This is a genomic window from Opitutaceae bacterium, from assembly GCA_015075305.1.
In the GTDB taxonomy this organism is placed as follows: Bacteria; Verrucomicrobiota; Verrucomicrobiia; order Opitutales; family Opitutaceae; genus UBA6669.
The window spans coordinates 288,358-346,028 of sequence record JABTUS010000007.1 but is presented as its reverse complement, the minus strand read 5'-3'; the positions used below and the strand labels follow the sequence as shown (position 1 = coordinate 346,028).

Genomic DNA, 57,671 nt, shown 5'->3' with positions numbered 1-57,671 from the left:
TGAGCCGCCGATGATCACGCCGACGATCGATGCAATCTGCACGTAAAGGATCGCGCTGACACCCGCCTTGCCCTGACCGAGATTGAATTTTTCGCGCAGGATCTCGGGCATCCAGTCGCGCACCACCCAGCCGGCGATCGCCGGCAGCGTGAAGTACAGCACCAACAGGAGAAAATTCCTGTCTCCCAGCAACCCGCGCAGCACGCCGCTCCGGGCGACCTTTGCCTCCGCGGCCTGCTCAACCGATCGCACCGGATCCCGGAGTGCAGCAAGCAGCGGAAGCGCATAGATGACGCCCAGCATGCCGCAGGTGGTGAACGCCCATCGCCAGCCATGGTCGGGGGAAGCGGCGATGTAACCCGCGAAGCCGCCGAGAATCTGACCGATGTAAATGCCTGCCTGGTGGCAACCCACCGCCCGCGATTTCGTGCTGCCGGCGTGATACTCCGAGATCAAAGCCAGCGCCGCGGGAATGTAGAAAGCCTCGCTGACGCCCATCAATGAGCGCACAAGCACGAGTTCGTGAAAGGAAGTCACGTGACCCGTCCACCAGGTGACAGCCGACCACATGAACAGGCTGCCGCAGATCACCCAGCGCTTGCTGAAACGGTCCGCCACGTAGCCTCCAAACGGACTCAGCACCGCGTAGGTCCACTTGAAGCATCCCAGCACCAGCCCCCAGTCCGCCTTGTTTGCGATGCTTGGGATGTCGTCGACCATCGAGCCCTTCATCGTCGCCAGCATCTGGCGATCCAGGTAGTTGAGCAGCGCCACCGGAAACAGCAGTGCCACCACCATCCATGCATAGCGGGCAATCGGGGAGCCGGAAGAGGAAGTCATCGGAGTGATCGGGGCCTCAAGGCTCCGCAAACCCACGGGCGCGTCGATTCAAATAAGCAGAGCAGTCCCGCAGATCACTAAGCCCTCCTTCAGCCTCATTGACCCTGCTTCAGCAATTTCACGGGGTCTCAGTTACACCTCATTGCTAAGCTCAACGAGCGAAGCATGGCGGAGAGAGGGGGATTCGAACCCCCGGTACGCTGTTACACGTACAACGCTTTAGCAAAGCGCCGCTATCGACCACTCAGCCATCTCTCCAGTCCAAGCCCCAGAAGCAAAGGGGCTGAACGCAAAGTGCAAGGGCATTTCTTGCCGGCAGGAAAATCCGCGGAGGCCCTTCGCAGTCAAATCGCCTTTATGTCCTGGTGCCAACCGAATGAAACGTGGCATCCTTCGGAAGGATCACCCGCTCACACCAGTCGCCAAACCGTTCCCTCTCATTCCGCTCCAATGCGAAGCGCTTGATGATGGGTGTCAGTTGAGCCAGTGCGTCATCGATGGTCAGGCTGGCGGCAAAGAGGCGGTTCAGCCGGGTTCCCTCGTAGTTGGCTCCCAGATAGATCGCGTACTTTCCAGGTGCCTTGCCCACAAAACCGATTTCCGCGAGGTACGGACGCGCACACCCGTTCGGGCATCCGGTGATCCGCAGACTGATGGCGTCATCCCGCAAACCCGCCTCCTCGAGGATCGTTTCAAAGCGCGCCAGCAAATCGGGCAGCGCACGCTCGCTTTCAGCGAGCGCGAGACCGCAGCTGGGAAGCGCCACGCAGGACAGCGCGTTCAGACGCATGCCGGATCGCGCATTCTCCGCCGTGAGATTGTAGCGGCCCAGAACCTCATCGATACGAGCCTTGGCTTCGGTCGAGACGCCGGAAATTGTGAGGTTCTGCGATGCTGTAAGCCTGAAATCGCCCGTGTGAAACGCGGCAATCTCGCGGAGGGCCTTCTTCATCTCCCACCCGGGGGCGTCCTTGATGCGGCCACTGAGGATGTGCAGGCCGTAGAACCAGGTTCCATCGGCACATGCATGCCAGCCAAGTGGATCCTGGATCGTGGTGAATTGATACGGGCGCGCCGGACTAAGCGTCACTCCCGACCGCCTTTCCACCTCCGCCTTGAACCAGTCCAGTCCGCGATCGTCGATCGTGTACTTCAAGCGCGCATGCTTGCGGTTGGTCCGGTCGCCGTGATCCCGCTGGGTCGTCAGCACGGCCGTGCCAACCGGAATGACCTGTTCAGGCGTCAGGAAACCCACGACATCGGCGAGGCGGGAATATGTCTCGACATTGCCATGACTCATGCCCTGCCCACCGCCGATCGCAAGATTGTAGCCCACGAGGCGATCGTTCTCAACGATCGCAATGAAACCAAGGTCCTGGGAAAAGAGGTCCACGTCATTTGACGGCGGCAGCGCAAACCCCGTCTTGAACTTGCGCGGAAGATAGGTCGCACCATAGATCGGTTCGATCTCGGGTTCACCACCGGCGACACGCACATCGTCGAGCCAGATCTCGTGATAGGCGCGTGTCTTCGGCAGCACGTATTCGCTCCACGCCTTCGCCTGTTCGTACACCTGCTGGAGCACCGGGCTGCGCTCCGGATTCGGCGGAGCCATGACGTTTCGATTCACATCGCCGCAGGCGGCAATCGAATCCAGCAGCACGGAATTCAAGCCCTTGATCAAGGGCTTCAGATTCCCCTTGAGCACGCCGTGAAACTGAAAGGTCTGACGGGTTGTCAGCCGGAGGGACTGGATGCCGAACTGATCGGCCAGCGAATCAAGAACCAGCCACTGCTGCGGTGTGCACCGCCCTCCAGGCAAGCGGACCCGCAGCATGAATGAAAACGCCTTTTCCTTTCCCGCCCTCTTCAAGGCGATGCGCTGATCGCGATCATCCTGAAGGTAGAGTCCGTGAAACTTCGTCAGTAGACTGCTATTGTCCGAAATCGCGCCGGTCGAAGCGTCCCTCAGGTCCTCCGCAATCGTTCCCCGGAGAAAATTTGAGGCGAGTTTGATTCCCTCATTGGCAACAAACGGCTTCGCGGGCGCCGCGGCGGGTGATGGCACTTCAGGAGGTGCGACAGTGGTGGACACGCAAGGATCTTCGCGCTTGTTCCAGATCAGTGCAAGATTAATTATAGTATGTTAGGTTATAAACTAAACTATTCGATTTTGCCCAGTCGGGGACAAGACAGGTAATCGGGCCGGATAGCCTGTCCCTTTCTGAGACCCCCATTTTGTAGCCCGTCCGTCATGAATGATGGCTGACTGTGACCGGCGTTGTTTTATCGTGCGTCCCCTGGGCATGACGAAGCATGCCCCTCCAAGACGGGGTTCACCCAAGGGGCATGACGAACACACTCCGCCCCCGCCACCAAAGTCCCATTTAGGCGCTCAACCCACTTTCAGGCCCAGCTGTTCGGGCGTGCAGCGACCGGTGTGGATGCGCCATAAATCGATTGCGAGCCGTCGCGCGACTGCGACCACGGCTCGTTTGCGTGCACGGGCGCCGAGCGCCTGGCGCAGTTTTTTCAGCGGAGGGTAGTCGGGCTGCCAGCGCAGCAGACGCCAGGCGGCCTCGACGAGCAGGTGACGCATTCGAGGGTTTCCGTGCTTGGAGATGCTGCCCTGACGGCGACGTGTCCCCGTCGAGTACTCACTCGGGCACAATCCGCTGTACCCTCCCACCTTTCGACGACCGCCAAAGCGGGCCCAATCGCACACCTCCATTCCCAGGAGTGTGTTCGTGAGCAGACCCAGTCCTTTCACCAGAATCTGTTTCTCGCCCATACTCTCAACCCGCTTGGTCCACGCTTCTATCTCGGATTCAAAATGCAGCGCTTGACGCTGCCAGGTCTCTATCCGTGCGCGCAGCTCCGGCGGCAATGTCTTCGCCAGCTCACTCCAGGCCTTGGGATGCCACCAGTCTGGATCCGCCTGCACACCGGCGGTCAGCATCAAGCCGTGACCCCGCACCACACAGCGCTGGCGCTCCTTCACCAGCATTCCCCGTTGCCGACCCAACGCTCGAGTCTCTTCCTGTTCCTCCGTCGGAACGTACACCACCGAAAAGGCAGTGGTGCTGCCTCGCAGGTATCGGTCCAGCGCATCACAGATCTCCCGGGCATCCCTGCGATCAGTCTTCACACGCCTGCCTTCCGCGTCCCATTTCCGAGGCACGATCACCCGATTGCGCGCTCCCATCTGGATCAACTTGCGATGCAACCCGTATCCGCACGGTCCGGCCTCGTAGCAACTCTCCACACGGTGTCCTGCGGCGATCAGCCCCGCAACCAGATCCAGCAACTCTTTGTGCGTCATTCTGCACACTGGCTTCGGCTGCTGCCCGTCATTCTGACGGCAGACCACCACATCCCTGGCGTGCAGATCCAGCCCCAACTTAACCGTCATCGCCATCTCGACAGCGACACGCTCACCATCTATTTTATGTATGTTATTATTCATAACGCCGACAGGTTGGCTGCTTTTCAGCCGCCTGTCGGCTACATGTCATCTCCAACTGAGGGGGATGCGCGCCCCTCCAACGGAGGAGGTTAGCCGAGGGACTGCGACAGGCGCGCGTACCTTGGGGAAATCTGCAATCGCTGGATCGTTCGCGCCACTTCCGTCGATGAGCGGTCAGTTCCGGACTTTCAAGAGAAACAAAAACCGCATCGTTTGGTGATGCGGTTTTGCGGTTTGGTCAGTACCGGTAGTGCTCTGGCTTGTAGGGCCCCTGCACTGGCACGCCCAGATAGGCTGCCTGCTCCTTTGTAAGAACAGTCAGCTTCGCCCCGATCTTTTCCAGATGCAGCCGCGCAACCTCTTCATCGAGGTGCTTCGGCAGGCGATAGACCCCGACCTTGTAGGAATCGCGTTTTTCCCAGAGGTCGAGCTGCGCCAGTGTTTGGTTCGTGAAGGAATTCGACATCACAAACGACGGATGGCCCGTCGCACAGCCCAGGTTCACGAGGCGGCCCTCCGCGAGAAGGTAGATGCTGCGGCCGTTCGCGAGAACGAACTGGTCATACTGCGGCTTGATGGTGATGCGCCGCGTTCCCGCGGACTTGTAGAGGCGGTCGACCTGGATCTCATTGTCGAAATGCCCGATGTTGCAGATGATCGCCTGATCCTTCATCCGCTGGATGTGCTCGAGTGTGATGACGTCGCGGTTGCCCGTCGTCGTCACATAGATGTCGGCGGTGCCCAGCGTGCTTTCAACGGTATTGACCTCGAAGCCTTCCATCGCGGCCTGCAATGCGTTGATCGGATCGACCTCCGTCACGATGACCCGCGCGCCGAAACCGCGGAGTGAATGCGCCGAGCCCTTGCCGACGTCGCCGTAGCCGCAAACGCACGCGACCTTGCCCGCGATCATGACGTCGGTCGCGCGTTTCAGTCCATCCGCGAGCGATTCCCGGCAACCGTAGAGATTGTCGAATTTCGACTTCGTGACCGAATCGTTCACATTGATCGCGGGCACCAGCAGCGCGCCCTTTTCGTGCAACTGGTAGAGCCGGTGCACGCCCGTCGTGGTTTCCTCAGAGACACCGCGCCAGTCCTTCACCATGCGCGAGAAGACCAGCGGATCCTCCGCGTGTATCCGCTTCAGGAGATTCTTGATGACCTGCTCCTCGTGCGAACCGGACGCGGAGTCGACCCAGTCCGATCCATTCTCAAGTTCGTAGCCCTTGTGCAGCAGAAGCGTGACATCGCCCCCGTCATCGACGACGAGCTGCGGTCCCTTGCCACCGGGATGACTGAGCGCTTTCCAGGTGAGGTCCCAGTACTCCTCGAGCGTCTCTCCCTTCCAGGCGAACACCGGAACCCCGGCCTTTGCAATGGCGGCGGCGGCATGATCCTGCGTGGAGAAAATGTTGCACGAAGCCCATCGGACGGAGGCGCCGAGTTCGACAAGCGTCTCAATGAGAACCGCCGTCTGAATCGTCATGTGCAGTGACCCGGTGATGCGCACGCCCTTGAGCGGTTTTGCCGCACCGTGCTTCTTGCGCAGTGAAACCAGTCCCGGCATTTCGTGCTCGGCAACGTTGATTTCCTTTCGACCCCAATCGGCCAGAGAAATGTCCTTTACGTTGAAATCGTGAGCGGTGGAAGGTTTGGCGAGTGCTGAACCCATGACAAAAAATAATGGTTTGAGTTTGATGTCCGCTTACGCGCGGCGCTTGACGGCTGCGGTCAATGCGCCGGCCCTGCTGGGAACCTCCCACGGCAGGCCCTTCTTGCCAAAATGACCGTAGTTCGTCGTCTGCCGGTAAATCGGCCTCAGCAAATTGAGCTGCTTCACAATGTCCGCAGGTTTGAAGCTGAAAACATCCTGGACGGCCTCCGCGATCTTCTCGTCCGCCACCGTTCCCGTTCCAAACGTGTCCACAAAAACGCTGACCGGTTTCGGATAACCGATCGCGTAGGCAAGCTGGAGCTCGGCGATTTCGGAGAGACCTGAAGCCACGATCGTCTTTGCCACCCAGCGCGCCATGTACGCAGCCGAGCGGTCGACCTTGGACGGATCCTTCCCGGAAAACGCCCCCCCGCCATGGCGTCCCCAGCCACCGTATGTATCCACAATAATCTTACGCCCGGTGAGCCCCGTGTCCCCTTGGGGGCCCCCGACAACAAAGCGTCCTGTCGGATTGATCAGGTACTCCGTTCTCGAATTCAGCAGCCTCGCAGGAATGACCTTGCGGATGACGTTCTTGATCAGAAACGATTCAATCTCGGCGTGATCAACGTCCTCGGTGTGCTGCGTCGAGATGACGACGTTCACGACCTCCACCGGCTTTCCATCGCGATAGCGAATCGACACCTGCGACTTAGCATCCGGGCGAAGCCAGCGGGCCTTTCCCGACTTGCGAATGGCGGTGAGCTCGCGCCCCAGTCTGTGGGCAAACATCACCGGGGTCGGCATCAGCTCCGGCGTTTCATTGCAGGCATAACCGAACATCAGTCCCTGATCCCCGGCGCCTTGCTCGGCAGTCTGTTTTCCTTTCGCCCTTCGGGCATCCACACCCTGCGCGATGTCAGGTGACTGGGTGGTCAGCAGGTTGTGAATGAAAACCTTGTCGGCATGGAAAACATCGTCGGCGTTCACATAGCCGATTTCGCGAATCGCTTCCCGGACAATGCGGTCGACATTGATGGCGGCATCAATCGGCCGGGCACCCAGCTTGGGAATGGTGATCTCCCCGGCGACCACCACCGCATTCGATTTCACCAGCGTCTCGCAGGCGACGCGGCTTGTCCGGTCGACCGAAAGGCATGCGTCGAGAACACTGTCGGAGATGAGATCGGCGACCTTGTCGGGATGACCCTCACCAACTGATTCGGAGGAAAAAACAAAGGAATTGGCCATGGAAATGATCCCGATTTTTATCGCTTCCCGCCAAGCCTCCTCAAGCTTAATATCAACATATCCGTATATTTTGATATGTTACGAAGAATCAGAGAATCCTGTTGCAGACCTCTTCGTGTTCCAGCCAATTGAACAACTTTCGACTCCACCAGTGATCCTTCTGCAGATTCACTCATGGTTCCCGCTTCAACCTGCACACCTGATCTTCACGGACGAAAGATTCTCGTCGTTGACGACGACCGCCTGAACATCCGCATCCTGAGCGGCATTCTCCATGGCGAGGGTTATGAACTGGCTGAAGCACACTCCGGCGATCAGGCACTGGAAGTCTATCCGCAGTTTCAGCCGGATCTCCTCCTGATGGACGTCGAAATGAAGGGTACCAATGGGTTCGACACCTGCCGCAGGATACGGGCGATATACGGCGATACTGCGGCACCTGTCATCTTCATTACAGCAAGATCCGAATCGGACGACGTGGTGGAAGGCTTCCGTGCCGGTGGAGTCGACTACCTTCCCAAGCCGTTTCGGGCAAATGAAGCCATTGCGCGAATCCGGATGCATCTGACCAACCGCATCCTGAGCGAGCAGCAAAGGAGTCTCGTCAATCAACTGACCCGGGCAAATGCCGCAAAGAACCGCTTTCTGGGAATGGCTGCGCATGACCTGCGCAATCCGCTGGCATCGATCCGCGGGCTGGCCGAGTTCCTGCAGGATCCGATGCTGGGCACGCTGAACGCGGAGCAACTCGACCTGGCGAAAACCATCCAGACCACCAGCCACCAACTGCTCGACATGGTCAACGAGCTGCTCGATATCGCCACGATAGAATCGGGAGAGCTGAAGATCCACCGCGAGCCCACGGCCCTTGGCGAACTCGTTCAGAGATCCGTGCACCTGATGAGCATGGAGGCAGGCAGAAAAAAGACAGTGCTCTCCCTTCTGCCGATTCCCAGTCTCCAGCCGCTTTCACTAGATCCTGCCAAAATCAGGCAGGTCATCGACAACCTGCTGAGCAATGCCGTGAAGTACTCCCCACCGGGATCCACCATCAGCATTGAACTGAGCTTGAACGAAAACGGAGTCCGGCTTGCCGTTCGCGATCAGGGCCCCGGCATTCCCGAGGGTGAACGCGGCAGACTGTTTAAGGATTTCGGTAAACTTTCCGTCAGGCCAACCGGTGGAGAAAAAAGCACCGGGCTTGGCCTTGCCATCTGCAGAAACATCGTCGATGCACACAGGGGCACCATCACAGCTGACAACATGCCTGGGGGCGGCTGTGAGTTCAGCATCTCCTTTCCACTCGATACATGACGTTTGACGGCAAGATACTCCTCGTGGACGACGAGGCCCATGTCAGAAAATTCGTGGGCTTGATCGCGCGCACCCTGGGAAACCCCACCTTGATCGAGGCATCGAACGGCTCAGAGGCGCTGGAGATCTACCAGCGTGAGCGTCCGGACCTGGTCCTGCTCGATGTAAACATGCCCATACTCGACGGCATCGGCACCCTGCGGGAGCTCAAGAAAATCGATCCCGATGCAGTCGTGATCATGCTGACCTCACTTGCCAATCGCCAGACCGTCGAGGAATCGCTCGAACTGGGCGCCTCCAACTACCTCCGCAAGGACACGCCCAAGGATGAAATCGTGACACGCCTCCGCGACACCCTTGAAGCCATTTTTGGCCATGAGGGTGAAGGTGGACCATCAAACTGATGGACACGGCTCCAAACACGAACCGGACAGGCGGAATTTCACGATGAAGACCACTCCTCCATCCCCCGATCACGGACCGGCCGAAGACCCGCCCGACATCATGGGGCTCGCCGAGGTGCGTTATTCGCTTCCAGAAATGCTCGCGGAGTTGCGCCTCGAGAGGACCACCGGCTCGTTCGCCATGGAACGGCTGAATCAGTTCGAGATCGGGAAGCTTTTCCAAAACAAACAAAAGCGCCGTGCTAAACCCAAGCGTTAGCCATTTTGCCGACCAGGTTCGAGCACTGCCCCACTTCGACGGCACCAGTGAGCTCGACGCGCTCCTGAAACACCACGGCGGCAGCGTCAATCTCCTTCAGGCCCTGATCGACACCAAGATTGTTTCCAAGGACGACGGCTGCCGCCTCTGGGCGGATTCCCTCGGCGTCGCCTACGTCGACCCCTTCGCCTCGGTCATCACCGAGGAGGCGGTTCAAAAGCTGCCGGTCGAGATCGCGAGGAAAGCCAGGGCCATGGGCCTGTATGTGATCAACGGCGTGCTGACGGCCGCCATGGCGCACCCCAATGACGCCGATACCGTCAAGCGCCTGGGCCAGATTGCGCAGACTCCCGTGTCACCTGTGTTTGCGCTGCCCCGCGACATCGAGGACTCGGTGCTCATCCAGTACTCGAGTGAGAAAAACCTGGAGGAGAGCCTGAACGAACTCGAACGATCGTCCATCTTCGACCAGCCCGACCTCGCCGCCGACAAACTCGCGGCCCTCGCGGATTCCGAATCACTGGTCCGCATTCTCGACGAGGTCATCTACTACGCGCTGCGGGAGCGGGCAACCGACATCCACATCGAGCCGCAGGAAACACAGTCGCGCATCCGCTTCCGCATCGACGGCAATCTTCGCGAGGCCCTGACGTATTCGCGCAAGCTCCATCGCGCGATCATCTCGCGACTCAAGATCCTCGCGCAGTTGAACATCGCGGAATCACGCTTTCCCCAGGACGGTCGCTTTTCACTGCCCATCGGAAGCGCCACGGCGAACTTCCGCCTCTCGTCCATCCCCACCCAGTACGGCGAAAAAATCGTGCTCCGCATTCTCGCGATGAGCGGGAAGAAGACGATGCTGACGCTGGAGAAGATGATGATCTCGCAGACCATCCTGCGCCCGTTCAAGCGGCTGATCCAGAATCCCAACGGCATCATCTTCGTGACGGGCCCCACCGGCTCGGGGAAAACCACGACGCTCTACGCCGCGCTGCACGAGATCAACAAGCCGGACCTCAACATCTCGACCATCGAGGACCCCGTCGAAATCCAGCTCGGCGGCGTGACCCAGTCCCAGGTCAACAACCACATCGACCTCAAGTTTTCGACGATCCTGCGCTCGCTGCTGCGGCAGGATCCGGATGTCATCCTCATCGGGGAGATCCGCGATCTCGAGACCGCCAAGATCGCCACCGAGGCGGCGCTCACGGGGCACCTCGTTTTCGCCACGCTGCACACAAACTCCGCGGCGCAGGCCATCATCCGCCTGCTCGAAATCGGTGTTGAGCCCTACATGGTGGCTCCATCCGTCATCGGCGTGCTGGCGCAGCGCCTCGCCGCGCGAATCTGCGACAACTGCAAGGAACCGTATCAGCCTTCACGCGATGTGGTGAAAAAGTACTTCAAGGACGAAGGACTGACAGACGTGCAGTTCTACCGCGGCCGGGGCTGCTCCGTGTGTCGGGGAACCGGATACAAGGGCCGCATCGCGTTTCACGAAATGGTGCTGGTCACGGAGGAGATGCGCACGCTCATCTCGGAGGGCCGGAGCGTGCAGGAGATTCAGAAGGCGGCCACGAAAGTCGGATTCAAGCCCCTGCGTTACGACGGGCTCAAGAAGGTGCTGCTGGGTCTCACGACCATTGACGAAATTGAAGCCAACACCTCTTTCGAGTGGGCTTCGTGATCCGCCCGTCCTACAACCCTTTTCATGTTCTCCAATCCCAGCTCCAGAGAGCCGATCATAGATGCCGAGGCGATCGAGAACCTGCGTGCAATCAATCCCGATGACGATTCCTTCCTTAAGGAGATCATCGGCATATTCCTCGAGGACACGCCCGCACGCATCGCGGAACTCCGCCACGCCCATGCGGCGGGCGATGTCGCGGCTTTCTCCCGCGCGGCCCACAGCATCAAGGGCAGCTCCAGCAATCTCGGAGCCGCACAGCTGCGCACCGTTGCCGAAGGTCTCGAGCATGCGTCGAAAAGCCAGCCGCTCGCCAGCCTCGCAGCAGGCATCCCGGAACTCGAAGCCGCCTTCGCCGCCGCCAGATCAGAACTCGAACGCCTCACGTAGGCGACAGGCGGTTGCGGTCGCGCTTCGAGGATCAGATTGAAGGGCGTCTCCGTTGCGCGCCGGAAGCGGGTGAAACCGCCCTGCTTCACGACGTCGCGCAGCTTTGCCTCACCGGCCTGTGCTCCCAATGCAAGCCCAACCTCCTGCGAACGGGAAACCGGCGTGCAGATCATGGTGGACGCCGCGTAAAACACGCGGCCCACGGGATTGAGATTCTGCTCAATCCGATCTCCAGCGAACGGCTCGACGATCAGCCAGGTGCCATCCGGTTTCAACGATCCAAGCACGTGCCGGGCGACGCCGACGGGATCGCCCATGTCATGCAGGCAGTCAAAGAAAGCCACAAGATCGTAGGCCTTGCCGGGAAAGTCCTTGGCTCCCGCAACGGCAAAGCGCACATGATCACCCACGCCGGCGGCATCCGCGGCTTCGCGCGCACGCTTGATGGACGGCTCGTGATAGTCGAAGCCGGTGAAGTGGGATTTTGGATACGCCTGGGCCATCAGGATGGTGGAAGCGCCGTGGCCGCAGCCGACGTCCGCCACCTGCGCGCCGGCCTTCAGCCTGGCCTCGACGCCGTCGAGCGCCGGGATCCAGGAAGTGACGAGATTCGCCGCATAGCTGGGTCTGAAGAAACGTTCGGTGCCTTCGAAGAGCCCGCGGTCGTGCTGGTGCCAGGCAAAGCCGAAACCAGTCCGGAAGGTTTCGCGGAGCTGCGGCTCGTCCACCACGGTCGAAGCAATGACCTGGTAGGCGGCGGGCAGGTAGGCCGGACCGTTGTCTACGGCGAGCAGCAGCGCCTGTTCGTCGGGCAGCGTGAAACGGCCCGTGGCCGGATCGTAGGTCACGTAGTGGCCGGCCGCCTGCGCGCAAAGCCACTCCTTGACGTAGCGTTCCTCGGTCTGGGTCCTGGCGGCGAGTTGAGCCGGAGTCAGCGGCCCGGCGCCGGCCATCGCCTTGTACAGGCCCAGACGTTCTCCCAGGATGATCAAGGCGATTTGAAAGGCCGCGCCCATGTCATTCAGGGCCTGGCCAAGAAATGCGTTCAGCTTTTCCGGATTTGGGGACAATTGAGGAGCTTTCATCGTTGAAGGTGTGGAAAGCGTCACTCTAACGCATCCGCCTTCAGCCGGCTATGCCTCGTAGGGAGGGATTACGCCGGGAGAGACTCGATTGCTTGACGCACCGAGCATGCTCCTTTCGGAGCAACCTGAATGCCCGGCAGGGTTTGCAGTCGACCGCGGGCCGGGCTTCTCACAATGTGGAATCGCTGTGGATACGGTAGTTTCCCGAGCCATGCGACGGAGGCCCGCTTCGGCGAAAGAACGCTGTTTCCCTCTGCTGTGCCCCAGCGGGGACGAACTCGACCAAGCCGTGCTTCGGTTGCATGCCGCGCAGGAAATGCAGGAGTTCTGGACGGCTGCCTGCGCAGTGCTGCATGCCGCCCTACCGGTTCATTTCATCTGCATGTGTCTCCGGCCTTTTGCGCTCATGCCGTCGACAATTTTCCGGGAGCGCGCGCCTTTCGCGTCCGAGGAGGAGTTCCAGCGGTTTCAGGAGGTGAGTCCGATCGCCGCCTATCTTTCGGCGCGGCCGGGAACCCAGGTCGTGCGGCTGAGCGACATCATTGCCGATGCGGAGTTGCAGCAGTCGGAATTCTACCGCCGTTTCATGCTGCCGTGCGGCGACCTGTGAGCGACTGAGCGAACATCATGGATTTCTGGCGGATAAGAAGTCGATAGAGGAGGGAAAGGACGCCGATGGCGGGAAGCGCCATCGGCGGCGTGGATGGATCAGGAGGGGGATTCTTCTGGGCGGCGGTCCTTCATGCGGTAGGATTTTCCTTCGATGACAACGGTGTGAGCGTGGTGGAGGAGGCGATCGAGGATGGCGGAGGTGATGCCGGCGTCGTTGTTGAAGATCGTGGGCCAGCTCTTGTAGGCCTTGTTGGTGGTGACGATGATCGAGCCTCGCTCGTAGCGCTGGCTGATGATTTGGAAGAGGAGGTCGGCGCCAGCCTTGTCGAGGGGAAGATAGCCGACCTCGTCGAGAACGAGCAGTTTTGGTGCGACGTACTTCTTGAGTTCAAGGGCAAGCCTGTGCGCCGCCTGGGCTGCGAGCAGCGAGTTGATGGCGTCGACGGCCGTGGTGAAGAGCACGGCATGTCCTGCCTGGCAGGCTGCGTAACCGAGTGCGGAAGCCAGGTGTGTCTTTCCCAGGCCGACGCCGCCGCAGAAGACCGCGTTGGTGTGTTCCTCGATGAAGCGCAGTTCGAAAAGATGGCGCACCTGCGCCTCGTTGATCTGCCGGGGCCAGTCCCACTGGAACTGATCGAGGGTTTTCTTCACGGGGAAACGAGCTGCCTTGATCCGGCGAAGGAGTGCGTGCTGCTGGCGATCGTGCGCCTCGGCCTCGACGATTCTGCGCAGGAACTGGGCATGGGACCAGCGCTGCTTTGCGGCGTCGGCGGTCAGCTCCTCGTGATGACGGCTCAGGTGGGAGAGCTTCAGATACTGAAGCTGGGATTCAAAGGTCATGGCGTTGCTCATGGGTGTAGGGGGTCAGATCGGGTGCGGGCAGTTCCAGTTCGAGCGCTCCGGGAGCGCGGGTCAGATGCAAGGGGCCGGGCTCGGGCAGTCGCCGTGCGCGCTGTTCGAGGAGATTCACGATGTAGTCGCTGGAGTAGGCTCCGAGTTGGTGGGCGCTCTCGATGGCGTGCGCGAGGGCTTCGGCGCCGTAGGCGGGGATCAGTTCGACGATGCGATGAAGGTGATGGCCGGCATTCATGCGCCGCTCCACAAGCGCACGATGATACGGTCCGGCTGCGGGAGTCAGTTCGAGGAATCGAATCAGCAGCCGCTGCCGGGCGCCGGATTTCCTCTGTGCCTCCAGTTCGCGCACATGATCGGGGTTCTCCATGTCCAGCCTCCGGCCGAAACGGCGGACATGCTCCGCGACCAGGCTCGTGCCGGCGTACAGCCGCACCAGTTCGCTGGAAAGCTGCGCGGTCAGCAGCGCTCCCGCATGTCTTGGAGGAACCGAGTAGCGGTTGGTGTCGATCGTGACGCGGAAGCGCCGGGAGGCGCGCACGGTGCGTGTCTGGACCGCGGCGTAGGGCTGGGGGCTGAGCGCAAGCAGGTGCACGCGCTCCTCCGCCAGCCGGTCGAGCGGGCGGACCTTCGTTTCACCGTGCTCGCGCACGTTGGCCACCGTGTCGAGCCACAGCTTCACGGCCGGATTGAGTTCGGCAAACCGTGTGATCGCGCGGCCCGAAAGGAAACTCTTCTTCACATACGCGACGGCGCTCTCGACGATGCCCTTGGACTGCGGATGACCCGGCCCGCAGGCCTTGATCCGAAAGCCGTGGTGCCGGGCAAAATCGAGGTACTGCGGGTTGTACACCGGCTCGGTCCCGGGCGCGTGCGAAAGAACGGCCGTCTTGCAGTTGTCGACCATCACCTCCTGCGGCACGCCACCGAGCAGTTCGAACGCGCGCTGGTGGGCGCCGAGGAACCACTCCTGACCTTGACCCAGTGTAAACTCGACGTGCAGCCACCGGCTGTAACCGAGCACCAGCACAAAGAAACTCAATGCGCGCCTGGTGCCGTCCACCTCGACCGCGCCGAAGCTGCCCCAGTCGACCTGGGCGCACTGGCCGGGCGCAAACTTCAGCGTCAGGAACGCCTCCGTGCGGGGTGGACGTATCCGGCGAATGTACTCCTTCACGATCGAGTAGCTGCCCTCGTAGCCCTGCTCCTTGAGCCTGCACCAAACCTGCATCGCGCTCAGCGGATGCGCCTCGATCAGCCGTGCGATCGCCGCGCGGTACGGATCGAGCTTGGAGCGGCGGGGTCTTTGCGCGCCGCGACTGCGCTCGTACTTTCCGCGCTTGAGCCATGTCCTGACAGTCTGCCAATGCAGCCCGAGTGCGGCCGCAATCTGCGTCATGTTCATTCCGGACGCCGCCGCGGCCTTGATCTGGCAGTAGTGTTCGTAGCCGATCACGACGCCACCTCCAATCCGAGCACCTGATACAACGGTGCCTCGTAGGCGATCACACCTGCATCGATGAGCTGGCGGCGCGCTTCACCGATCGACTCCTCACCCAGGGAAAGCAGGCGCGCGAGTGTGCGGTCGGCGTAGTAGCTCAGCCCGTGTTCGTCACCGACGGTGACGAGCACAAGGTACAGCGCCCACGCTGGTGCCGTTGCCTTCATCAGGTAGTTTCCGCGGACCAGTCGATGGTCCACCCAGCTAAACTGGTGAGGCACGCGCCGCACCCGGTTGATTGCAATCAAGTGTTTTTCCATAGGCGGGCCGCGGGATGTCCTTGCCCAATACGGCCCGGCCCCGGGAGTGCAGCCGGCGCGTCATTTGTGCGATGTCGTCTTGTAAGACACTTCCGGTGAGATGCGCGATAAGCCCCACCATCACAGGGGTTTGCCTCGCCATGATGTCTTGTAAGACAAGTTCCTCGTCTTGTGGCGCAATACGCTTGTTCGCAGCAGGTTGTGAATCCAGGCGGTCTTGCAAGACAACTTTCCGCCTGCGCCGCCGCTTCCAATACCCCGGATGCGCCGCCTGCCACGCCCGCGCTCGCGCCGCATTCTCCGGTCCGCAAAAGTAGTCCGCGTTCTGCCGACGACTCAGCCATCGACGCTGACTGTCGGCCTTGCGCGCCCTGCGACACGGCACCTTGCAGCAGTACCGCTGGCGCGCGCGATTGCGCACATCCGGAACGAAGAACTCCCCGCAATGGCGGCACTTGCACGATCCCTTCGCATGCATCGCCGACCAGTTTCACCACCTTCACCCCGCTCGACGATCCCACCCTCACTCACTATCCACCACCCATCCAGCAGGAAGAAAAACCACCCATTCGAAGAACCTCCACCTGCCTCCACCAAGCAAGAAAATCGCCCCAAGAAGACGTGGATTCCTACCCGCCACAAAACCATGACTTCTCTCTCGCCGCTGACAGCGACCGGCACTTTGCGTGCATGAACTTCTGGCACTCTGGGCATTTCCAAGGGCTCATCGGCCTGCACCGCACGGCGGCGCAGCGGGATTTCACCCATGCCGACATGGTCTTGGTTGCGCAGTTGCATCCCCATTTCGACACCGTCCTCCATCGCATCCTGAACCTCAATCGCGAGCGGGCTGTGCGGCTTTCCCTGGAAAAGCTGCTGGTCGACCTGCCGATGCCCACTGTGCTGCTGGATTGGGATCTGCGGGTGGCCTGGCACAACCGTTCCGCCATCGATGCCTGCGCCGCATGGAATCTCGGACCGGAACGCGCGGCGAAGGAGAAGCGGCCCGGCGCGATTCACATTCCCGCGCCCCTGACGGCATATTGCGCAAATTTCAAGGTCACGTGGAATCCCTGCTGCCATCGTCTGTGTTCATTGACATCGCCGCCGGGCGTCTATTTCTCCCTCGAAGCGCAGCCCGCGCTGCGTGCATTGATCAATTTGCTTCAGCTTGATGCCGCGCCGCTGAGCATGCCGATGTTTCTGATCCGCTTCGAGGACAATCGACCGGTGTTCTGCAGTCGCAATGGTGAGAATGCACGCACGGCCGGTCTGCTGGCCAGATTGAGCCCGCGCGAGCGGGACGTGGCATGGCTTGTCGGGCAGGGGCTCAGCAACGACGAGGTGGCGCTGCATCTGAGCAAGAGCATTCTGACCGTGAAGCGCCAGCTTCGATCGATCTATCAAAAACTCAACGTCGCCGGCCGTGGACGCCTGACCGCGATGCTGCGCTAAGTCTGAGAAGCACGAAAGCCGCACACCCTTTCGTCCTTCGATTCTTCAATCGGACGGCATATCCTCAAGGGCTGCGGCGATGTTTCGATGGGCTTCAATGATTCGGGCGACTTCAATGCCTGTGCCGGTGCAGCGGTAGAAAATCAAATAGCGGCTGCGCCATCGAGGCCGGCCGATCACAAAGCAAAGCATGCCCTGCCACAAGTCCGGGCGAACACGCCCGATCAGCGGCCTTGTCGCCAGCAGGTTCAATTGCTCCTCAATGTAGTCCAGCACCCTCCCAGCGGCCTCGACACTGTCGTGGGCTATGTAAGAGCCGATGACTTCAAGATCCTGAATAGCACGGTTGGATAGGACAAACCGGCTCATGCAAGCAGGTCACCGTGCTTGGGGAGTGTTTTTCTTGTGCCCATTCAGTCGCGCCTTCAGTCCCTTAAACAACAGGTGGAGATCCGCCTTTGTCTCAAAGGCTTGGGAGCGGCCAGCCGCCAGGTCGTCAAGACCCTTTCGGACCTCTGCCTTCAAAAAATCATGCACCAAGTCCCTCAGATCGCGGTAATCTTCGGCGGATGTCACGATCACAGCAGGTTTCCCATGTTTTGTAATGGTCACGGGTTTCCGCCGGGCCGCATCAATGACCGCACCCAGATTCTGCTTCGCCCCGTTGGCTGAAATAGTCTGCATTGCCCGGCAGTATTCGTCCGTTTTGGATGCATTTCAAGAATTTGCGGCGTCCCCGCCGTGCCGCATCGTAGTCTATCTGTCCGGAGAATCCCGAACTGCCTGCGTCGCTGCACGTACTCACGCAGCGCTTCCCCGACGGTCGCCCGTTTGGATCGAAGCCTGCCGAGCTTTTGGGCTCCAATAATCAATTCCTTGTCCAGGTGGAGATTTGCCGCCATGTGGGCACGATCGCGCAATGGCCTGTACAATGCAGCGCTGATCTTGGGAAACACGAAGACAGTTGCTGGTACCCTCCCCTCGCAGCGCTACCGATACAGCGCGGTGATCGGCGCCGCCGTCAGGACATTGTACTGGCGGATGGCGAGCCTCCACCAGTCCGCGAGGGAGGCGCTCGGGCGACGCCACAGCTCCTCGTGCAGCCAGATCATCGACTCCGCGTCGAGCAGCAGCGACATCTTCTCCTTTGCGCTCAGCTTGACGGGGCCCTCCCCCAGCAGCCTCTGTCGAAGCTGGAAAAAATAATCGCGCGACTCCTCGCTGGGCCTCCGCTGGCGCAGCAGTGACACATGGACCGCGTTCACGTACGGATCCACGACAGCCTGCATCAATCCATAGTCCGCCCTCAGCCTCTCCAGCGGCTGGAGCTGCTGGTAGCATTCGGCAAGATTGCGGCGCAGCCGCTGGAGCAGGCCCGGCTCAGCCACCTCCTCGGGAGTCAGGAAGATCCCCAGTCGTTTTGCCGCATCGCCGTAGTCCGTCTTGCTGAGTGCAATCGACAGCGGGATCGCAAGCACCAGGCCGGCCAGGACCGGACTCAGCCACCAGAAAAAGGTCGGCAGAAGAATGTAAGCCGACACGCCCCAGATGACGCCGAACAAAGTCTGCTCGCCATGCGTCAGAATGGCCTCGCGCCAGTCGGTTCCATCATCCGCACCACGCTTCTGCGTCACCCACGACACTCCCTGGCCAAGCAGTGTGAAGACCACGAACTTGGTGTTGAAGAGCATGGCGATCGGCGCCAGCAATGCGGAAATGGCGGTCTCGCACAGTGCGCTCACCGCCATCCGTCCGACGCCGCCAAACCGGCTCGTTTCCGAAGGGTTCTGCGCTGCGGCGAGCAGCCCGAGGATCTTCGGCAGAAACAGCAGCAGCATCGTGAAGGCGAAGAGCGTGAGCGCTTCGGGAATCGCCAGAGGATATCCCGGCAGGATCGATCGCCCCACCTGTTCGGACGCCGCGCCAGGGTCACGAAGCAGGTTGAATACGTGGATCGTCGACAGCACGAGGAGCAGCAGCCACAGAGGCGACGAAACATAACCCATCACACCCATGAACAAGTGGAAGCGGTTTGCCGGGCGAAACCCGCGCGCCGTCAGCAGCCAGGTATGCTGCAGATTTCCCTGGCACCAGCGTCGATCGCGCTTGGCCGAATCGATCAGGGTCGGCGGCCCCTCCTCAAAGCTCCCCTCAATGTCATGCGCCAGCCACACCTGCCAGCCCGCCTTTCGCATCAATGCGGCCTCGACAAAGTCATGGGAGAGAATGCGCCCGCCAAAGGGTTCGCTTCCTGGAAGCTCGGGCAGCGCGCAATGATCGATGAACGGCTGCACACGGATGATCGCGTTGTGCCCCCAGTAATTTCCGTCCGGCCCCTGCCAGTAGTTGAGTCCCGCAAGGAAAACCGGGCTGTAGAGCCTGTTCGCGAATGACATCATGCGCGCATAAAGCGTCTCGCCGTTTACGATTCGTGGTGCGGTCTGGATGATGCCCGTGCGGGTGTTGCGCTCCATCATCCGCACCAGCCTGACCAGCGCTTCACCCGTCATGAGTGAATCCGCGTCGAGCACGACCATGTAGCGATACTTCCTGCCCCACCGGCGCAGGAAATCCGCCACATTGCCGGCCTTCTTGTTGATCTGCTGCCGGCGCTTCCGATAAAAGATGCGCCCAAACCCCCTGACCTGCCTGCACAGCTCCACCCAGGCCACCTCCTCCTGGATCCATTGGTTCGGCTGGTTGGAATCCGAGAGGACAAAAAAATCGAAGTGAGACAAGCGCCCCGTTTCCTCCACCGAGCGGTAGATCACACGCAGGCCTTCAAACACGCGCGACACATCCTCGTTGAATACCGGCATGATCACCGCGGTGGTTCCCAGCTCCACACTCTCCCGCTCCCAGTCGATCGTGTTCGTGATCCTGCGGGCGTCGCCACCGCGGGTGATCACGTAATAGCCCAGCACCGCCGTGACGAATCCGATGGCAACCTGTGAAAACAGCACGGCGAACAGAACGAGTATCAGCCACTCCATTCCGGAAATGCCATTATGCCGCCACAGCAGGTCCGCCATGAACCAGGTCGCCAGAGCCGTCAGCGCGAACGCGGACGAGAAGAAGGTCGCCCGCCGCCGTCCGACACGTCCAAGGTCCGGATTGTCTGCAATGAAGCGAGCCATCTTGTTTTCCACGGCCGGTCAGCGCGTGGCGTAGAATATCCCGACGAGCGTCGCCACAAAGACGCTCCATAACAGAAGGGTCCGAACCAGCGGCCACTTCTCGATCCGCTCCAGGGTCTCCCCGGCAGCCTCGCTGATGGGACCCAGGTCAATCTCCCGCGGGACCATGCTCGAAACAGCAAGATCGGGCCCGGCCCGGATGGAGCTCTCACGCATCGTCCGCGCAAAATCCTCCGGAACGTTCTTCGAGTCGAGAAAGGCATAGGGCCATTTCTGCGGGCCGTCCGCAAGCAGCAGGGCGACCCTCCCAGCCACGGCAAGGCGTTCGTGAGGGAGCCCTTTCTCTCCCAGCAATTCGGAAAACCACTCATCCATCGCCGCCTCCACCTCCTCGGCTGCCAGCGTGGTTGGCTCAACTGCCGGCGTCGCCTCATGCCTGCGCGCCGCGCGCTCAAGTATCGCGAGGATGAGGCGGCTCTGGTGCAGGCGATTGTGGATGCGGTGCGCCCGCAGGTAGTCCTCCACGCGAACATAGGCCGCGTTCCACCCTTCCATCGTGCCCGTTCGCGGGCGGAAGGACGCTAGTGCCGCGGCGGTCGCCGCATCCGTATCGGTAGGCATGGTTGGGAGATTCCGGGCACCTCAGTCGCAGGCCGGTGTCCAGGCAACGAAAAGTAGCCGCCCGCCAGTCGACTGCAACCTCAAGGCTGCCAAAGGTAGGTCCATGTCTCGCTCAGCACACCGGACCCCTTCCTAAGGAAGCATCGGAGCTCCACCGGTTTGCCCGATCCGTCCGGTCGAAGAGCAAAGGCGACCCGCCAGGTGTCGTTGAAGGGGTTTTTCTGCACAGCCTCGTGAGCCAGCGTCGCGCCTGCCCCGACACTCACCACGCACCCGACCCCGGACTCCGCGGCGAGCGAGCGCAACTGCCGGCTGTCGAAGTCGACAACAAAGCGCTGCAAATCCGGCTCGTGCGTCCTGCTCCGTCCGAGGCGCGTCGCCACGGCCTGTCCCGTCGGTGAACCCGGACTGCCCTCCCTGCCTTCGGTGAACCAGAGGAGGCGGTAGCTGTATTCAATTGTTTGATACGGCTTCACGGGATGCTCGGGAACCCAGAAAGCCACGATGTTGTCGTTCGTTTCATCCGGAGTCGGTATCTCAACGAGGCGCACCTGCCCCCTGCCCCACGAGCCGCGCGGCTCCACCCAGGCGCTGGGACGCAGGTGATAGCAGGCCTCGAGATCCTCGTAACTTGAGAATGCGCGGTCGCGCTGCACCAGACCAAACCCCTTCGGATTCTCATCCGAAAACGAAGTCGTGCGGACTTCACGGGGATTCACCAGCGGCCGCCAGAGCCGCTCTCCGTTTCCGCGCTCCATGAGCAGGCCGTCGGAATCGTGCACTTCGGGACGATAGTCGTCATTGCTGGTCGTCGATGATTCTCCATGCCAGAACATGCTCGTAAGCGGGGCAAGGCCCCAGGTCCTGATCGATTCTCCCACCCGCGGAAACAGCGCGACGTCGATGTCCATGGCGGTCGTCGTTCCCGGATCGATGACAAACCGGAACGCACCCGCGGCAGACGGGCTGTCGAGCAAGGCATGGACCACAATGGTGCGCGCATCCGGAGATGGACGCTCGACCCAGAACCGCTCAAACACGGGAAACTCCTCCCCCGCCGGATCTGCCGTGTTCAATGCGAGGCCGCGGGCGGAGAGCCCGTAGCGCTGGCCGCTGGCGAGCGCGCGAAAATAGCTCGCGCCCTGATACACCGCCAGTTCGTCCCAGGCATCCCTCCTGTTGAGCTGATACAACACGCGGAATCCGGCGAATCCCAGGTCCGGTGGCACCGGCCCGCTCTCGATGCCATCGCCAAACTCGAACATCGATGGATCATAGGCGATCGGAGTGGCCCGTCCATGATCGACCTGCGACACCTCGATCGTTCGGTTGTTGATGAATCCGGGATGGAAGAACTCGAGGCGAAACGGCAGTCGCTCGCGTCGCCAAACCGCGCGTTCACCGTCAAACCGTATCCGCCGATGCTGGTCGTAGGTCAGCGACTGAAGCCACTTTGGCACGTGGGACGCCCGGGCCACATAGGGTGAAGCCGCCAGCGATTTCGCCTGAAGCTTCAGGACTTCAAAATTGAAGGGCCGCTCCTGAGCCCGTGCGGCGCCCGCAACTCCGGCCAGCAGGAGAATTGCGCACCCATGCAATCCGGTGCTGAGTTTCATTTGTTCAGAAAAAAGCCACGCTGCTTGTCGGAGATCGGCAGACCGATCCGTTCCATGACCTGGAGCAGATCCTCCCAGACCGCACGCTTCACCCGATTGGACTCATTGCGAAGAACGTAGCTGGGATGATAGGTCACCATGACCGGCTTTTCTGAAAAGAGTTTCCATCGCCCGCGAATTTCCCGGAGGGTCTTGAAGCTGCCCATTCCCAGAAGCCCCTGCCCGGCGGTGGCCCCCAGCGCGACAATCACATCCGGGTTCACGATCTGCAACTGGGCCTTCAGGTAGGGCAGGCAGTACGCCATTTCCTCGGCGGTCGGCGGCCGGTTTCCAGACTGCTCCATCCCGGCATGCGTCGGCACGTCCGGCCGCCAGTTCATGATGTTGCCGATGTACACCTCCTCGCGCTTCAACCCCATTCCGTGAATCATTCTGTTCAGCAACTGGCCTGCCGGTCCCACAAACGGTTCACCCTGGATTTCCTCGTCCGCTCCGGGAGCCTCTCCGCAAAAGAAGATCTTCGCGTCCAGATTGCCGACCCCAACAACCAGCCGTTTGCCCGGACGCACATGGCTGAGGCAAACCGGGTCATTGAGCACGCGATCGCGCAGCCAGTCCATTTGCGCATGCTTGTCGCCCGAGGGAAGTGTCACCACGGGTGGAGGAGGAAACCCGCTGTCCGCTCTCGACGGGCTCTCGTGCACTGCGTCCGGCTTCGGCACAGGCTTAGAATACGACGCTGTCGCATCAACGGCGGCCACACCGGACGCCCGCGCCCTGACGACGGACTTGAACGCTGAAATGGTGTCGGCTGAAACAGGAACTGTTTTCACTCCGGCCGCCTTCAAACGCCGAAGCTCGGAAGTCAGTGCGAGGAGGATCTTGCGCATGGCGGCACTAGCACCGGGGTTTCGCCTGGAGCTGCGGCTGCAGCAGTTTCTCCACGTATTTCCCCAGCAGATCGAATTCGAGATTCACGGCATCCCCCGGCCTGCGGAAATTGAGATTCGTAACCTCCAGCGTGTGCGGAATGATCCAGACGGAAAAGACGTCGCCATCAACTTCCGCAACCGTCAGCGAGATTCCGTCAATTGCAATGCTGCCCTTGGAAATGAGATGGCGCCCGCAGCCTGAAGCCGCCGCGACCTTGAGAAAATGATCCGCTCCGCGGCGCTCAATCACCTCCACTCTTCCCGTGCCATCGATGTGCCCGGTCACAAAATGACCGCCCATCTTTCCCCCAAAGGAAAGGCTGCGCTCAAGATTGACGGCGCCACCCGTCGCAAGCGACCCAAGATTTGTCAGGTGCCTCGTTTCCTCCAGCACGTCGAACTCAAGGGTGCCTGCGGACGCATCACTCGCCACTGCGGTCAGGCAGCACCCATTGACGGCAATGCTGTCGCCCAACGCCAATCCCTCCAGCACCAGCCGTGCGTGGATCCTCAACCGCCAGCCGATGCTGCTGGCGGAAAAGCCGAGTATCCGACCCGTTTCCTCAACAATCCCTGTGAACATAAGAGCCGGGCAGCGCGGACCCTGCGTTTGCCCGGCCCTACCAAACGCCAAATTGGCCGGAAGGCTATTTCAATTTTATGCGCAGGACCTGAGTGTCGCCGCCCCTCCGAATCAAGAGAACCGCCTCGGTGCGCGAGCTGTCGGCCTGGATGGCGCCCAGCTGATCGATAGCCTCCTTGTACGACGTGATGGGCGTGCCATCGATTTCCTTGATCCAGTCATCGGTGACCAGCCCCGCCGTCGCCGCCGGTGAATTTGCCTTCACAAAATGCGCGATCACACCCTGATGCTCGGCAACGGGCGCGCGCCGCATGATGCCGTCGGCGTAGACGAATTCACGCGCGGTGAAGCCCAGCTTGTCGAAATACTTGCGGTCCGCCTCGCGGAAGAGCTTGGGCTCCTCGACCAGCTTGGCTGCGACATCAACGCGCTCGCCATTCCGCAGGACCGTCACCTTCACCACGTCACCGACCGCACGACGGGCAATCTCGCGCGCGAGATAGTTCACCATCACGCGATCAGGCTTGAGGCGCGGAAGGGGCTTGCCGTCCATGGCGACCACGACATCGCGCGGCTGCAGCCCGCTCTGCTCCGCCGGGCTTCCGGCCAGCACCTCGCTGACAACCACGCCTATGTCGATCTTGAGGTGCGCCGCCACTTCCGGGTCCGTCGGCTGCAGCCCGTACCAGCCAAACCACGGCACCGATCGACCGTAAACATTCAACGGCCTGCGGTTCAGAAAGGGCAGGATCTCGTCGGCGAGCTGGAAGGCACCCGTTTCACCAATGTTGACCAGAGCCACCTGCTCGCCGCCCGGTGAGCGCTTCGAGAACTCGAGATAACTCTGGGCAAACCCCGGCATGCCAAAACCCAGAAACACGCCCTTCGCATCAAACACGGGAAGGCCCGGTCCGGCAACGTCATCCATGCACACGGCAGTGCGCTGCGGGAGGGTCTGCAGCAGGCCCACCTGCGCGGAGAGGATATAGGGGGCGAAGTCCTCGTCCTTTGCCCGTAGGGCGATCCCCCAGACCTGCTGCGCCAGCTGCACATCCGTCGATGCCGTCGCAGGACCGGCAAATGCCGTGATGGGCACCAGCGACGGCCAGAGGGATTCGGCCACCTTCACATACTGCCAGGTCGTGAAAACATCCTGACCGATGTAGGTGGCGCTGGCATACGTCCTCACATTTTCGCCGGGAAGGTACACCCGGAAATCCTTCAATTCCGAAGGGGTCGACCGCACGTTCACGGCGCCGCCAGAAAAAACAACCGTGCCCTCCTTGTCGATGACCGTGCCGAAAATCACGGTTGGCCGGCGATCCAGCTCAGTCTCGGTGAAAAACTCAATCGCAACAACCGACTTGAGGCGCTCCTTCCATAGATCGCGAATTTCGGCTGCGCGGGACGACAGGGCTGCGCACGCAAAGGCGCACGCGAGGAGGATGCGCCTCGTTGTGAGACCAGGCGCGGGTCTGGAGTGTGCTGGAGACAGGTTCGGAAGCGAACCCAGCGGGGGTATGGCTGTCATTGAGGAGGATTTCATGGCTTGAGGATATAAAGGGAAACCTGGAAATAACGCTGCGCCTCGACCAACGTTGGTTCAGGCTTTGCTTCGTAGGCGGAATAGATCTTCCGGGCAACATCGACCGAAGTAATCCTCTGCTGGTTGATGCTCGTGATGATGGCCCCGCGGCTCAAACCCGCGACTGCGGCTGGGAACCCGGGCTGAACTCCCAGCACGATCAGTCCGGTGGAGTCGGGAAGCTGATGGTTGCGCGCATAGGTTTTGGAAACCTTTCTCACCGTTATTCCCCACTTCTCGAATGCCAGCTCCTCTCCGACCTGGCTCTCCAGCTTCTCCGTCACTACAGAATAGTCCCGCGTTTCCGTTCCCCGCTTGATCGTCAGCAGGACCGCGCTGCCAACGGGCCGGCTGGCGATTGAATTCTGGATGGGCGGAAGCTGTTCAGGGAAGCGCCCATCGACAGGCTTGCCATCGATCGCCAGCAGGATGTCGCCAGCACGCAGTCCGGCGCCCGCGGCCGGCGAGCCGGGATCAACCGAGTTGATCAGCATTCCCTCATTCAGCGAGAGTGCGTAGAATCCCTCGAGATCCCGAAGCTCGCGCGGCACGATTCCAATGTAACTTCTCGTGATGGAGCCATCATGGGCCAGTCCGTCAGCCACTCGTCTCGCAATGTTTCCAGGAATCGCGAAGCCAAGATTGTTGGCCCCGAGATAGCCGCGCGAGGTGATGCCGATGACGGCCCCCTTCTCCGTGACCAGCGGCCCCCCGGAGTTGCCCGGGTTAATCGCGGCATCCGTCTGGAGCCAGGTGTTGAACTCTCCCGTTTCATAGCCGCGCACACCAGTGTTGTCCTGAAAGTAGCGCCGGTTGTTTGAAATGATGCCACGCGTCACCGTGCGCGTCAGCCCGTGCGGCGTCCCCACGGCGTAAACGACCTCTCCCGGATAGAGTTTGTCGGAATCGCCGAAAAGCGCGTGCGTGAATTTCAATTTCCTCCGGGCGACATCGTCCACATCGAGTTGCAGCAGCGCCAGGTCCGTCCAGTGATCCCAGCCCACGAGTTTCGCCCCCACGCGCTCAAGGCTGGAAAGCGTGACCAGCAACTCAATGGACTTTGGACTGGCAACATGCGCATTGGTCAGGATCAGCCCGGTCTTGGAAACGATCACACCTGATCCAACGCCCGCCGAAAACCGCTTCACCCCGCTGTCGTATGAGACCTCGCGCACATCAATGCGCACCACCGCGTTCAGCATGTCATTGAAGCCCTTGGACATCCCAGCGGCCCGTGCGCCTGGCACCACATGGACCAGACACACTGCCAGGAGCAGCAGTCGCAGCGTCGTTGACGCAATCCTCGAAAGATTTACGCTGGCCCGTTCATTCAAATGGCTACGCATTGCAAAGAGTACGACTTTCTCCAAATCGAGCCGCATTGGCAATCATTCTGGGATCAAACCCGAGCCTTTCGCTCAGAGCCAGACGCTTCGAAGCAGAAGTATTACGTACTCGACATGTTTCCCTACCCCTCGGGAGCCGGGCTGCACATCGGACATCCCGAAGGCTACACAGCCACCGACATCATCGCGCGCTACAAGCGTGCAAAGGGTTTCTCGGTGCTGCATCCGATCGGCTGGGATGCCTTTGGGCTTCCCGCCGAACAGCACGCGGTCAAGACCGGCACGCACCCCGCCAGCAATACGCAGAACAACATCGCCAACTTTCGGCGTCAGATCAAGGCGCTGGGCTTCAGTTACGACTGGGATCGCGAGATCGACACGACCGATCCGCGCTATGTGCAGTGGACGCAGTGGATTTTCCTACAGCTCTTCAAACGCGGCCTCGCCTACGTCGACGAGCGCCCTGTCTGGTGGTGCCCGGAATTGCGCACGGTCCTCGCCAATGAGGAAATCGTCGACGGCCGCTCCGAGGTGGGCAACTTCCCCGTCGAGCGCCGCAACCTGCGTCAATGGGTCCTGCGCATCACCGCCTACGCCGAGCGCCTTCTGAACGACCTCAAGGATCTCGACTGGCCCGATTCCACCAAGCGCATGCAGGAGGCCTGGATCGGCCGCAGCGAGGGTGCCGAACTTCTTTTCGAGCTGGAACCCGCCTCGCTGGGCGACCTCAAGGTTTTCACCACCCGGCCGGACACGCTCCATGGCGCAACCTACATGGTGGTCGCCCCGGAGCACCCGCTGGTCGAAAGCCTCACCACGCCGGAGCAGCGCGCCGCGGTGGAGGCCTACCGCAGGAAGGCCGCCTCGAAGAGCGACTTGGAACGCACCGATCTGGCCAAGGAAAAATCCGGCGTCTTCACCGGCTCCCACGCCATCAACCCGGCCAACGGCCAGCGCATTCCCATCTGGATAGCCGACTACGTCCTGATGGGCTACGGCACCGGAGCCATCATGGCGGTTCCCGCACACGACGAACGCGACTACGATTTCGCCATCCAGTACAAGCTGCCCATCGTGCGCGTGATCGAGCCCTCCGACGCTTCGCTCTCCCCGGAAGCCCGAGAAACGCTCCCGTTCGTGGGCGACGGGAAACTGGTCAATTCCGGTCCGTACAACGGCCTCGACTGGAGCGAGGCCAAGAGGCGCATCACCGTCGATCTGTTGAATCGCGGTCGCGGCCGGGCAACCGTCAACTACAAGCTGCGCGACTGGCTGTTCTCTCGCCAGCGCTACTGGGGGGAGCCGTTTCCCATTCTCTGGGTCAATGAAGCCGATTACCATCGCGCCGCGGCCGCCGGCCTGAGCGGTCTGCCGCCCGAACCTGTCACCTATCGGGACACCGCAACAGGCACGTCCTGGTACGCGCTTCCGCTTCCGGAAAGGATCCTGCCGCTGACCCTGCCCGACGTGCAATCCTATCTTCCGAGCGGCACGGGCGAAAGCCCGCTGGCAAATGTTCCGGACTGGCTGGAGTTGTGGTACGATGTCACCACTGGGCGCCATGTTCCTGCAAGTGGACCGCGTCCCGAGGGAACATCGTGGATCCGCGCTCGTCGGGAGACCAACACCATGCCGCAGTGGGCCGGCTCCTGCTGGTATTACCTGCGCTTTGTCGACCCCAGGAACACCGAGGCCTTTGCCGCGAAGGAAGCACTGCGTTACTGGGGCGTGCCGGATCTCTATGTCGGCGGGGCTGAACATGCGGTGCTGCACCTGCTCTACGCCCGTTTCTGGCACAAGGTCCTGTTCGACATCGGGGCTGTTCCGCAGAACGAGCCCTTCAGGAAACTCTTTCACCAGGGAATCATCCTGGGAGAAGACGGTGAGAAGATGTCCAAGAGCCGGGGCAACGTGGTGAACCCCGATACCATCATTGCAAGTCACGGCACCGACAGTCTGCGCCTTTACCTCATGTTCCTCGGCCCGCTTGAAGCGATGAAACCGTGGAACCCACGCGGCATTGAGGGCGTGCACCGCTTCCTGCACAAGGTCTGGCGCCTCGCCATTGGGGCGCATGGCCAGCCCAATCAGAAAATCACCCCGGCGGAGCTCTCGCCCGTGCTCGACAAGCTGCGGCACGAGACGATCCGAAAGGTGGGCGAGGACATCGAAGCGCTGCGATTCAACACGGCCATCTCCCAGATGATGATCTACGCCAACGCACTCCAGGAGGCTTCGTCCTATACGCGCGAGGCGGTGCTCACGCTGGTCCAGTTGCTCGCACCGTTTGCGCCACACCTCGGCGAGGAGCTATGGGCGCGCCTTGGCCGGACCGAATCGCTCTCCACCGCCCCGTGGCCCGCCCACGATCCGGCGAGGCTGATCGCGACCGAACAGAAAGTGGTGTTCCAGATCAACGGCAAGCACCGCGGGGAACTGCTCACCCCCGCCGGGGCCAGCCAAGAAACGGTTGTGGCCATCCTGCGCGGTCAGCCCAAGCTTGCCTCCCTCATCGAGGGCCGGACCATCAAGCGCACCATCTACGTCCCCGGAAGAATTCTGAATCTGGTCATGGAGTAAGCGTTGACGGATTCCCCCCTCTGAGGGTTATTACCCACCCGAGACGAGACCGGTTGCGTAAAAGCCCGTACTCTTTGCTGGTTGATGCCCTTCAGTTGCCTGAGCCTAATTCACGCATGATCGTGTCCTGCCCATCACGCTGGACCCTCGTGACCACCGTGCTCGCGACGGCGTGCCTTTTCTCGATCGGCAGCTTCACCAGCCGCGCAGAAACGCGGTCATCGGCTCCCGCAGGCAAACTCTATGTCGCCGAATTGGCAGGCTCGGTCGAAATCGATTCGCGCGCGCGCGTGCTGGAGATGGTGAAGAAGGCGGTTTACGACGCCGACGACACGATCATCCAGACCAAGCCCGGAGCCACCAATACGATCGTCTTTTCCAATGGAGTCGGCGTGTTCCTCGATTCCGACACAACCCTGCAGGTCGATCGATTCACGCAGCAGCCTTTTCAACCCAACCGCGCCGACCTCGATCTCGAGCCTTCCGTCTCGCGCATGTTCCTCACGCTGCGCAACGGAACCGTCGGACTCTGCACCGGGAGGATGCTTCCGGGGAGCGTTCTCGAGGTCACGACACCTCACGCCACTCTCTCGATTCGCGGCAAGCGCGTCGTGATTCAGACCAGCGTTGCAGGGACAACCGTCTCCCTGCTCGAAGGGGATGTCACCGCGCGCCTGGGCACGGACGACGCGAGCGGGCAGGTGCTTCAGCCCAATCAGCGCGCCATCATTCGACAGGGGCGGCTGGGCGATCCGCTCCGCATCGTGATCGAACCCATTCCCGAGGAGCTGCGGCGCGACCTGGAAGACCGGGCGGCATTTGCCTGCATGGCCAGGCACACGGTGTATTTCGACACGGAAGAGGGAACCCCCGGCGCCAGCCTGCGCACGCGGCCGGGCATCTCCGTATTCGAAACAACGGAGCCTCCGGGTGAGGGCGGGTTAAACCCGATCCCCGGAATACCCCCGCTTCCGGAAATTCCGACATACGTCAGCCCGTCCGAAATTCCACAGCCACCGCCCGGAACAACGACATGATCCCCGCGCCGTGCTGACATGAAGTCCCTGCGTCGCATGCGTTCAGTACTGGGCGCGCTCTTCCTTTTAGGCCTGACCGCCCCCACGGTGATGGCGTTGCTGCGCTGGAACGACGGCAGGGAGGAGATCTACCTCGTGCTCAACACTGCGGTCGGCTGGGACTCCAATATCTTCGCAAGCGCGGATGCCAGATCCGACGCCATCTTCACCGCGGCCGCCAGAGCCGAATACGAACGCCGCGCCGGCATCATCGGCATCAACGCCTCGGTCGGGGCCGAGGTCGGCACTTTTTTCAACTACAGCGACGAAAACTATGTCAACCCTCGCGCATCCGTCGAGCTGTTGAAAAAATCCGGTCGGACCACCGGATCGGCTCAACTCGGCATTTCAAAGGAGAGCCGGGCCGATGTTGCAGCCAACATCCGCGCCGAATCCTGGAACACGGACGCAGCCGTGAAGGTGCGTTATCCCGTGATCCGGCGCTATTCCATAGCCGGTTCACTCGGTTACAACTTCCAGGACTTCACGAACAACGCCCTGCTCGTCGACCTGGCCACCTACACCGCGGCCGCCGACCTGCTCTACGCCCGCGATTCCAAGCATGACCTGTTTGCCGGATATCGCCTGCGCCTGACCGACAGCCAGCTGGACACCTCCTCCTACGATCACGCATTCACGCTGGGAATCACCGGCCGGATCGCGCCGAAACTCAATGGAATCGTCCGCGTCGGCTATCAGTTTCGCGACACCCGGGGTCCCGTGCGCAATGAAGACTTCTCCGGTCTCAACGCCGGCATCGCGGTTACCTGGACTCTCACCCGTCGCCTGAACATGACCGGGCAGATCTCAAAGGATTTCTCCACCACCTCGACCGACATCAGCAACGATTCGTTTATTGGATCCCTGGAGGTCAGGACAAACGTCAATCCGCGGCTGAACGTCTTTGGAAGCTTCACCTATGGAATCAATGACTTCCTCGGCACCCGCGGCGCGGGAAGAAGAGACGAGTATGCGAGCATCGGCGCAGGCGGCAAATACACCCTGAACGACAGGATCAGCCTGTCCCTCACGGCAACTCATCTAGAAAACTCGTCAAACGTCGCAATAGCTGACTACGATCGCGATTCCGTCATCCTTGGGCTCAATTGTCGTTTCTGATCCAATCGCAGCATGCAAACGCCGCAGTCCATTCTCCATTCCCTCCTCCGCGCCGGCCTGTGGCTGCTCCTTGTGATGGGCACAGCGGGCTCCTCGAATCTTTCCGCACAGCGCCTTCCGGCAACGACGGGAACCGTGCCGCTCACCTACACGATTGCACTGACGGATCGCCTCAGAATCGGCGTCTATCAGGAGGACGACCTCTCCATCATCGCCCGCGTGGATTCCCTTGGCTGCGTGAACCTTCCCCTGGCGGGCGAAGTGAAGGTCATGGGACTCACCATCGGCGAGGCCCAGAAGGCAGTGGAGGAGGCCTACATCAAGGGCCGCTACCTGCGCAATCCGCAGGTCACGATCAATGTCGAGGAATACGCCCCGCGAGAGGTTTCCATTCACGGACAGGTGCGCACACCCGGACGCTATTCCCTGCCGATCGAGGCAACCATGACGGTTCTTGATCTCGTGACCAAGGCCGGCGGGCTGACCGACACGGCGAAGGGCTCTGAAATCACCGTGACCCGGGTTTCCGCCGATGGAAAACGGTCCACATACACAATCGACGTCGAAAGTCTCATCAAGGGTCGCGACAATGCGGATGTTAAGAAGAACGCGCTTCCCCTGCTTCCCGGCGACATCGTCAACGTACCCGAAAGAATCATCTGATTTCGAGCCATGGCGGATACCCCTCAAAAATCCTATGGCCCGGGCTCCCAGAAGGGCTACGGCCGTGATGAGTTTCTCGTCGAACGGCGAACGCTGCGCGACTACTACATCATTCTCCGCGAACGCCTGTGGATCTCCCTCCCCCTCGCGCTGCTCGTGGCTCTGGGTTTCGGCTACTACCAGGCGCGCAAGACGCCCATGTATTCAGCGATGGCCACGATGCAGTTCGAGAAACCCGAACGCGTCGTTCTCGAACAGCAGGTGGTCGATCCAACGGTCACCAGTGAAATCGACGTCAACACCTACCTCCTCACGCTGCAAAGCGCCCGCATTCGCAACAGGGTCCTGGCATCACTCACACCCGATGAACTCGCGATGGTGCAGAAGCCCTACCTTCAGGATGTCCCCGCAGGCAAGCCGCCGCCAAGCCCCGAGACCGCGCTGGGCACGCTGACAGCGACTGCCATCCGCAACAGCTACCTGATGAGCGTTGCCGTCGCCCACCGCGATCCGAATGCGGCGGCGTTGATCGCCAACCGTTACGTCGACGAGTTCATGCAGGATCTGCTTGACCGCGTCGGAGGAAGCAATGACTACGCCGTCGAGTCGCTCAAGAGCGCCGCTGAAAAGCTGCGCCAGAGCTCGGAGGAGGCGCAGGTCAAGCTCCTCACCTACATGAGGGAGAAGAATCTCGTCTCCCTCGACAACAGCGTGAACATCGTCGCCGAGCGCCTCCGCCGCGTTAACGAGGCTCTCGTGCGCATCCGCGAGGAGCGCCTGGCAAACGAGCAGCTCTACGCACAGGTGGAGGCGTTCCGCAAGGAAGGCCGCAGCCTCCTGGAGATATCCTTCATCGCCAATCACGGCTCCATTCCGACGATTCGCAGCCAGTTGAACTCCCTCATCCGCGACCGGTCGGTCTACGAGGAGCGCTACCTGGAAAAGCATCCAACAATGATCAAGCTCGCGCACGCCATCGCGATCTCGCAGCAGCAGCTCGACCGCGCCGTCGACCTGGCGGTGAAGGATCTCGAAAGCACCCTCGAGCGCATCCGCTCCCAGGAAAAGACCTTCGAGGGGGAGTTTCGCGAGCAGGAGCAGGCGCAGCTTCGCCTGCGGGACATTTCCGTCGATTACGACACGCTCAAGAAGCAGGCAGACGTCGCCACAAACAACTACACCCAGGTTCTCAACCGTCTGACCGGCGTCACGACGAGCAGCAATCTGCAGAAGTTTCCCGTGCGCCCGCTCGATCGCGCAACACCGCCTGACAAGCCTTTCGCACCAAATCTCGACCGCATCCTGCGCAACAGCGCCGGGCTCTTCGTGCTCGTTTTTCTCGGCGTGGCCTTCAGCCTGAGCATGGTCGACGATCGCATCAAGAGCGCATGGGACGTCGAAACCTTCATAGGGGTCAATCTGCTGGGCATCATTCCGGAACTCTCCTCGATCAAGGACTCGGAAAAGTACTCCATGGTGACGGATAACAACCAGTCGCCAGGCACGGAGGCATTCCTCAGCATCTATAGCTCGGTCAAGATCCACTCGAAACTCGACTTCCCCAAGAGCCTCCTGATCACGTCCACCATCCCGGGCGAAGGCAAGACACTGGTCGCCTGCAACCTCGCCGGAAGTTTCGCGCGCCACGCCAAGGCAACGCTGCTGATCGACTGTGATCTGAGGCGCCCGATGCTGCACCGGCATTTCAAGCAATCAAATGAGAGCGGCCTGATCTCCTGGTTTCAGAACGGCGCATCCCTCGAGGGCGATCCGATGGCCAACACCCATCTCGGCATAGTGAAGGTCGGCGAAAACCTGTGGCTGCTTTGCTCCGGCGGGCGATCGAAAACACCCACTGAGCTCCTCGACAATCCGGTCTTCGGAAAATTGCTGGAGAGCCTGAAGACTAAATTTGATCTCCTGGTCATGGATTCACCACCCCTCGGCGCAGTCACCGACTCCATGCTGATCGCGAGCCGTTCCGATGAAATCGTCTATGTCTGCCGTTTCAACCGCGCCTACCGGAAACACATCCGGCTGTACTTCAATGCCCTTCGCGAAGGCAAGAATGAGATTCTCGGCATCGTGCTGAACGGGCTCTCACCGCGGCGGATCGAGTACTACACGAACTACCGGTACTACCGGAGTTACAAGAAATACTACGGCTCCCAGACCTGAGGCCACCCGGCCGATCCAACGCCGCCCCCGCGACCCGCTCCTGGCCGGCATTTGCCCAGACGTCATCTTCATGCTCAACCGCCTCTGTTTTGGAATACTGCTCCTTGTCATTCCAGCCGCGAAGTCCGGGTTGGCTGCGGGTGATGAGACCCCGGTGACCACCAGTGAATGGAACGGTTTTGCGCAGGAGGAGTTCATCGTCGCCGGCAGACCGTGCCGCCTGGTGCTGCCAAAGACAGCCGCCCCGGGCAGACCCTGGATCTGGCGGACGGAGTTCTTCGGACACTTCCCGCAGGCTGACATCGCCCTGCTCAAGCGCGGCTTTCACCTCGGGTACATGGAAGTCTCCGACATGTTCGGCGGTCCTCCCGCGATGGTCCTGATGGATGCTTTCCATGCCAGCATGACGAAGGAGCGCGGCATCGCGGCCAAACCCGTGCTCATCGGCCTGAGCCGGGGCGGACTCTACGCCTTGAATTGGGCGGCCCGCCACCCGGAATGGGTTGCGGGCCTCTACCTGGATGCGCCGGTCTGCGACTTCAAGAGCTGGCCCCTCGGACAGGGCAGGTATCCGGGAAATCCTGTCGAATGGGAGCGTCTGAAGAAAGTGTACGGCTTCGCCAGCGACGCCGAAGCCATCGCGTATCCGCTCAACCCGATCGACAACCTCGCACCCATCGCCGCAGCGAAGATCCCCATCTTGAGCGTTTGCGGCGATGCCGACAGGACGGTCCCCTTCGAAGAAAACACCGCCATCCTTGAACAACGCTATCGACAGCTTGGCGGCTCCATCCGCGTCATTCTCAAGCACGGCGTGGACCATCACCCCCACAGCCTGGATGACCCCCAACCCATCGTTGATTTCGTCCTGAAGTGCACGGGCACCGTCGAAACGAACCCCTGAAGCCGCCATCTCCCGAGTCACGGCTCCCGGACCTCGCCCTCTGGCCTAGCCGCTCTTTCCCCCTCCCACTCCCTCGCGTCCCCTCCGCACCTTGGCGCCTTCGCGTTTTCCCCCACCTTCGTTTTCACTTTTCACTCCCCACCCGTTGCTTCCATCTCCCACGCTTGCCGTAGTTCAACGTCTCGGGTTCGCTCAATGCCCATGCCCACGCTGCCGGTGTCTCCCTACCTGCCCGCGTCGTTCGACGCCAGGAAACCCGTTGCCCTCATTGCAGGACAGGGACGCTACCCCCTCTTGGTCGCGGATTCAATCCGCCGGACCGGCGTGCCGCTTCGGTTGATCGCCTTCGAGGAGGAAACGCCGCCAGAGCTTTACGCCTCCTTCGTCGAAGCGGATCGTCGCAGGATCCTGGTGGGCCAGCTTGGAAAGATGCTGCGGGCGATCGAGGACTTCGGCGCGGGCTACGCCTTGATGGCCGGCCAGATCACGCCGCGACGCCTGTTCAAGGGGCTGCATCCGGACCTCAAGGCGACACGCATCCTCCTTGGACTCAAACGCCGCAACGCTGAAACCATCTTTGGAGCGATCGCACAGGAAATCGAAGACATGGGTGTGACCATGCTCGACGCCCGCTGTTTCATCGAAAGCCACCTGGCGACGGCGGGCTGCATGACCGGCAGGCGATTCCCGATCGAGCAGGAATACCTCGATCACGGCATCCACATCGCACGCGAATGCGCCAGACTCGACATCGGCCAGGGGTGCGTGGTCCGCAAGGGCACCGTCCTCGCCGTGGAAGCCTTTGAGGGCACCGACGCCATGATCCGCCGCGCCGGAGAACTCAAGACCGACAAGGCTCTCTACGTCAAAACAGTCAAGGCGCGCCAGGATTTCCGTTTCGACGTGCCGGTATTCGGTCTTCGAACGCTCGAAACCATGCGCGGTGCGGCCATCCATGCGGCGGCATTGGAAGTCGATCATGTCATCATGCTCGACAAGGCGCAGGTGATCCAACAGGCGAAAGAATGGAATATTTCGCTGTTCGGTTTCAGTCCGCCGGGTTGATTGTCCGGAAATTGCGCGTCAGCACAATCCCCCCGTTGTTCAATCCCAGCCTGCCGCAAACTGCGAATCCCTTCCGCTTGCGCCTGCGGACGGGTGTGCTCATTGTCAACCCATGTCACATGATGTCGTTCCCGTCACCGTAAAGGGCTTGATGCCCGCCGCCAATGGCTGCGCCATTTTCCTCGGCAACGACGAAAAGAGCTTCATCATCTATGTCGACCACTTCGTGGGGCATGCCATTCAGATGACGTTGAATGGAGTGAAGAAGGACCGCCCCCTCACGCATGACCTCATCGGCCACATGCTGATGGGGCTCGGCGCCCGCCTCGAGCATGTGGTTGTCAACGACTTCAACGAGGGCACCTACTTTGCCCGCATGCTTCTTCGCATGGAGAATGAACTGGGCAAAAAGATCATCGAGCTCGACGCCCGCCCCAGCGATTCCATCGTTCTCGCCCTGCAGCAAAAGCGCCCGATCACGGTCGCGCGCAAGGTGTTCGAGTCCGTGGAGGACATGAGCGAAATCCTCGAGCGCGTTCTCAGGCAGCAGGCCTCTGAGCAGGAATCCGGCAATGGTGAAACGGGTGACGAGGACGACAAGCCCGGCGCGTGAGCACCTCTTCGGACTCCACCGGCAGTCCTGTCCGACCCGCCACGATGACTGCGCCCAACGTCAACCGAACAATCCCGGCCGCGCTGCCGCAGCCGCACCTCGCCGGCCAGCCGCTCACGGCGCTCGCGCCCATGCAGGACGTGACCGACCTCGCTTTCATGCGGGTCGTCGCCGACATCGGTGCGCCCGACTACTTCTTCACGGAGTTTTTTCGTGTTCACGCGCAGTCCCGGCTGGAGAAACACATTCTTCGATCGATTGACGAAAACACCACGGGGCGCCCGGTGTTCGCACAGTTGATCGGAGAGGACCTTCACCACCTCGAGCGTTCCGCCCGGGAGCTGCTGCATCATCCCATCGCGGGCGTGGATCTCAATCTCGGCTGCCCCGCCCCGAAGGTCTACAAGAAGAACGTCGGCGGCGGCCTGCTGCGCGACCCGGAGCACGTCGACGCCATCCTGGGCGTGCTGCGCGCCGCGATTCCCGGGCTCTTCACCGTCAAGATGCGCATCGGTTTTGAGGATACCCGGAATTTCGACCGCATTCTGGATTCGGTGAACAGCCACGGCGTTGACCTCCTGACAGTCCACGGGCGCACCGTCAGGGAAATGTACCGGAGCGAGGTGCACTACGACTGGATCGCGCATGCGGTGTCACGGGCCGGCTGCCCCGTGCTGGCGAATGGCAATGTCTCCTCAGCCTCGGCAGCCGTCCGGATTCTTGAAACCACCCGCGCGCACGGGGTCATGATCGGCCGGCACGCCATACGCAATCCATGGATCTTCCAGCAGTGCCGCGAACGCTTTTCCGGGCGCGAGCCCCGGACCATCACGCTCGGCGAGGTGCGCACCTACATCGACAGGCTCTATCGCGCCACCGGTGACCCGGACGTGCCCGAGCGCGCCCACGTCAACAAGATGAAGAAGTACCTCAACTTTGTCGGTCAGAGCGTCGATCCCGGCGGCGCGTTCCTGCACGACATGCGCCGCACGCAGACGGAGGCGGAACTCTTCGAAGTCTGCGACCGCCACCTGCTCGCCAGCCTCGCCAGGGAATTTCACCCCGAGCCCTACCCCGGCGTCATCGCGCGGCCAAACTGCGAGACTCCCCTGGCCGAAGCCGACGGCTGCTCCCTGGACGCCGTCACCGCATAGACCACCCCGCCCGGAAGCGTGCGTCCGTGCGGCTGGTCACTCGGCATCGATCACAAATCCAGCAGGCTACTTGATCGAACTGCGCACAATGGCGCGTATCACCGCCTGCGGCCGCTGGTTTATCGTTATGAACATGCGTCCGATATATTCCCCGAAGAGTCCAAGAATGATGAGCTGCACGCCGGAAAATGTCAGCAGCGCCGCCATGAGCGTTCCCCAGCCGAACTGGGGCCCCCTGTCGTGCAGCCACCAGTACGTCACCACGCCGATGGCGACAAATCCGCACAGGGCCATGATGACACCCAGCACCGTCGCGATCCTGAGGGGAATCACCGAAAAATTGATGAACGTGCTGAGCCAGAGGCGCACCAGCCTGCGAAATGTGTAGCCGCTGCTGCCCGCCTGGCGTTCGTCGTGCCGCACCAGCAGGGAGCCGATCCGCTGCGTCACCTGGAGCAGCAGCCCGTCGATGTAGGGAAACGGACCCGAGTTCGCCGCCGCCTGCCGCGCCACAAATGCCGTCACGCAGCGGAAACTGGAGAGATAGAAGCCGCCGGGCTTGTCCAGCGCCAGATCGGTCATGCGGTTGGTCATCCAGCTTCCGGCATTTCTCCATGCCGAATGCTGCTTCACCTCATAGTATCCGTAGACGACGTCCAACTGATGCTCCCGCGCATGAAGGAAAAGCCGCACCGCCTCGTCCGGCGGGTTCTGCCCGTCGTCATCGAGATTGACCACGTACTCACCGCGTGAGTGTCTCCACCCGGTGAGCACGGCATTGTGCTCCCCATAGTTTCGCGAATGCTCGACATAGGTGATCGGTATTTGAGCATTGGATGCAAGGTCGCGGCAGATTCCGGCGGTCGCATCGCTGCTTCCGTCATTCACCAGGACCAGTTCATGGCCTCCCTTCACCTCCAGCGACTCAATGGCCTTCACCAGCGCCCGCAGCGTCTCCGCGCTGTTGTACAACGGGATGACAAGGCTGAGCGCCGGGGTGGTCGCGCCGCTTGTGTCAGACATAGTGGGCAAGCTCCTTCCGGTAGAAGGCGAGCGTCTGAAGCAGCGCCCGCTTGAGGCCGGTCCGGGGCCTCCATCCAAGCTTTGCACGGATCAGGCTCCAGTCCGCATAAAAGTCCCCGATGTCTATTTTCTTCCGATCCGGAGGGAAGCTCTTCACGCGAAACTCGCCGCCTCCATTGCAGGCGACGAGGAGTTCCGCAAGCGCATGGAGTGAGACAGGCGGCGGACCTCCAAGATTGAACACCCCGCCCTCCGCCGCCTCGCTGGCTGCGGCCAGGAGCAGCGCGTCCACGCAGTCGTCGACGTAGGTGAAGTCCCGGAGCTGCTCTCCTCCCCACACCTCGAACGGCCTGCCCTCGAGCACGGCACGGATCCAGACACCGACAAACGTCTGGCGTGCATCCTTGATCCTCATGCGCGGGCCGATCGTGTTTGTCAGCCGCAGGATGGTGCTTCGTATGCCGTGGTTGCGGTGATAAAGCAGGTGGTAGTGCTCCCCAGCCAGCTTGTTGATGCCGTTCACGTCCACGGGTCGAAGCGGATGCGACTCGCTGACCGGCAGTACATCCGGGCGCCCGTAAAGCTGGCGCGTGCTCGCAAACACGACCCGGATATGCGGGTTGTGCCGGCGGCAGGCCTCGAGGATCGACAACTGCGCCCGGGCGTTGATCTCGAGATCCGTTTCCGGATCGGTCATCGAATCCATGTGGCTCGTCTGCCCCGCCAGGTTGAACAGGTAGTGCTGATCGCGCACAAAGACGGGAAGCGAATGCCGGTCGCGCACATCCGAGATATTGACGTGAACCCGGCCCGATAGGCCCGCAATGTTGAACAGGTTTCCACCGTACTCGGGAATCAGCGAGTCGACCAGCGTCACCTTGGCCCCATAGCGCACCAGCCGGCGCGCCAGATTTGACCCGATGAAACCGAGCCCGCCAGTGATGAGGACATGGCGTCCGCGGAAGCACGATTGCAGGGTTGAACGCGGCGAGGACACGTGTCGGGAGGTCAATTGTCGACGGGATCGGGGTCGGGCTTCACGTCCAGATCAATGCGATAGGCGGCAAAGCCGAGCAATCGGTGGTCGGTGGCGTTCGCAGGCTGGGGAGGCGGGCTGGACTTCATTTTCACAATCGTGGTGCCAGGGGCCACTGTTATGGATGGAGTTTTCACCCATGCAAGGTCCGTCCCGATCTTCGCACGGCGGCGCCTTTTTCCGTTCACCGAAACCTCAAGCTCGCAATCAACCAGCGCCCGCGCCCGGCTTCGGATTGCAACAGGCGAATATTGCAGAGCGACTCCAGCAACGCCCGCAAACAGCGGCCAGCATCGCTTCCATGCCCGGGGCGCAATCAGCCAAGCCAGGCCTGCACCCCCAAAATACACGTGCAGCAGGAGTGCGAAAGCTGTCGGGTGGAAAATCATGCGACAATCCTACAACGGCGATCGCGCGCTCGTCGCACTTGCAAACAAAGAAGTTCCCCACGTGAACCTGCCACCCACTCCAATCCAAGCACGTTCAACACCCATGACTCCACGCATCATCGCCTCAACAACCGCGGACCGTGCTTCAAGATCACTCGATCCCGGAGAGCCGGGAAACAGCTTGCGCTTCAGAAATATCAAGGGGAACGGCAGCGCATTCCAGTGGGTCAGCCGGTTCAGATGAAAGCCTGACTTCACGATCTGCTGCGTGAACTCCCTGCGTGAATAGCGATGCCGGGACTGGCAGGCATCATCATGATACGACCACATCCATTTGTAGGCCGGCGCGTTCAGGATCAGCAATCCTCCCGGCCTGAGCACGCGCGCAACCTCGGATATGGCCCGGTCCGATTCGACCGGGTGGGCAAGCTGGCAGAACAGGTCAATGCATGTCACCGCATCAAAACTGCGGTCAGCAAACGGCAGTTCCAGTATTGACGCCTCGCGAATGTCACGGCCAGGACACCGCTGCCGGGCGAGCTCACAGGCCTGCGGCATGAAATCGACGCCTGACCAGGACCAATGGGGCGACAATGATCCGAGGCGTTTCAGCAATCCGCCCGCACCGCATCCGGCATCAAGGATTTCCGCGGTTTTGGAAGCCGGCAAATGTTCAAGCAGCTCCCGGCGCACATGCGCGTGAGCGGCGCGGAAATACCAGATCTCATCGTCGAGGTCGGCGAGTTTGAGGTACTCGTCAGGTTCCATGAAACAATCAATTCCAGCGACTGCAACCGCGCCCGGCGCGAACAATCTTCGCTCCGCTCATCAAGTCATGCAACGGCCTTTGACTCCCATTCCAGACGAGAGAACAGTGGCCCGATTCAATTCTGCTGATCGGTCTTTGCGATGGAAGAGTCACGGGATCCATTCAGAAATCCTGGCGTTGATTGCGAACTCCTGGCCGAAGAGATGCGTGGCGTCACCTTCGCCTTGATGAGACCGACCGATCGCAGACCATTGTGCGCCCGGATCAGCCTCACGGAAGGCTCAGGCGAACTGAGGTCAAACCGATTGATCCCCGGCTGAAGATCGACGGCGATCGGCGGAAGCGCGACGGGCGAATCGCCAATGTTCATTTCCGTCAGGAGCTCGCCGCGATAGGAAAGTTCAACGGTTCGATTTCCCATTCCCACCAGGGTGAGTTCCAGATTCACCGGCAGCGGACGATCGATCGGATTGAAGTACATCAATACGGAGGGCCCATGAGCCCAGAGTACATCTATTCCTGTGGATGACTCGAGGTGGGAATACCATCCCTCCCCCGGAGTCAGGGCATCGCCAAGCGGTGGATGTGTCTGGTCAACCTTCCCCAAGACAACGGCCACCTGGCCATCCTCTCCCTCAATGACATTTGAATATCCCCTGTCCCTCAGGGTGCCAAGCACACTCGCACCTCCATCCTTGAAGCCACGACGGTTGATGTAGAGAGCTCCAAATCCATGGCTTTCCAGCCGCTTGACCAGTTCCGCCGGAGGCAGTTTCTCAAGGTCATGCTGCCACCGCGTGCGCGCACGAAGCTTCACCCCGCCGTAGGTGAAATGCAGTGTCGACGTGTGCAGATAGGGTCGGAAATGCTCATAGTCCGACATGACGTGCGGGGGATTGACTTCGGGAAATCCCATGACCGGAAGCTGGAACACGAGCGTGCCGGGATGCAGGGATTTCTCGAGCCTTCGCCCGAAATCGGAGTCAGCCTGAATCGCCTTGGCCACTTGAGCGCGCCGCTGCGCAGAGTAGGCCTTCGGAATCTGATCCATTGCCCCGATTCCCGTGAGTATCGCCGCCAGGACACAGCTCCAGACGGGGCGCACCTTGCTTGTGAGGCCCGTCAGTTTGTGAACCACAAACAGGAGCACGATGCATGAAATGAACACCGAAATGCGATTCGTCGCCCGGAAGAGGTTGAAGCCCAGATAGAGCGCAACAAGGTTGGTGATGCCTCCCATCGTCGCGTAGGCAAGCATCCAGCCAACCTGAATGGACCACCCGGATGGGGACCGGCCTCTCAAAAGCTGGCGCGCCGCGTCAACCCAAAGCCAGACAAAGCCCACCATGCCCACCATGCCGAGATAGGGAAGGAACACCTCCCCCCGCCAGTTCGTCCAGCGACCATAGCGGAACCCAAAAAATGCCATCCAGTCCCAGTTGTGTGATGTGGGTGGAACAAACATCTCCACCATCTTGAGCGCATAAACCTCGGTGCCCGCATAATTGCGCACGAGCAGCGGCACGGCACCGGATTTCGTGTACAGCCAGAATTCCGCGTTAACGACGAAAAAGCCCAGCCCAGCCACTGCAACGCACGCCGCGCCCACCTGCAGGTTCACCCGCTGTCGACCGCGAAAATACTGGGCGATCATCGAGAGGATCAGCAACTGCCCCCAGAAAAACAGGTTGTATGGATTGCTTGCACCCAGCGATGCAGCGATCGCCAGGCAACCCCACGCCGCCGGACTCCGCCATCGCATCGGCGCACGCCGCCCGATCAACCAGCAGGCCAGCAATCCCAGCGGCACGGTCCAGGTGAACAGCAGCAGCAGGTGCGCCAGCCCTCGATCGAAGACCGAATACGTGTACGCAAACAGGACCGCTCCCATCATTGCCCACTCGAATCGCGCGCCAAGTCGTCGGGCGACAAAATAGAAGGCCAGCCCCGAACTGACCGTCGCCAGCAGCATCGCAAGATTCGCAGCCATTTCGAGGCCAACCAGCCGGGTCAGTCCACCCAGCGCCAGAATGAGAAACTTGTCCGGCGTCGGATAACCATTCCAATGCGCGCCCCAGGGCGCACCCAGTCGATGGATGACCTGCGGAAGCATCGGCCACGTATCCCCTTCCGACGCGGCCTTGATGCGCGTGAGTATCTCGAGGCTGTCGCCCGAATAGTCGAGAGCCACGCGCCACGCCTCCACCGTCCACATCCGATAGTGCTGACACCAAAGCAGGCAAATCAACACCACCAGTCCAAGGATTCTCAATATTCGCCAAACTCGCGCAGTAGGCGCGGCTGCGGGATGAGGGGAAGGGGAAACTGTGGAATCCATAAGAACACCAGCATCCCTTGCCCACCCTCGGATAGAGACGGGAACAGAAGCCGGACAAGGCCATCGAAGGCAAATGTCCGGGCACAGTGCTGGCAAGCCCGCAGGTCGGAAAAGTTTTTGCCTCCCGGTGACTCCACGCTATTCACCCCTTTCTTGTCTTCCTCACGTCCATCACTCCAAAAATCACACGCCCGCCGATGGTGCTCCTGTGAGGGCCTTTTCCTCGACTCCCTCGCAACCGACTCTGCATGGATCCGTGAAGTTGGCATCCTTCGCCTGCCTCCCCTGGATCAGCCGCTCAGCTTGAGGATTCACGGAGCGTTTCAGAGCCATCCCGAAGGCAACGCGCGAAAACCCGGCATGCCGGGACTCGAGATTCGCGTCACGGGCTCCGACAGGATCCATCGCGTTGCTGCCCCGCCCCAAGGTGCCGGGCCGTGGGAGGTCACGGTGCAAACCGCTCCCGCACCCGCCTCTGGGTCCATCGAAATTCGCCTCCGTCTGACAGGCGTCGCATGGACCAACGCCCTCGCCTGGCTGGGGCGCGTCACCGGTTTTTCCTTTCTGCAGCGCTTTCGAGCACAGGGCAGAAACCGGCGGTTGCGAATTTCAAAAGTCGAGACAAGCGGAGGAGAAACCATCCTGGATTTCGCCAACCGCCAGTCTCCGCTTGCTCCGGAGTTTCTGCGCAAACATCTCAATCTCGGCGTCAATATCGTCGGTTTTCTCACCGCCGATCTCGGCATCGGCGAGAGCGCCCGCTGCATGGTCCGCGCCGCCGACGCCGTCGCCCTGCCGGCCGCGCTGATCGATCTCCGGCTCCATTGCAAGAACCGGCGCGGGGACATGACCTGCGCCCCGCGGCTCGTCAGCGAACCGGTGCACCCCGTGAACATCGTTCACGTGGATCCGCCCGCATCGCTCGATCTCGAGCACCACCACGGGAAGAAATTTCGGTCCGAGCACTACAACATCGGCTACTGGGCATGGGAGCTCCCGGAATTTCCAGATGCCTGGATGCGCGCCTTTGATTGCTTTGACGAGATCTGGTGCCCGAGCGAATTTGTGCGCGCATCCATTGCCTCAAAATCGCCGGTCCCGGTTCTGGCGATGCCACACGCCATCGAATTCCGCCGCCCAGCCGCCTCCACGCCCCAGCTTCGTCAAGGCCTCGGCCTGCCGGTGGATCATTTTCTTTTCCTCTTCCTCTTCGACCTCAACAGTTACGCGGAAAGAAAAAATCCCCGCGCCGTGATCGACGCCTTTCGCCGCAGCGGGCTCCAGCAGGAGGGGTGCCGCCTGGTGCTCAAGGTGCACAATGTCGCGGGCAATGAAAGCGACCTCGCAATCCTCCGCGCATCCATCGCGGATCTTCTAGGCACGGTGGTGATCACCGACACGCTTCCGCGTGACGAACTCTATGCCCTCGAGGCGGCGTGCGACTGCTTCGTCAGCCTGCACCGTTCGGAGGGCTTCGGGCTCGCACTCGCCGAATGCATGTATCTCGGCAAACCCGTCATCGCCACCGGCTGGTCCGCGACAACCGAGTTCCTCGACGCCGAATCCGGTCTCCCCGTGAGGGCGTCCCTCGTCACGCTCGATCGCAATCACGGACCCTACTCCAAAGGGCAGGTCTGGGCCGAGCCGGACATCGATCACGCAGCGGAACAGATGCGGCGCGTCCACCGCGACGCGGAACTTCGAACGAGAATCGGCAGCGCAGGCCGCAAACGAATCGAGTCCGCACTCTCACCGGCTGTGATTGGCGCCCGCTACCGGCGGCGACTCGAAGCCATCGCGATGCACCACGCGTCGCTGTCGTGACCCGCCTGCCGCCGGCTTCAAAATGATCCTCGTCGATCTCACCCACACGAGTCACACCCGCGCAAAAACCGGCGTGCAACGCGTCTCGCGTTCATTGCATGTGGCCCTGGCGCGCCGCGCGGGACACGAGGTGCGCGGAATAACCTGGGATCCCTACCGCAGGGCGTGGCGACGCCTCGTGCCGTTCGAGTCGGAAAACCTGCTCGCGGACGATACTCACCACCATCGGGCAGCACGATGGCCGATCGGAAGCAGACTCCGGGGCACCCTCGAACGATGGACTGGAATTCCCGCCCAGACGCCGCTTTCGGGTTCATCCCTGGTTGCTCCGGAAATCTTTTCGCGTGAAACCGCAGACAGGTTTCCCGGACTGTGTTCACGAATATCGGGACCACGCGTCGCGTTGTTCCACGATGCCATAGCGCTGAAGCTCCCGGAGCTCACTCCAACCCGCACCGTGGCCAGGTTCCCCGCGTATCTGCGGGAGCTCCTGATGTTCGACGGCATCGCAGCGGTGTCGCAGGACTCCCGCAATGCGCTCGTGGATTGGTGGCGCTGGATGGGAATCACGGATGCACCCGAAGTATCGACCATCCCCCTCGGGATAGACGAGCCCGGGGATGATCCTGTTCTCGCGCGCACGACCTCCGCGCCCGTGGTGCTTTGCGTGGGGACTCTCGAGGGAAGAAAGAACCACATCGCGCTGCTCGACGCCTGTGAGTCCCTGTGGAAACAGGGTCATTGCTTCGAACTCCGTCTCATCGGCATGGCCCATCCGGACACGGGAAAACTCGCGCTGCAGCGCGTGCAGTCGCTCCAGGGCAGCGGGCGGCCGCTTCGCTACGACGGCGCGGTTGACGAAAAGGCGCTGTGCGCCGCCTATCACGAATGCGCGTTCACCGTCTATCCTTCCCTCATGGAGGGCTTCGGCCTGCCGGTGCTTGAGAGCCTGAGTTACGGCAAACCCTGCATTTGTTCGTCGCAAGGAGCGCTGGGCGAGTCTTCACGCGACGGCGGCTGTCTTTCGCTCGCATCCGTCGATTCATCCTCACTGGCCTCCGCGATCTGCACGCTTCTTACAAACCCGGAGCACCACCATCACCTGAGTGTCGCCGCACGGGGTCGCACATTGAGATCCTGGGACACCTACGCAACCGACTTGCTCACCTGGATGCAAACGCTGCCGCGCCGAGCCGCCCAAGATGGATCGCCCCTGCAGGGCTGAACGAGCACGATTTTATGCCGCCCCTTCAAGGCTGAAATCTCCCCCTTCCCCCCATCACCCAAGGCGTTGCCTTGGGCTGCCATGGTTTGCGCCCTCAGCGCGTGTGTGGTTGAAACGGTTTGCTAAGCCCCCCCACCCACCTACCGTCTCCACTCCGACATGGCGTTTTCCCTGTTTACCAAGAACAAAAAGGCGTGGATCGAACGCTGCCGCGAGGACTACGCCACAAGGATGCGCCTGAAATACGCGCCCTACTACCACTCGATGGAGGCGCAGACAGGCACCAGCGTCACCCTCGACGGTCGCGAGATGATCATGCTGTCCAGCAACGACTATCTCGGCTTCTCCTTCCATCCGAAGGTCATCGAGGCGTCGCGGCAGGCCATTCTGAAATGGGGAACAAGCACGACGGGCGCGCGCCCTTCCAACGGATCCCGGGGGTTCCACCTCGAACTCGAAAGGGACCTGGCCGCATTTCTCGGACGCGAATCCTGCCACGTCCACTCCGCGGGCTACCTCTCGGTGATGACGAGCGTCACGGCATTCGCGCAGAAGGGCGACCTCATCCTCGCCGACAAGAATCTCCACTCCTGCCTTTGGGACGGCATCCGGCTGTCGCACGCCTCCGTCGAGCGCTTCTCGCACAACAACCCCGATGATCTTCGCGAGGTGCTGGCCGGCGCGAATCCCGAGGTTCCAAAGATGCTCGTCATCGAGGGGGTCTACTCCATGGAAGGCCACGTCGCGCGGCTGCCGGAACTGCTCGCGCTCGCCGAGGAGTACGACTGCTTCACCGTCCTTGACGACGCCCATGGCTTCGGTGTCCTCGGGCGCCAGGGTCGCGGCACCGTCGACCACTTCGGACTCAATGACAAGGTCGACCTGATCTCCGGCAGTCTCTCAAAATCGCTCGCAAGCACGGGTGGTTTTGTCGCGGGCTCGACCGACGCGATTGAATACCTGCGCACGCATTCGAAACAAACCATCTTCTCGGCGGCCATCGCGCCGTCGCAGGCCGCCGCCGCCCGGGCCGCCCTGGCGCTCATGCAGTCCGAGCCCGAGCACCTCGACCGGCTGTGGAAAAACACACGGCGCTACGTGGCCATGTTGAAGGGCCTGGGACTCGACACCTGGGAGACCGACACCCCCGCCGTGCCCATCGTGCTCGGCACCCGCGAACTCGCCTACCGCTTCTGGAGCGCGCTGATGGAGCAGGGCGTGTTCACGGTCATGTCGATCGCGCCGGCCGTCCCTCCCGGCAAGGATCTCATCCGCACCGCCATCTCCGCCATGCACACCGACGAACAGCTCGATCGGGTCGGCGAGGCCATGGCCCGCGCGGTCAAGGCCCTGTAGTCCGCCCCGGCTATCGGCAGCGACTCCTGATCACACCGACGGTCTGCGCCCACGTTGTCGGAGTTCGCTCAAGCGCCTCATGGGCGAGCCGCAGCCAGGCTGCATCGTCAGTCAGGAGACGCTTTGACTCCTCCACCCAAACATCGAGTTCGCCCACCGGAAGACTGACGCAGCCTCCGCCATCGGCATTCTCCCGCAACACGGGCAGGTCGCTGCACAGGCAGGGCACTCCGAACCAGAGCGACTCCAGCACCGGAAGCCCGCAGCCTTCCGCAAGCGTAGGGAAAAGTGTCAGACGCGCCTGCCTGTGGAGTTTCGCGAGCATCGTGTCATCCGCGGCCTCGTGAAACGCGATCCGTCCGGGAAACTGTTTCGCGAGTGCCCTGATCCGCGCGCGTATTGGCGCGCCGAAATGCGGATTGACCCGGCCGACCAGGTGCACGGCCACCGGCAAGCCGTCGTTCCACAGGCGCTCCGCAACCTGAAGCGCGAAAACCTGGTTCTTTCTCGGCTCAAGGATCCCCACGACAAGCAGGGACGGCGGCGGTGGATCAATCCGCGCACTCGGCCTCGCCTGCCGCAAGCCATCCGCCCCGAGCGCGAGCACGCTCACCTCGCCCGCAGGATTCACGCCCTGCCATCTCCAGAATTCCAGCAGCTCCCTGCGGCTGGCCTCCGACACGGCGAAGACGCGATCGAACAGCGCGAGTTCCTTCATGTACAGCGCGTGCCGGGCGACACTGTGCGGCCAGGTGATGTGCGGCAGCTTCAGCGGTATCGCATCGTGATAGACCGCGGCGCGGCGGCAGCGCACCGTGCGCAGCCACTCCGACCATCCCGGTCGATCCGCAGCCGAAAAAACCTCCGGCGTAAAATACCAGTCTTCCGGCTTCATCTCGCGACCCCAGCGCCCCCACGCCACGGGACTCATCCCTCCGGCCCATTCCTCGCGCAGCCGCGAACTGACGCGCGTCAGTCCCGAGCGGTGTCGCGCGCTTCCGGACTTGGTGATGTCGAAATATACCATCGAAATGAAACCGTTCAGGACTCTCGTCGTTGCGACTCAATCTCCCGCAAAGCACCCAGTCGCGAGTTTTCGCGGACACTGAGAAAAAGCTGGCGGAGTCGCGCCGCATTTTTGTGGGCATCAAATTCACGTTCAACCCAAGCACGCGCACCACTGCGAAATCGCCGGCACAGCGCGTCATCGTCCCTCAATTCGATCAACGCCTTCACCCACGCCTGGGTGTCGCCGACGTTCGCAACAAGCCCGGTCTCCCGATCCGTGATCGCCTCCGTCGTCGCGGCCGCGGGTGAGGTCACGACCAACACTCCCGCCGCCATCGCCTCCGGTATGACGTTGGGGAGGCCGTCGCGATCGCCACTCGCGGAAACGATGCCGGTATGCACCAGGACATCCGCCCACGCCAGCGCCTCCATCACGCCCGCTGGCGCGCAGTGTCCTCGAAAGGAAACCCGGTCCTCCAACCGCAATTCCCGGCACCTGCGCATCAGCGATTCCCTCAGCGGCCCGTCCCCAAGTATCCTCGCCTCAAAGGAAACTCCAGCCTCCCGCAGCGCGGAATAAATATCCAACTGCCCCGCAATCCCCTTCTTCTCGACAAGCCGGGCGATGCAGACAATGCGCAGCGAATCGCGCGGCGCGCGCAGCGGTTTCAGTTTCGGAAACGCGGGCAGTCCGCGGCGGATCACGTGAATTCGCGCAGAGTCGACTCCCCGGGACACCAGTGTCGCGAGCGCCATCTCCGTCGAGGTGTGCACAAACGCGGCGTCACGCAGCTTCTCCTTCAGCCACCAGTCGCCGCCATGCTCGTAGATGTCGTACGCATGCGCCGCCGCGCTGAAACGCAGTCCCGTCAATCGGGAGAGAATCCATGCCGCCGTCGCGGGTCCGCCCGCCCACGCGGCGTGAATCAGGTCCGGGGGGCTTCGTCGGAATTCCCGCGCCATCACACCCGCAAACCCCGCCCCGAGCATGTTCTCCCAGAAATTGATCCACGAGGGTGCCCTCCTGGTCAAAAGCCCGCGCAGCAGCTCCGACATCAGGTCCCACCGGGTGAGCGTCGTCCAGGGAATGATCCAGACGAGCGCAAACAGCCGCGCGAGGCGGAAGCGTCGAACCTCGATCCCGTTGAAGCTCCCTCCTGCACCCCACAGCGAATGGATCCGAAGCTCCACACCCTGTGCCTGCATGGCGATGATCTCGCGCTGCAGAAACGTCTCGGTGGACTTCGGAAACGTGGTGAAAATGTAGGCGACCGTGAGCGGACGGGAACTCACAACAGTTCTCCTTCCTTACGTTCTTTCACGCCGGCCGCCGCCGTTCGCGGGAGGAAACGGCTGGCGCGACAGTTCAATGTCCGCGGTCGAAGCGGCCAGGCCCACAATCTCATCGATCAGGAGCGTCGGATCCTCCTCATACCGTAGCGACACAAACCTGTTCCGATACTGCGCATGGGAGTCTGAGTCGGACATCCATCGGCGGAGGATGCGGACAAACTCCTCGCCGGACTCGATCTTTTCCGAGCCCGCGCCATTGCGGAAGAATTTCCAGGTGAGGTTCTCCTGGGGCATGATGCCGCCGAAGGCGTTGAACACGATCGGACACTTGAAGTGCAGCGCCATCGCGCATGTCGTCGTGCCTCCCCGCGTGACAATGGCATCGCTCGCCTGCATGAGCAGGTGCACCTGGTCGGAATATCCCTCGACATACAGGTTCAATGACGGGTGGGTGGACCGCCAGTGCATCACCTGATGGAAGGTCTCCCTGTCCTTCCCGCAGATGACGACGACCTGGACCTTTTGCGAAAAAAGCAGCAGCGCGGGCAGCAGGGCAAAGTGATTGTTCGCGCCATTGCCTCCCGTCGCCAGAAACACCGTGAAGAGGTCCGGCTTCAGTCCCAGACGCTTCACACGGAAACTGGCGCGATCCGCCGGTGCCACGAGCTCAATGTGCGAACGCGGCCGCATGAGATGCCCGCGCACGCGGCATCTATCCGGCGGCATGCCCTTGCGCACGGCGTAGTCGCGCGCGGTCGGTGTGCGCGAATAGTAAAGATCGGCGGAGGGCTCGATCCAGTTGATCGAGTAGCCCCAGCCTCCGGAAAACTCGCCGCAGTACGTGACGCACCGCACGCGATTCGCGCCGAGTATTTTCCGCGCAAGTTGAAAGTACCCGCGGTTCAGGCAGTCATGCACGCTGAAGATGAGGTGGGGGCGGTACTCCTCCAGCACCCGGCGGTAGTAGCCCCGGCCGAACGAGACCGTGCTCCGGTTGAGAATCGCCAGAAATTCGATGATCGTGTAATAGATCCCGTGCAGGATCGGCAGGCGCCTCTGGATCCAGTTGTAGAGATTCACGCCACCGCGGTTCACGACCGACGATTTCTCCAGCATCTGCTCGATGCGCACATCAACGCCGTGGCGATAGAGCTGGAAACACCACTCGGCCATCGCCTCGGCCCGCGCATCGTGGCCGCCGCCCGTGCTGGACGTGAGGATGAGGATGCGAACCTGCTCCACGGGTCAGCGCGCCCCAAAATACCAAGCCATCAACGCGCGCTTCAGCGCAAGGGGCGCGAAACGGGCGGCAAACGGCGCCATCACGGTCTGGAAAAACGTGCCGCTTCGAACCGTCCCGCTCACCCCGCGCAACAGCGCGCGCTCAAGATCGCGCGCGGCCCGCCCGGGATGCGGCGCCGTGTTGAGATTGTGCTCCAGGCGACGCCAGATCGAAGCGAGTTCAGGCTGGGCGGTCAGTATGGCCGTGGGTGACATGGACGTGTTGAACTCGGTGCGGTGGTCGCCGGGTCGAAAATCGATCACGATGACATCCGTGCCGCGCATTTCAAAGATCAAACTCTCGCTGAACGCCGTCAGCCCAGCCTTCGCCACATTGTACCCGCTCATGCAGGGAATCGGAAATTCCGCCGCGATCGACGAGACATTCACGATACCGCCTCGCATGCCGCGCCCCTCCCGCAAGCGCCCGAGGAAAAGGTGGGAAAGTCTCAGCGTGGTGCACAGCATCGCCTCGATCTGCGATGTCCAGACGGCGATATCCGCCGAGGCAAAGGGCGAAAACACACCATAGCCCGCATTGTTGACCAGCAGATCGAACGCTCCGCCGGCGGCGTCCGCCGCGCCCGCAAAAGCCTTCTCTGCGGTGTCGCCCGCCGCGAGGTCGAGTTCAACGGAGGTGAATCCCTCCCTGCCCGCCAAGGCGCGCAGCCGGGACGCATCACGGGCCGTTCCCCAGACCCGGACCCCGGCGTTCAGCAGCCGATCCGCACAGGCCAGGCCGATGCCGCCGCTCGCGCCGGTGACAAAAGCGGTGGGAAATCGCTCCGACAACCTTGAGCAGGTACCTCGCGCCCGGGTGTCCACGGTGGTTGCCGCCCTCAGGCCTTGCGCAGAACCACGCAGACATTCGCACCGCCAAAGCCGCTGCTGTTGTTCAGCACGACATGGGGTTGAACGTCCACCGTTGTACGGAGAATATGGATACCCTCGCACTCGGGATCGACGCGCGTGATGTGCGCGGATCCGGGCATGAAGCCGTCCCTGATGGCAAGCGCGCAGAATGCGCTCTCCATCGCACCCGCGAGCGACAGTCCGTGGCCGGTGAGCGCCTTGGTGCTGCTGACCGCCGTCTGGGCCGCTCGCGCGCCAAAGACAGCCCGCAGAGCCTTCACCTCCGACACATCGCCGATCGGCGTCGACGTGGCATGGGCGTTCACGTAGTCGACATCCGCGGCGGTCAGCCCGGAACTCGCCAGCGCGAGCTCCATCGCGCGACGCAGCCCGTCGCCTTCCGGATGGGAAATGGCGACATTGTATCCATCCGACGCCTGCCCCCAACCCGCAACCTCGCAGTAGGGCGTCACACCGCGACGCGCCACCTCCTGCTCACTCTCCAGTACAAGCACGACACCGCCGCCCGTGCCGACAAAGCCGTCGCGCGAAACATCGAATGGCCGGGAGGCGGTGGCCGGATCGGTGCTGAGCGACAGCGCGCGCATGCCGGAGAACGGCGCGATGGTCTCGTAGTTTCCATCCTCCGCCCCCACGACAAACATGCGCGACTGCCTGCCGAGCGCGATCTCATCGTACGCGAATCCCATGGCGTGCGTCGAAGACGCGCACGCGGATGAAAAACCCGTCGACGCCCCCTTGATCTTGAAATGCGCAACCAGGTTGAACTGAACCGTGCCCGCGATCGCCGCCACAATGCCCAGTGGCGGACAGCGCATCACGCCCTGCGCATGCATCTGCGTCAGCAGGCGGTAGAGCAGTCCGGGCGAGCCTGCGGATGCCGCGTACAGGCCGGTCCGTTCGTTTGAAACGTCCGGCTCCACCAGCTTCGCATCCGCTATCGCCTGGAGCATCGCGCAATAGGCATAGAGCGAATTCGGTCCGAGTCCGCGCAGCACCTCGCGCTTGATCCGGTAGCCCGGCGGAAACGTCCAGTCTTCCGGATCTGTCGACTCCAGATTGAAGCCGCGCACCGGAGCAGCCACCCGGACGGGCAGGTCCGGCCGCTGGAATGGCGGATACACGACCATGCCGTGCTGCAGCAGCTTCAGCGAACGGGTGACTTCGGCGCGGTCATTCCCAATGCTGGTGATGAACCCGAGACCAGTGACAAAGACCTTGGGCATGAGAATGGAAAACGGCTCGCCTCCATCTGACCGCGACCATGCGGCCGGCGGCGCTGCTACGCGCGAACAGCCGCGGCGAGCGGAGGTGCGGCGGTTTCGGAGGCTGTCTTGACCGTTGAAACTGTTGGCGCGGGAGCGGCGTCCGCAACTGCGGCCGGCAATGCCGCCGCCTCGGCGTAGGCAAACGTCAGCGTCATCTCCTCGACCACCGCCGCCTTCTCCTGTCCGACGCGTATCGATCCTTCAAACGTCGCAAAAGGCGCCTTCAACCGCTTCGGCTTCACAAAGAGCGTCAGCACATCCCCGGGACGGCACATGCGGTGACAGCGCACCCCTTCGCAGCTCGTGAAAAAAATCTTGGATGAATCGACCGTCCGGCCCTCCTCACCCACCGAGCCCTCGATGAGAAACAGCACGCCGAGCTGGCCCAGCGCCTCGAGCATGATCGACGCCGGCAGGATTGGATTGTTCTTGAAATGCCCCTGCAGGAAAAACTCCTGGCCCGTAAGCTTGTACTTGCCCTGCGCGGAATGCGCGCCGACCTGCGCCTCACTCACAAACAGAAACGGCGGCTGCACGGGCATCACGCTCGCAATCTGCTCCAGCGGAATGAACTTCGCCGGCTTCGGAATCGGAAGCCCCTTCACCTTGCAGTCGATGAACGTCTTCACGTCCCCGACCGAGCGCAGGCCGCGAAGCTCGTCATTGTTCGTCTGAACCTGAATCGTCTCCTCCACCAGCATGACGATCTCCATCATCGTCAAAGAATCGACCCCCAGATCCTCGACCAGCCGGAGCTCATCATCGCCTTCGCGGAGTTTCGGACGCAGATCCGATTCAACAAAGCGCTCAATCACTCCGATGACAATCGTGGGCAACTGAGCGGTGTCGTGGCTGCGGCGATACAGGACCGCCGCCTCAACCGTGGCAGACGAGCAGCGTTTCAGGGATTCCCTAAGGGTGACCTCATCCGCTTGAGTAAACGGCTTGGAGGCAGCTTCCTCCCTGATCGGTGCCGGTACCCTGTTCGCAACTGAATCTGCCATGGTCCAAATCTTGTAGTTTATCCGAAAATTGAAAGTAAACGCAAAAGGGGTAACACGTCCGTCAGGCCGGACTGTCGCCCCAAGGTTGCAAGTAAAGACGTCTTGCCGGGATAGTCAATTGAAGGAATGGAAGGTTCCAAAAACGTGCCGCTTGCAGCCGCACTCGTCGGAAAGTGGTGCTTGGAGAGTCACATCAAATATACGCGTCAGTCCACCCCCGGGATTCATCCAAGTGCCAGGAAATCGATCTCCGCGTGGGAAAAAGGTACTATTGCAGCAAAAATGCCGCCTCGACGCTTGCGCTGATGCAAAAGTTGCGCGGCCATAGTCCGCAGCTTTCGCTGGTTGTTTACACGCATGCGGGACTACTTCCTTCGCCGTCTCCTTCTCATCCCTCCGACCCTGCTCGGGATCACCCTTCTCGTGTTTCTCATCACGCGGATCGTCCCGGGCGGACCCTTGGAGCGGTCCTTGATCGAGGCGCAAATGGGCGAAATGGGCGGCGGGCGGGCGGACACGGGCCGCGGCGCAATCTCCGAGGAGCAGATGGCCCAGCTCAAGGCCTACTACGGCTTCGACCAGCCTCCGGTCACCGCCTACGTTCTCTGGCTGAAAAAAATCCTCACGGGCGACTTCGGCATGTCCTACCGCTTCGGCGAACCCGTCCTGCAGATCATCCTGGATCGCGTTCCGGTGTCACTCACCTACGGCCTGATCACCCTCCTGCTCGTCTATGCCGTGTGCATTCCCCTGGGCGTGGTGAAGGCGATCAAGCATCGCACGCCAATTGACAACATCACCTCCGCCCTCGTGTTCACCGGTTACGCCATCCCCGGCTACGCACTCGGCGCCATCCTCGTCGTCTACCTGGCCGCGCGGCTGCGATGGTTTCCCATGGGCGGATTCACCGGCCGGGATTTCGATGACCTGGGCCTGCTCGGGAAGATCGGCGACTTCGCCCACCACGCGGCCCTGCCGCTGTTCTGCTACACCGTGGGCAGTTTCGCGCTGGTGACCCTGCTGATGAAGAACCACCTGATGGACAACCTGGCTGCTGATTTTATCCGCACCGCGGTCGCCAAAGGCGTTTCCTTCCGCGCCGCCGTCGTCAAACACGCCCTGCGCAACTCCCTCATCCCGATCGCCACCCACCTCGGCCAGCAGTTCTCCCTCCTGGTCACGGGATCCTTCCTCATTGAGACAATCTTCGACATCAATGGCATGGGGCTCCTCGGCTACACCTCCGTCACGGATCGCGACTACCCCACGGTCATGGGCGTGCTCCTGATTTCATCGTTGCTGATCCTGGTCGGTCACATTCTCTCCGACGTCCTTGTGGCGATCATCGATCCCCGCGTGCGTTTCAAGTAGGACCTTCATGTCTCTCTCGTTTCCACGCCCGCGCCTGAACCCGATGACCCGGAAAAAACTCCGGCGTTTCCGGCAGGTCCGGCGGGGCTATGTCTCCTTCCTCATCCTCTGCGGTCTGGTCGTCATCTCGCTGGTTGCCGAACTGCTCATCAACAACCGCGCCCTCGTCGTGATCTACAAGGGACAGTGGCACTTCCCGACGTATGGCGCGGTGCACACGGGACGGGAGTTCGGCATGGATTATGACTACGAGGTCAACTATCGTGACCTCAAAAGGAAATTCGCAGGGACCGACAACCGGGTGCTGCTTCCCTTGATCCCCTACAGCCCGACGGAGAATTGTTATCCAGGCGAAATCTTCCGCCCGCGTCCTCCTGACTTTTCGAAGGGCCATTATTTCGGAACCGATCAGATCAATCGCGACATCCTTGCCCGTCTGCTCTACGGCTTCCGCAACGCCCTCATCTTCTCGGTGTCCTTCATGGCGCTCACGTACGTCATCGGCATCGCCATCGGGTGTCTCATGGGCTATTTCGGCGGCTGGTTCGACCTGCTCGTGCAGCGGCTCATCGAGATCTGGTCCAACATCCCCTTTCTCTTCGTCGTCATCATCGTCGCCTCCGTCGTTTCCTCCGCAGGGATCGGCATGAAGCTCTGGGTGCTGCTCCTGATCGTCGTGCTCTTCTCATGGACGAGCATGACGTACTACATGCGTTCGGCCACCTACCGGGAAAAGGCGCGCGACTACGTGCACGCCGCCGAAGTGCTCGGCGCCTCTCCGGGCCGCATCATCTTCCGGCACGTGCTGCCCAACACGCTTTCAACGCTGGTCACCTTCGTCCCCTTCACCGTCGCCGGCGCCATCAGCTCCCTGACCGCCCTCGACTTCCTCGGCTTCGGCCTTCCCCCGCCGACGCCGAGTTGGGGAGAGCTGCTGCGCCAGGGCACGTCCAATCTCAACTCGCCATGGATCGTCGTCTCCGCCTTCAGCGCACTTGTCAGCGTACTTGTGCTGGTGACCTTTGTCGGCGAGGCCATCCGGGAGGCCTTCGATCCGAAAAAATTTACAACCTACCAATGAGCTCTGTTCACCGTCCTCTGAATTTTTCACGCATCGCCGTCATTTTTGCAGCGCTCCTTGCGCTCTTCGCCTTCGCCGCCTGCGGGAAGAAGGGCGCTTCGTCTTCCGGCTCCTCAACCGCGGCCGACACTTCGGCTCCCGACATGGAGGCCGACCTCGCGAAAACGCTGAAGGACCAGCCCGAGTTCTACATCTTCAAGACCGCCGCGGATGTTCCCGCAGACTTGAAATGGGAGGATGGATCCGATCTGCCCGAATTTGCGGACCCCAACGCAAAAAAGGGCGGCACGTTCACCTACTATCAACAGGATTTCCCGCGCACGCTGCGCA

51 protein-coding genes, 1 tRNA gene and 1 pseudogene (2 of these 53 only partly in view) are annotated in these 57,671 nt (G+C 61.5%); 22 read left to right on the top strand and 31 right to left on the bottom strand.

Going from position 1 to position 57,671, the window contains the following annotated elements; translation table 11 throughout:
- From HS122_15150 to HS122_15125, 6 genes are all read right to left on the bottom strand, one after another.
- On the bottom strand, window positions 1-840 hold the 5' portion of the coding sequence (locus HS122_15150) for an MFS transporter (GenBank protein MBE7539733.1). Its footprint begins 405 nt before the window's first position; 840 of the gene's 1,245 nt are visible here — the first part of the coding sequence; it begins with the start codon at window positions 838-840; the stop codon falls past the left edge of the window.
- Between the two features lie 166 nt (window positions 841-1,006).
- Window positions 1,007-1,098: transfer RNA gene (locus HS122_15145), tRNA-Ser, on the bottom strand.
- A gap of 97 nt (window positions 1,099-1,195) precedes the next feature.
- Window positions 1,196-2,908: an NADPH-dependent assimilatory sulfite reductase hemoprotein subunit gene (locus tag HS122_15140; GenBank protein ID MBE7539732.1), complete on the bottom strand. Its 1,713-nt coding sequence runs from the start codon at window positions 2,906-2,908 to the stop codon at window positions 1,196-1,198.
- Window positions 2,909-3,235: 327 nt separating this feature from the next.
- Window positions 3,236-4,306: an IS110 family transposase gene (locus HS122_15135; protein MBE7539731.1), complete on the bottom strand. Its 1,071-nt coding sequence runs from the start codon at window positions 4,304-4,306 to the stop codon at window positions 3,236-3,238.
- A gap of 238 nt (window positions 4,307-4,544) precedes the next feature.
- Window positions 4,545-5,978 (bottom strand): adenosylhomocysteinase, encoded by a 1,434-nt coding sequence (locus HS122_15130; GenBank protein ID MBE7539730.1) that lies wholly within the window; start codon window positions 5,976-5,978, stop codon window positions 4,545-4,547.
- A gap of 33 nt (window positions 5,979-6,011) precedes the next feature.
- Window positions 6,012-7,211, bottom strand: coding sequence for a methionine adenosyltransferase (locus tag HS122_15125; protein MBE7539729.1), 1,200 nt, complete (start codon window positions 7,209-7,211; stop codon window positions 6,012-6,014).
- A 174-nt stretch (window positions 7,212-7,385) separates the two neighbouring features.
- Between HS122_15125 and HS122_15120 the strand changes: the two genes are divergently transcribed.
- Genes HS122_15120 through HS122_15100 form a run of 5 tightly spaced genes read left to right on the top strand, consistent with a single transcriptional unit; the run spans window position 7,386 to window position 11,265 of the window.
- On the top strand, window positions 7,386-8,525 hold the full coding sequence (locus HS122_15120) for a hybrid sensor histidine kinase/response regulator (GenBank protein ID MBE7539728.1): 1,140 nt from the start codon (window positions 7,386-7,388) through the stop codon (window positions 8,523-8,525).
- Window positions 8,522-8,929: a response regulator gene (locus HS122_15115; protein ID MBE7539727.1), complete on the top strand. Its 408-nt coding sequence runs from the start codon at window positions 8,522-8,524 to the stop codon at window positions 8,927-8,929. Before HS122_15120 ends, HS122_15115 begins: the two co-directional genes overlap by 4 nt.
- A 43-nt stretch (window positions 8,930-8,972) precedes the next feature.
- On the top strand, window positions 8,973-9,188 hold the full coding sequence (locus HS122_15110; protein MBE7539726.1) for a hypothetical protein: 216 nt from the start codon (window positions 8,973-8,975) through the stop codon (window positions 9,186-9,188).
- Window positions 9,169-10,875 (top strand): type II/IV secretion system protein, encoded by a 1,707-nt coding sequence (locus HS122_15105; protein ID MBE7539725.1) that lies wholly within the window; start codon window positions 9,169-9,171, stop codon window positions 10,873-10,875. The genes HS122_15110 and HS122_15105 overlap by 20 nt, the downstream gene beginning before the upstream one ends.
- A 24-nt stretch (window positions 10,876-10,899) precedes the next feature.
- Entirely contained in the window at window positions 10,900-11,265 is a 366-nt protein-coding gene (locus tag HS122_15100; protein ID MBE7539724.1) for an Hpt domain-containing protein, read from the top strand.
- A 14-nt stretch (window positions 11,266-11,279) separates the two neighbouring features.
- On the opposite strand, the pseudogene HS122_15095 reads toward HS122_15100, so the two are convergent.
- A pseudogene (locus HS122_15095) lies at window positions 11,280-12,335 on the bottom strand (class I SAM-dependent methyltransferase).
- Between the two features lie 304 nt (window positions 12,336-12,639).
- Between HS122_15095 and HS122_15090 the strand changes: the two are divergent.
- Window positions 12,640-12,960, top strand: coding sequence for a hypothetical protein (locus HS122_15090; GenBank protein MBE7539723.1), 321 nt, complete (start codon window positions 12,640-12,642; stop codon window positions 12,958-12,960).
- A 98-nt stretch (window positions 12,961-13,058) separates the two neighbouring features.
- Here HS122_15090 and HS122_15085 read toward each other — a convergent pair whose 3' ends face one another.
- Genes HS122_15085 through HS122_15075 form a run of 3 tightly spaced genes read right to left on the bottom strand, consistent with a single transcriptional unit; the run spans window position 13,059 to window position 15,575 of the window.
- Window positions 13,059-13,814 carry an ATP-binding protein gene (locus HS122_15085; GenBank protein MBE7539722.1) on the bottom strand — a complete coding sequence of 252 codons (756 nt, stop codon included), beginning with the start codon at window positions 13,812-13,814 and terminating at the stop codon, window positions 13,059-13,061.
- Complete coding sequence (locus tag HS122_15080; protein ID MBE7539721.1) at window positions 13,792-15,219, bottom strand: IS21 family transposase; 1,428 nt, start codon at window positions 15,217-15,219, stop codon at window positions 13,792-13,794. The genes HS122_15085 and HS122_15080 overlap by 23 nt, the downstream gene beginning before the upstream one ends.
- A 47-nt stretch (window positions 15,220-15,266) precedes the next feature.
- Window positions 15,267-15,575 carry a hypothetical protein gene (locus HS122_15075; protein MBE7539720.1) on the bottom strand — a complete coding sequence of 103 codons (309 nt, stop codon included), beginning with the start codon at window positions 15,573-15,575 and terminating at the stop codon, window positions 15,267-15,269.
- A gap of 690 nt (window positions 15,576-16,265) precedes the next feature.
- Between HS122_15075 and HS122_15070 the strand changes: the two genes are divergently transcribed.
- Entirely contained in the window at window positions 16,266-17,030 is a 765-nt protein-coding gene (locus HS122_15070) for a helix-turn-helix transcriptional regulator (protein MBE7539719.1), read from the top strand.
- Between the two features lie 45 nt (window positions 17,031-17,075).
- Here the strand turns inward: HS122_15070 and HS122_15065 are convergent, their stop codons facing one another.
- From HS122_15065 to HS122_15020, 10 genes are all read right to left on the bottom strand, one after another.
- Window positions 17,076-17,399, bottom strand: coding sequence for a type II toxin-antitoxin system RelE/ParE family toxin (locus tag HS122_15065; protein ID MBE7539718.1), 324 nt, complete (start codon window positions 17,397-17,399; stop codon window positions 17,076-17,078).
- Between the two features lie 9 nt (window positions 17,400-17,408).
- On the bottom strand, window positions 17,409-17,714 hold the full coding sequence (locus HS122_15060; protein ID MBE7539717.1) for a type II toxin-antitoxin system Phd/YefM family antitoxin: 306 nt from the start codon (window positions 17,712-17,714) through the stop codon (window positions 17,409-17,411).
- Window positions 17,639-17,932: a type II toxin-antitoxin system VapB family antitoxin gene (locus HS122_15055; GenBank protein MBE7539716.1), complete on the bottom strand. Its 294-nt coding sequence runs from the start codon at window positions 17,930-17,932 to the stop codon at window positions 17,639-17,641. The genes HS122_15060 and HS122_15055 overlap by 76 nt, the downstream gene beginning before the upstream one ends.
- An 87-nt stretch (window positions 17,933-18,019) precedes the next feature.
- On the bottom strand, window positions 18,020-20,167 hold the full coding sequence (mdoH, locus tag HS122_15050) for a glucans biosynthesis glucosyltransferase MdoH (GenBank protein MBE7539715.1): 2,148 nt from the start codon (window positions 20,165-20,167) through the stop codon (window positions 18,020-18,022).
- A gap of 18 nt (window positions 20,168-20,185) precedes the next feature.
- Window positions 20,186-20,788: a hypothetical protein gene (locus HS122_15045; GenBank protein MBE7539714.1), complete on the bottom strand. Its 603-nt coding sequence runs from the start codon at window positions 20,786-20,788 to the stop codon at window positions 20,186-20,188.
- An 80-nt stretch (window positions 20,789-20,868) separates the two neighbouring features.
- Window positions 20,869-22,404 carry a glucan biosynthesis protein G gene (locus HS122_15040; GenBank protein MBE7539713.1) on the bottom strand — a complete coding sequence of 512 codons (1,536 nt, stop codon included), beginning with the start codon at window positions 22,402-22,404 and terminating at the stop codon, window positions 20,869-20,871.
- Window positions 22,401-23,294 (bottom strand): uracil-DNA glycosylase, encoded by an 894-nt coding sequence (locus tag HS122_15035; protein ID MBE7539712.1) that lies wholly within the window; start codon window positions 23,292-23,294, stop codon window positions 22,401-22,403. The genes HS122_15040 and HS122_15035 overlap by 4 nt, the downstream gene beginning before the upstream one ends.
- Before the next feature lie 7 nt (window positions 23,295-23,301).
- On the bottom strand, window positions 23,302-23,919 hold the full coding sequence (locus tag HS122_15030; GenBank protein ID MBE7539711.1) for a riboflavin synthase: 618 nt from the start codon (window positions 23,917-23,919) through the stop codon (window positions 23,302-23,304).
- 64 nt (window positions 23,920-23,983) lie between these two features.
- Complete coding sequence (locus tag HS122_15025; protein ID MBE7539710.1) at window positions 23,984-25,450, bottom strand: PDZ domain-containing protein; 1,467 nt, start codon at window positions 25,448-25,450, stop codon at window positions 23,984-23,986.
- A gap of 11 nt (window positions 25,451-25,461) precedes the next feature.
- Window positions 25,462-26,886: a trypsin-like peptidase domain-containing protein gene (locus HS122_15020; GenBank protein MBE7539709.1), complete on the bottom strand. Its 1,425-nt coding sequence runs from the start codon at window positions 26,884-26,886 to the stop codon at window positions 25,462-25,464.
- Between HS122_15020 and HS122_15015 the strand changes: the two genes are divergently transcribed.
- The 9 genes from HS122_15015 to HS122_14975 all read left to right on the top strand — a co-directional run bounded on the left by HS122_15015 (window position 26,839) and on the right by HS122_14975 (window position 38,202).
- Window positions 26,839-29,430 (top strand): leucine--tRNA ligase, encoded by a 2,592-nt coding sequence (locus tag HS122_15015; GenBank protein MBE7539708.1) that lies wholly within the window; start codon window positions 26,839-26,841, stop codon window positions 29,428-29,430. The two genes, HS122_15020 and HS122_15015, sit on opposite strands and share 48 nt — an antisense overlap.
- 122 nt (window positions 29,431-29,552) lie before the next feature.
- Complete coding sequence (locus tag HS122_15010) at window positions 29,553-30,467, top strand: FecR domain-containing protein (protein ID MBE7539707.1); 915 nt, start codon at window positions 29,553-29,555, stop codon at window positions 30,465-30,467.
- Between the two features lie 18 nt (window positions 30,468-30,485).
- Window positions 30,486-31,625, top strand: coding sequence for an outer membrane beta-barrel protein (locus HS122_15005; GenBank protein MBE7539706.1), 1,140 nt, complete (start codon window positions 30,486-30,488; stop codon window positions 31,623-31,625).
- Between the two features lie 12 nt (window positions 31,626-31,637).
- Entirely contained in the window at window positions 31,638-32,288 is a 651-nt protein-coding gene (locus HS122_15000; protein MBE7539705.1) for a polysaccharide biosynthesis/export family protein, read from the top strand.
- A gap of 9 nt (window positions 32,289-32,297) precedes the next feature.
- Entirely contained in the window at window positions 32,298-34,466 is a 2,169-nt protein-coding gene (locus HS122_14995; protein ID MBE7539704.1) for a polysaccharide biosynthesis tyrosine autokinase, read from the top strand.
- A gap of 70 nt (window positions 34,467-34,536) precedes the next feature.
- Complete coding sequence (locus tag HS122_14990; protein MBE7539703.1) at window positions 34,537-35,370, top strand: alpha/beta hydrolase; 834 nt, start codon at window positions 34,537-34,539, stop codon at window positions 35,368-35,370.
- A gap of 201 nt (window positions 35,371-35,571) precedes the next feature.
- Window positions 35,572-36,435: an LpxI family protein gene (locus HS122_14985; protein ID MBE7539702.1), complete on the top strand. Its 864-nt coding sequence runs from the start codon at window positions 35,572-35,574 to the stop codon at window positions 36,433-36,435.
- 112 nt (window positions 36,436-36,547) lie between these two features.
- Window positions 36,548-37,048: a bifunctional nuclease family protein gene (locus HS122_14980; protein ID MBE7539701.1), complete on the top strand. Its 501-nt coding sequence runs from the start codon at window positions 36,548-36,550 to the stop codon at window positions 37,046-37,048.
- A gap of 131 nt (window positions 37,049-37,179) precedes the next feature.
- Window positions 37,180-38,202 carry a tRNA-dihydrouridine synthase family protein gene (locus HS122_14975; protein MBE7539700.1) on the top strand — a complete coding sequence of 341 codons (1,023 nt, stop codon included), beginning with the start codon at window positions 37,180-37,182 and terminating at the stop codon, window positions 38,200-38,202.
- 66 nt (window positions 38,203-38,268) lie between these two features.
- Here HS122_14975 and HS122_14970 read toward each other — a convergent pair whose 3' ends face one another.
- From HS122_14970 to HS122_14950, 5 genes are all read right to left on the bottom strand, one after another.
- The gene (locus tag HS122_14970; GenBank protein MBE7539699.1) at window positions 38,269-39,225 is read right to left on the bottom strand and encodes a glycosyltransferase; all 957 of its coding nucleotides are present in this window, start codon (window positions 39,223-39,225) and stop codon (window positions 38,269-38,271) included.
- Window positions 39,218-40,201, bottom strand: a complete 984-nt coding sequence (locus tag HS122_14965) for an NAD-dependent epimerase/dehydratase family protein (GenBank protein ID MBE7539698.1) — start codon at window positions 40,199-40,201, stop codon at window positions 39,218-39,220. The genes HS122_14970 and HS122_14965 overlap by 8 nt, the downstream gene beginning before the upstream one ends.
- 32 nt (window positions 40,202-40,233) lie before the next feature.
- A complete protein-coding gene (locus HS122_14960; protein ID MBE7539697.1) occupies window positions 40,234-40,650 on the bottom strand; it encodes a hypothetical protein in 417 nt (138 codons plus the stop codon).
- 9 nt (window positions 40,651-40,659) lie between these two features.
- Window positions 40,660-41,418 carry a class I SAM-dependent methyltransferase gene (locus HS122_14955; GenBank protein MBE7539696.1) on the bottom strand — a complete coding sequence of 253 codons (759 nt, stop codon included), beginning with the start codon at window positions 41,416-41,418 and terminating at the stop codon, window positions 40,660-40,662.
- Between the two features lie 116 nt (window positions 41,419-41,534).
- Window positions 41,535-43,691, bottom strand: coding sequence for a hypothetical protein (locus tag HS122_14950; protein MBE7539695.1), 2,157 nt, complete (start codon window positions 43,689-43,691; stop codon window positions 41,535-41,537).
- Window positions 43,692-43,910: 219 nt separating this feature from the next.
- Here HS122_14950 and HS122_14945 point away from each other — a divergent pair, with 219 nt between their 5' ends.
- The 3 genes from HS122_14945 (at window position 43,911) to HS122_14935 (ending at window position 48,162) form a co-directional block, all read left to right on the top strand.
- Window positions 43,911-45,581: a glycosyltransferase family 4 protein gene (locus HS122_14945; protein ID MBE7539694.1), complete on the top strand. Its 1,671-nt coding sequence runs from the start codon at window positions 43,911-43,913 to the stop codon at window positions 45,579-45,581.
- A gap of 22 nt (window positions 45,582-45,603) precedes the next feature.
- On the top strand, window positions 45,604-46,806 hold the full coding sequence (locus HS122_14940) for a glycosyltransferase family 4 protein (protein ID MBE7539693.1): 1,203 nt from the start codon (window positions 45,604-45,606) through the stop codon (window positions 46,804-46,806).
- A 159-nt stretch (window positions 46,807-46,965) separates the two neighbouring features.
- Window positions 46,966-48,162 (top strand): aminotransferase class I/II-fold pyridoxal phosphate-dependent enzyme, encoded by a 1,197-nt coding sequence (locus HS122_14935; GenBank protein MBE7539692.1) that lies wholly within the window; start codon window positions 46,966-46,968, stop codon window positions 48,160-48,162.
- A 10-nt stretch (window positions 48,163-48,172) separates the two neighbouring features.
- On the opposite strand, the gene HS122_14930 is transcribed toward HS122_14935, so the two are convergent.
- The 6 genes from HS122_14930 to HS122_14905 form a co-directional block, all read right to left on the bottom strand.
- The gene (locus HS122_14930; protein MBE7539691.1) at window positions 48,173-49,189 is read right to left on the bottom strand and encodes a glycosyltransferase; all 1,017 of its coding nucleotides are present in this window, start codon (window positions 49,187-49,189) and stop codon (window positions 48,173-48,175) included.
- A gap of 14 nt (window positions 49,190-49,203) precedes the next feature.
- A complete protein-coding gene (locus HS122_14925; protein ID MBE7539690.1) occupies window positions 49,204-50,376 on the bottom strand; it encodes a glycosyltransferase family 4 protein in 1,173 nt (390 codons plus the stop codon).
- A gap of 102 nt (window positions 50,377-50,478) precedes the next feature.
- A complete protein-coding gene (locus tag HS122_14920; protein MBE7539689.1) occupies window positions 50,479-51,705 on the bottom strand; it encodes a glycosyltransferase in 1,227 nt (408 codons plus the stop codon).
- A 3-nt stretch (window positions 51,706-51,708) separates the two neighbouring features.
- Window positions 51,709-52,536, bottom strand: coding sequence for an SDR family NAD(P)-dependent oxidoreductase (locus tag HS122_14915; protein ID MBE7539688.1), 828 nt, complete (start codon window positions 52,534-52,536; stop codon window positions 51,709-51,711).
- A 47-nt stretch (window positions 52,537-52,583) separates the two neighbouring features.
- Window positions 52,584-53,843, bottom strand: coding sequence for a beta-ketoacyl-[acyl-carrier-protein] synthase family protein (locus HS122_14910; GenBank protein MBE7539687.1), 1,260 nt, complete (start codon window positions 53,841-53,843; stop codon window positions 52,584-52,586).
- A 56-nt stretch (window positions 53,844-53,899) separates the two neighbouring features.
- Window positions 53,900-54,889, bottom strand: a complete 990-nt coding sequence (locus HS122_14905; protein MBE7539686.1) for a FabA-like domain protein — start codon at window positions 54,887-54,889, stop codon at window positions 53,900-53,902.
- A gap of 357 nt (window positions 54,890-55,246) precedes the next feature.
- Here HS122_14905 and HS122_14900 point away from each other — a divergent pair, with 357 nt between their 5' ends.
- The 3 genes in view from HS122_14900 to HS122_14890 are tightly spaced (at most 7 nt apart) and all read left to right on the top strand, a layout consistent with a single transcriptional unit that may run on beyond the window.
- The gene (locus HS122_14900) at window positions 55,247-56,260 is read left to right on the top strand and encodes an ABC transporter permease (GenBank protein ID MBE7539685.1); all 1,014 of its coding nucleotides are present in this window, start codon (window positions 55,247-55,249) and stop codon (window positions 56,258-56,260) included.
- 7 nt (window positions 56,261-56,267) lie between these two features.
- Window positions 56,268-57,341, top strand: coding sequence for an ABC transporter permease subunit (locus HS122_14895; GenBank protein MBE7539684.1), 1,074 nt, complete (start codon window positions 56,268-56,270; stop codon window positions 57,339-57,341).
- Window positions 57,338-57,671, top strand: the beginning of a protein-coding gene (locus tag HS122_14890; GenBank protein MBE7539683.1) for an ABC transporter substrate-binding protein. It continues 1,697 nt past the right edge of the window; only the first 334 of its 2,031 coding nucleotides appear in the window; its start codon is at window positions 57,338-57,340; its stop codon lies beyond the right edge, outside the window. The genes HS122_14895 and HS122_14890 overlap by 4 nt, the downstream gene beginning before the upstream one ends.

What these genes read in the sequence shown, in the direction of transcription:
- HS122_15135 (MBE7539731.1), bottom strand. Translation starts at nt 4,306, where the DNA reads ATGAATAATAACATACATAAAATAGATGGTGAGCGTGTCGCTGTCGAG.
- HS122_15130 (MBE7539730.1), bottom strand. Translation starts at nt 5,978, where the DNA reads ATGGGTTCAGCACTCGCCAAACCTTCCACCGCTCACGATTTCAACGTA.
- HS122_15125 (MBE7539729.1), bottom strand. Translation starts at nt 7,211, where the DNA reads ATGGCCAATTCCTTTGTTTTTTCCTCCGAATCAGTTGGTGAGGGTCAT.
- HS122_15120 (MBE7539728.1), top strand. Translation starts at nt 7,386, where the DNA reads ATGGTTCCCGCTTCAACCTGCACACCTGATCTTCACGGACGAAAGATT.
- HS122_15115 (MBE7539727.1), top strand. Translation starts at nt 8,522, where the DNA reads ATGACGTTTGACGGCAAGATACTCCTCGTGGACGACGAGGCCCATGTC.
- HS122_15110 (MBE7539726.1), top strand. Translation starts at nt 8,973, where the DNA reads ATGAAGACCACTCCTCCATCCCCCGATCACGGACCGGCCGAAGACCCG.
- HS122_15100 (MBE7539724.1), top strand. Translation starts at nt 10,900, where the DNA reads ATGTTCTCCAATCCCAGCTCCAGAGAGCCGATCATAGATGCCGAGGCG.
- HS122_15085 (MBE7539722.1), bottom strand. Translation starts at nt 13,814, where the DNA reads ATGAGCAACGCCATGACCTTTGAATCCCAGCTTCAGTATCTGAAGCTC.
- HS122_15080 (MBE7539721.1), bottom strand. Translation starts at nt 15,219, where the DNA reads ATGAACATGACGCAGATTGCGGCCGCACTCGGGCTGCATTGGCAGACT.
- HS122_15075 (MBE7539720.1), bottom strand. Translation starts at nt 15,575, where the DNA reads ATGGAAAAACACTTGATTGCAATCAACCGGGTGCGGCGCGTGCCTCAC.
- HS122_15070 (MBE7539719.1), top strand. Translation starts at nt 16,266, where the DNA reads ATGAACTTCTGGCACTCTGGGCATTTCCAAGGGCTCATCGGCCTGCAC.
- HS122_15065 (MBE7539718.1), bottom strand. Translation starts at nt 17,399, where the DNA reads ATGAGCCGGTTTGTCCTATCCAACCGTGCTATTCAGGATCTTGAAGTC.
- HS122_15060 (MBE7539717.1), bottom strand. Translation starts at nt 17,714, where the DNA reads ATGCAGACTATTTCAGCCAACGGGGCGAAGCAGAATCTGGGTGCGGTC.
- HS122_15055 (MBE7539716.1), bottom strand. Translation starts at nt 17,932, where the DNA reads ATGGCGGCAAATCTCCACCTGGACAAGGAATTGATTATTGGAGCCCAA.
- mdoH (MBE7539715.1), bottom strand. Translation starts at nt 20,167, where the DNA reads ATGGCTCGCTTCATTGCAGACAATCCGGACCTTGGACGTGTCGGACGG.
- HS122_15045 (MBE7539714.1), bottom strand. Translation starts at nt 20,788, where the DNA reads ATGCCTACCGATACGGATGCGGCGACCGCCGCGGCACTAGCGTCCTTC.
- HS122_15040 (MBE7539713.1), bottom strand. Translation starts at nt 22,404, where the DNA reads ATGAAACTCAGCACCGGATTGCATGGGTGCGCAATTCTCCTGCTGGCC.
- HS122_15035 (MBE7539712.1), bottom strand. Translation starts at nt 23,294, where the DNA reads ATGCGCAAGATCCTCCTCGCACTGACTTCCGAGCTTCGGCGTTTGAAG.
- HS122_15030 (MBE7539711.1), bottom strand. Translation starts at nt 23,919, where the DNA reads ATGTTCACAGGGATTGTTGAGGAAACGGGTCGGATACTCGGCTTTTCC.
- HS122_15025 (MBE7539710.1), bottom strand. Translation starts at nt 25,450, where the DNA reads ATGACAGCCATACCCCCGCTGGGTTCGCTTCCGAACCTGTCTCCAGCA.
- HS122_15015 (MBE7539708.1), top strand. Translation starts at nt 26,839, where the DNA reads ATGGCTACGCATTGCAAAGAGTACGACTTTCTCCAAATCGAGCCGCAT.
- HS122_15020 (MBE7539709.1), bottom strand. Translation starts at nt 26,886, where the DNA reads ATGCGGCTCGATTTGGAGAAAGTCGTACTCTTTGCAATGCGTAGCCAT.
- HS122_15005 (MBE7539706.1), top strand. Translation starts at nt 30,486, where the DNA reads ATGAAGTCCCTGCGTCGCATGCGTTCAGTACTGGGCGCGCTCTTCCTT.
- HS122_15000 (MBE7539705.1), top strand. Translation starts at nt 31,638, where the DNA reads ATGCAAACGCCGCAGTCCATTCTCCATTCCCTCCTCCGCGCCGGCCTG.
- HS122_14995 (MBE7539704.1), top strand. Translation starts at nt 32,298, where the DNA reads ATGGCGGATACCCCTCAAAAATCCTATGGCCCGGGCTCCCAGAAGGGC.
- HS122_14990 (MBE7539703.1), top strand. Translation starts at nt 34,537, where the DNA reads ATGCTCAACCGCCTCTGTTTTGGAATACTGCTCCTTGTCATTCCAGCC.
- HS122_14985 (MBE7539702.1), top strand. Translation starts at nt 35,572, where the DNA reads ATGCCCACGCTGCCGGTGTCTCCCTACCTGCCCGCGTCGTTCGACGCC.
- HS122_14980 (MBE7539701.1), top strand. Translation starts at nt 36,548, where the DNA reads ATGTCACATGATGTCGTTCCCGTCACCGTAAAGGGCTTGATGCCCGCC.
- HS122_14975 (MBE7539700.1), top strand. Translation starts at nt 37,180, where the DNA reads ATGCAGGACGTGACCGACCTCGCTTTCATGCGGGTCGTCGCCGACATC.
- HS122_14970 (MBE7539699.1), bottom strand. Translation starts at nt 39,225, where the DNA reads ATGTCTGACACAAGCGGCGCGACCACCCCGGCGCTCAGCCTTGTCATC.
- HS122_14960 (MBE7539697.1), bottom strand. Translation starts at nt 40,650, where the DNA reads ATGATTTTCCACCCGACAGCTTTCGCACTCCTGCTGCACGTGTATTTT.
- HS122_14955 (MBE7539696.1), bottom strand. Translation starts at nt 41,418, where the DNA reads ATGGAACCTGACGAGTACCTCAAACTCGCCGACCTCGACGATGAGATC.
- HS122_14940 (MBE7539693.1), top strand. Translation starts at nt 45,604, where the DNA reads ATGATCCTCGTCGATCTCACCCACACGAGTCACACCCGCGCAAAAACC.
- HS122_14935 (MBE7539692.1), top strand. Translation starts at nt 46,966, where the DNA reads ATGGCGTTTTCCCTGTTTACCAAGAACAAAAAGGCGTGGATCGAACGC.
- HS122_14930 (MBE7539691.1), bottom strand. Translation starts at nt 49,189, where the DNA reads ATGGTATATTTCGACATCACCAAGTCCGGAAGCGCGCGACACCGCTCG.
- HS122_14925 (MBE7539690.1), bottom strand. Translation starts at nt 50,376, where the DNA reads ATGCAGGCACAGGGTGTGGAGCTTCGGATCCATTCGCTGTGGGGTGCA.
- HS122_14910 (MBE7539687.1), bottom strand. Translation starts at nt 53,843, where the DNA reads ATGCCCAAGGTCTTTGTCACTGGTCTCGGGTTCATCACCAGCATTGGG.
- HS122_14905 (MBE7539686.1), bottom strand. Translation starts at nt 54,889, where the DNA reads ATGGCAGATTCAGTTGCGAACAGGGTACCGGCACCGATCAGGGAGGAA.
- HS122_14900 (MBE7539685.1), top strand. Translation starts at nt 55,247, where the DNA reads ATGCGGGACTACTTCCTTCGCCGTCTCCTTCTCATCCCTCCGACCCTG.
- HS122_14895 (MBE7539684.1), top strand. Translation starts at nt 56,268, where the DNA reads ATGTCTCTCTCGTTTCCACGCCCGCGCCTGAACCCGATGACCCGGAAA.